Source organism: Paenibacillus terricola (genome assembly GCF_014779765.1).
Classification (GTDB): domain Bacteria; phylum Bacillota; class Bacilli; order Paenibacillales; family Paenibacillaceae; genus Paenibacillus_T; species Paenibacillus_T terricola.
Map to the genome: position 1 here is coordinate 628,543 of NZ_JACXZA010000004.1, position 48,954 is coordinate 677,496.

Below are 48,954 nucleotides of genomic sequence, written 5' to 3' on the forward strand. Positions count from 1 at the left end.
TCATTCCCTGCTTGCTCCAACCTTCTCGGTGCTGAAAACCGAACTTTTGAACACGCATTTATATGGGACGATAGGAAAGGGGTAATTAAAATGAGCGAAGCAGTGAAACCAACTGCAGCAGCAGCGCAGAACGGACAGCCTGGCGCAGGCGATGCGCTGTTCCCGACGTATGCGAGATACCCAATCTCGCTTGTGAAGGGCGAAGGCAGCTGGCTGTGGGATGACAAAGGCAACAAATACCTTGACTTCGTCAGCGGCATTGCCGTGACGAACTTGGGTCATGCGCCGAAGCGCGTGAAGGAAGCGGTTCAGAAACAGCTCGACGAACTGTGGCATGTTTCCAACCTGTACCACATTCCGAACCAAGAGGCTGCAGCGGCGCTCATTACGGCGAATAGCGCAGCTGATGCTGTATTCTTCTGCAACTCGGGTGCGGAAGCAAACGAAGCGGCGATCAAGCTCGCTCGTCGTTACCAGCAGAAGGTGCTTGGCAACGGTAAATACGAGATCGTAACGTTCGAGCAGTCGTTCCACGGACGGACGCTGGCGACGTTGACAGCAACTGGCCAAGAGAAGGTCAAAGAAGGTTTTGCTCCTCTGCCGGAAGGCTTCAAGTACATTCCGCTGCATGATCTCGCAGCTCTGGAAGCAGCAGTTACAGATAAGACGGCTGCTGTTATGCTCGAGCTCGTTCAAGCAGAGGGCGGCGTTTTCCCAGTTGATCCGGCTTACCTGCACCGTCTGGTGAAGCTGTGCCGCGAGCGCGGCGCATTGCTCATCATCGATGAGGTTCAGACGGGCATGGGTCGTACGGGCAAACTGTTTGCGCATGAGCACTACGGCATTGAACCGGACATTTTCACGATGGCAAAAGGTCTTGGCAGCGGCTTCCCAGTAGGCGCGATGGGTGCGAAGGAAGAGCTTCGTGCAGCATTTGGTCCTGGCAGCCATGGCTCGACGTTTGGCGGTACGCCAATTGCGACGGCAGCGGTTAAAGCAACGCTCGAGACGATCCTCGAAGAGCATCTCGCAGAGCGTGCAGCTAAGCAAGGCGAATATTTGATGAGCCAGCTTCGCGCTAAGACAACGCACAGCTCGTTCGTGAAGGATGTACGCGGCCTCGGCCTGCTTATCGGCATTGAATGCGCGGAGCCTGTTGCTCCAATCATTACGGAAGCGCAAGCGAAAGGTCTGCTCGTATTGTCGGCAGGACCAAACGTGCTTCGTCTGCTGCCGAACCTGCTCGTGTCGAAGGAAGAGATTGACCAAGCGGTTACGATACTAGCACAGCTGCTGAATGCTCAAGGCTAAGTTTCCGATATAGATGAAGTTATTCTAAGCTTTTAGGAGGTACAAGCATGCAACAGTTGAAGGAAGAACTGGCATCGTCACTCAAAGGACGCGATTTTCTGGCGCTGGCGGATTACTCGTCGGAAGAGATTCGCTATTTGATTGACCTGGCCATTGATATTAAGCAAAAGCAAAAAGCAGGCGAGATCTACCAGCCGCTCAAAGGCAAAACGCTCGGCATGGTATTCGAGAAATCGTCGACGCGTACGCGCGTTTCGTTCGAAGTTGGCATCTACCAACTCGGCGGCCAAGGCTTGTTCCTCAGCCGTAACGACCTGCAGATCGGCCGCGGCGAGCCAATCTGGGATACGGGCCAAGTACTGTCCCGTTATCTGGATGGCATCATGATCCGTACGTTCGCTCACAAAATCGTTATCGACTTGGCGCGAAGCTCCACTGTGCCTGTTATTAACGGCCTGACGGACGCAGCACATCCATGCCAAGCGCTATGCGACTACCAGACGGTGCTTGAGCACAAAGGCCGTCTCGAAGGTCTGAAGATTGCTTACATCGGCGATGGCAACAACATGACGCACTCGCTGCTCATGGGCGCTGCGAAGCTTGGCATGAATATGTCCGTGGCTTCACCAGAAGGTTACGAGGCAGATCCGGACATCGTTGCACAGACGAAAGCTGTTGCCGCATCTACGGGCTCGGTTATCCAAATGTGCCGCGATCCGCGTGAAGCGATCGAGAATGCCGACGTTGTCTATACGGACGTATGGGCGAGCATGGGCTTCGAAGCAGAGCAGAAGGAACGCGAGATTGCATTCGCGAACTTCCAAGTGAACGAAGAGCTTGCGAAATACGCGAAGAAAGACTATCTGTTCATGCACTGTCTGCCAGCGCATCGCGGCGAGGAAGTCAGCGAAGGCGTTATCGACGGCAAGAACTCGATTATTTATGATCAAGCCGAGAATCGTCTGCATGCGCAGAAAGCGATCATGGCTGCCATCATGTAATAAAGCATTACCTGCTAATCATTCGCTGCAGGCGCCACCCCGCGCCTCGCGGCATGACATTATCAATAAGATCGAATATAGAGGAGCGTAAGAAATCATGGCAAAGCAAAAAATCGTACTCGCCTACTCCGGCGGTCTGGACACTTCCGTTATTCTGAAATGGCTGAAAGAAACGTATGATGCAGAAATCATCGCGTTCACAGCTGATATTGGTCAAAAGGACGAACTCGACGGTCTCGAGGCAAAAGCACTCGCAACGGGCGCATCCAAAGTTTACATCGATGACCTTCGCGACGAGTTCGCACAAGACTTCATCTACCCAATGTTCCAAGCTGGCGCATTGTATGAAGGTCAATACTTGCTTGGCACGTCGATCGCGCGTCCGCTCATCGCGAAGCGCATGGTTGACATCGCACGTGCAGAAGGCGCAACGGCTATCGCACACGGCGCTACGGGCAAAGGCAACGACCAAGTTCGCTTCGAGCTGACGGCTGCAGCGCTTGCACCGGAAATCAGCGTAATCGCACCTTGGCGCAACGAAGAATTCCGTGCGGAATTCCCAGGCCGCGCTGAGATGATCGCTTATGCAGAGAAGCACGGCATTCCAGTAACGGCATCCGCTGCGAAGCCTTACTCGACAGACCGTAACCTGCTGCACATCAGCTTCGAGAGCGGCATGCTCGAGGATCCATGGTTCGATCCAAGCGCTGACTCCGTTAAAGATATGTATGTTCTGAGCGTATCGCCTGAAGATGCGCCGGACCAATCCGAATATGTTGAACTGACGTTCGAGCAAGGCAACTGCGTAGCGATTAACGGCGAGCAACTGAGCCCGCTTGGCGTTATGGAGAAGCTCAACGAGCTCGGCGGCAAGCACGGCATCGGCCGTGTCGACATGGTGGAGAACCGCTTTGTCGGCATGAAGAGCCGCGGCGTGTACGAGACGCCAGGCGGTACGATCCTGTTCACGGCTCACCGCAAAATGGAATCGCTCACGATGGACCGCGACGTTATGCACCTTCGCGACGGTCTGATCGCGAAATACGCTACGCTCGTATACAACGGCTTCTGGTTCGCGCCTGAGCGCCTTGCTCTGCAAGCGCTCGTAGCGGAAAGCCAGAAGAACGTAACAGGCGTTGTTCGCCTGAAGCTGTACAAAGGTAATGTAATCGGCGCTGGCGTTCAAAGCCCAGTCAGCCTGTACAACCCTGACATCGCAACGATGGAAGCGGACCCTACGCAAGCGTACGACCAAGGCGACGCTACAGGCTTCATCCGTCTGAACGCGCTTCGTCTGAAAGTATCGTCCGGCGTAGAGCAAAACCGCAAATAATTTTTACTTCAAAAATCAGGAATAAGGGTCTCATCAGCAGACTCTTATTTCTGTGTATTAGGACATAGAGGAGTGTTTGACTAGTGAGTAAACTATGGGGAGGCCGGTTTACCAAGAAAACCGACCAACTGGTTGAGGAATATACAGCTTCGATTACGTTCGACAAAGAGCTGGCAGAAGAAGACGTACAAGGCAGTCTCGCACATGTAACGATGCTCGGCAAGCAAGGCATTCTGCCTGCTGACGACGTGGATACGATCAAGGACGGCCTGCACCGCGTGCTGCAGCGCATCAAGCGCGGCGATTGGGAATATGCGATCGCTGACGAAGATATCCATATGAACATCGAGAAGGCGCTTATCGACGATGTAGGGCCAGTCGGCGGCAAGCTGCACACGGGCCGCAGCCGTAATGACCAAGTCGCGACGGATATGCACCTATACCTGCGTAAGCGCGTAGTCGAGTTCGTTGATCTTCTGCAAAAGCTGCAATCAGCGCTTCTGGAGCAAGCCAAAGCGAACATCGACACAATCGTGCCAGGCTACACGCACCTTCAGCGTGCGCAGCCAATCCTGTTCGCTCATCATCTGATGGCATACGTATCGATGTTCGGCCGCGATGCTGAGCGTCTGCAAGACAGCTACAAGCGTATTAACACGCTGCCGCTTGGCGCAGGCGCGCTCGCAGGAACGACGTTCCCGATCGATCGCCACTTCGTTGCGAAGCAGCTGGGCTTCGATCGTGTATACGAGAACAGCCTTGATGCTGTAAGCGACCGCGACTTCATTCTGGAGTTCCTGTCGCACGCATCGATAATCATGATGCACCTGTCGCGTCTCTCCGAAGAACTCATCCTCTGGTCGAGCACGGAATTCCGCTTCGTTGAGCTGGACGATGCATTCTGCACAGGCAGCAGCATCATGCCGCAGAAGAAGAACCCGGACGTGCCAGAGCTCGTTCGCGGTAAGACGGGCCGTGTATACGGCAACCTGATCGGTCTGCTGACGGTGCTCAAGTCGCTGCCGCTCGCGTACAACAAGGACATGCAGGAAGACAAAGAAGGCATGTTCGATACGGTACGTACGCTGCAAGGCGCACTTCAGCTGTTCGCGCCAATGATCACGACGATGAAAGTGAACAAGGACGTTATGCGTCAAGCAGTCAACCAGGACTTCTCGAACGCAACGGACATCGCAGACTTCCTCGTGAACAAAGGTCTGCCTTTCCGTCAAGCGCATGAAGTGATCGGCAAGACAGTACTGTACTGCATCCAGCAGGACAAATATCTGCTTGATCTGACGCTCGAAGAGTTCAAGCAGTTCTCGCCGCTGTTCGACGATCGAATCTACGAAGTTCTGCAGCCAGCGAACGTTGTGAATGCCCGCAACGTATACGGCGGTACAGCTACGCCGCAAGTTACTGATGCAATTGCGCGCGCAGAGCGTGAGCTCGATGCAACGGCTGCTTGGGTAACGGAGTTTGCGGAGAAAAGCCGCTAATTAAACAAACAAATCCAGTATCATCCAAAGCACCTTGCCTAAAACGGCAGGGTGCTTTTTTTTGCAAGAATAGTACGAACGTATGTTCCTATAATAGGCGAGAGTTGATATAATGGCAGAACAACCAGCAGAACAGTACAGAAGGCCCATCGTAGGCTGAGGCCTCCTAGAAGAGAACGTTCAAAAAGCTGAAAACCGTACTTTTTGAACACGCGCTAGAAGGGGGTGGGAGGATGGAAGTGTATCAGGCGTTGACGCTCATGATCTCGTTCGCGATGCTCGTGGTGACGGTGCTTGCGTTTCATAAGAAGAAGTAGGTCGCTTACCATGCTGGCACGGCGTCTGCCTATGCTGTTGTACAAGCCTGAAGAGCGGCTTCGTTCCGCCGCTCCCTTTATCTTTGTTCCGCCTAATTTTTGGATTTTATCAACTGTCGTATTGCCATCGCCCCCGAGGAAGTGCTATGATGGAACCACTTTAAGCCAGTGCTTAGAGCTTTGAAGTTCATTATGCTTAGGCCTGTATACCAGGGCCTCATCTTTAGGAGGTATCCAACCCGATATCATGTGGAACTAATTCATTGTCGTTTATGAAATTCGAATAAACTACGACAACGAGCTTTGCTTAGGGCGGAGCGGATTAGGGATACGTGTGTCTGTTGGAGAATACTCCTTGCTGATATTGCGATACGAATACGGTCTATTTGATGCTAGGCATATGCCTTTGTATTTCTAGACAGCTGTATTCATGACGCAGCTTTTTTTGCCGTACGTAATATAAGGCAGAAGGGTCGGCAGCAAACAACACCACATTTCCGTCTATCCGAGCCGCAAGCAATATGCTTGCGGCTTTTTGATATTCATCGAGGCTCATATCGAGCCTAAGCATTAGGTTTCATCTTGGTTAGTTGTCATCATTCGAATGTCATTGCCCTTGTCAGTAGTAGAAATAGAGAACAACAAAGCGGGGATGCATATGACAACACTTATTAGCGTACGTAATTTGAAAAAAAGCTTCGGCGACCATACGGTGCTAAGCGGCATTAACATTGACATAGCTGAAGGAGAAAGAATCGGTCTTGTCGGCATGAACGGTGCAGGGAAGACGACGTTAGCGAATCTGTTGTTTGGCGGTCTTCAGCCGGACGATGGCATGATTAGGGCGCATCGACCGAACCTGAACATCGGATACCTTCTTCAGTCAACCTCTTATACAGTCCACACTTTCGCCGGAATGGGAGCAATGAGCGGTGATCAGGGAGGATTAAGCGACACGGAGCGGTTCCTCGAGCTGACGAGCCAGCTTGGGCTTGCGAAGGTTCGACACTGGGATGAGAATCGTTTCGAGGGCTTAAGCGGCGGCGAGAAAACGAAGCTTGCAATCGCGGACATTTGGGCATCCAAGCCGGATGTACTGCTGCTTGATGAACCAACGAACCATCTCGACCTGCAAGGCGTGGAATGGTTAATCGACGAGCTAAAGGGCTTCGAAGGGACGGTCATCGTCATTTCCCATGATCGGCATTTCCTTGACCGCGCGACGAAACGGACGATTGAGATCGACGATGGCAAATTAACGAACTATCCGGGCAACTACACGTTCTACCGTGAGGAGAAAGCGCGTCGATATGCGAGCCAACTGCATCAATATATCGAGCAGACGAAGTACGAGCGGAAGATTCAAGAGGAAATCGCGCGTCTGAAGCAGTGGTCCGACAAGGCACATCGAGAGGCAGGCAAGGTTGGCAAAATGGCTGAGATGCGCGCCGGCGTCAAAGAGTTCTACCGTTCGAAGGCGAAGAAGATGGACCAACAGATCAAATCCCGCATTCATCGTCTCGAGAAGATCGATCTTGAAGGGGTGAAGAAGCCGAAGGAAGAGGCAGAGGTCCGATTCGGGTGGGACCAGCCGGCGAAGCGGGGACGGCGAATCATCGAAGCGCTGCAGCTAAGCAAATCTTTCGGAGAGCGGACGTTGTTCGACAACAGCTCCTTCTTCGTTCAGCGCGGCGAGCGGATCGGTCTGTTTGGCCCGAACGGTTGCGGCAAAACAACGCTGCTTCGCATCCTTACCGGAGAAGAGACAGCGGATGCAGGCCGCATGTGGGTAAGCCCTGCGGCAAGTATTGCATACCTTACGCAGGACGTATCGGATTTGAAACCGAATCAGACGGTATTGGCGATGATTGAGGATGCGTTTCCTAATCGCGAGCAGCAGAGTGAAGTTCGCACCATGCTTGCTAACATGGGATTGGATGAGTCCATCCTGCGGCGTTCAATCGGAGACCTCAGTCTCGGAGAACGGACGCGCGTGAAGCTGGCAAGGCTCATTATGCAAGAACATGACGTGCTTGTCCTTGATGAGCCAACGAACCATCTCGACCTGCCGAGCCGCGAGCAGTTGGAGCAGGCGCTCAGTGATTATGCGGGCACGCTGCTGGTCGTCTCCCACGACCGCTACTTCGTCGAACGGATCTGCGATAAGCTGCTTGTGTTCAATAACGGAACCATCAGCAAGCAGGAGAGCGGTCTTAAGGAGTACACGGACAAAATCTCGCAAAATCCACCTGGAGATATGAAGACCGTCGAGTCCTCTTCCGCATCGCAGTCCGGAATGAGTGCAGAGGAACGCAAAGAGCAGTTGATGCTGCTCGACAACCAGATTGCCTATGTGCTCGGCGAACTGGCGAAGCATGTGCAAGGCGACGGGCGCTACGTAGAGCTCGACGCCGAGTTCCGCGAGTTGGCCGCGCGCAAGCGCACGCTCCTGCAGAAGTAATCAGCTTATAATCCTTTCGCTATTCATCAAAAAGCAGCCGCCCACACAAATGTGCTTGGGCGGCTGCTTCGTATCTACAGACCTTTATGCGCTTGGCGCCTGAGCTCCTACGCCATCCTCAATGATCGGCGCTTGCTCAGCATCATTCGATGCGCCAGGTCCAAGCTTGCCTTTCGTCTCCGTCCCTTTGCCTACGCTGACGAGTGTTGGCTGCGCATTATATTTATCCTTCGACAGTCGTTCACGGGATACCACTTTGCCGTCTCTCACGAGCGTGCGGTACGTCTCTACGACATAACCTTGCTTGCCTTGCTGCGTGATAAGACGTCCGCCTGGCGGAAGCGTATCGCTCACTGTCTCGCGGATTGTAGGTTCAATCGTGCTGGTCGTTACCGATTCGATGTCGTAGCGGACATTGTCCGGCATCGTGCCGAACAGCTTCACGGTCAGTTTGCGATCCTCAACGACGGTGCGGATGATGAGATGCTTGCCGGTTGTATTGCGGAAGCGGAAGTCAATCGCACCGCTTGCGAACGTTGCATCCTGGCCGATCGGCAGATACGATACCGGCAGCGAGTGGTTGCGCCGCTCGACGATATCGAGGCCAGCACGGATAATCGCGTTGTACAGTGTACTGGAAACTTGGCAGATGCCGCCGCCAATGCCTGGAACGAGCTTGCCGTTCTGGATAACTGGCGCTTCGCGGTAGCCGTATTTTTTCTCCGTAGCAGCCACGATCTTACCATAACTGAACACCTCGTCAGGCGCTAGCTCAACATCGTTCAGCGCCTTGGCTGTTGACGTGACATTGTAGGCACGGCCTTCCGCACTCGACGCGAAGTCAGTAGTGAATGACATGATCATTCGGTCAATGCCTTCGGCTTTGAGTTTCTCGAGCGTTACTTCTGGCTCAACGATTGAGATAGGAAGCGGAAGATGAAACCCACGTGTCGATAATGCAGCGAGATCGGCAGCAAGAACACTTGCGGATGATTGGGCCTCCTTGATCCACGGATCTACTTGGTTATGCAGTGAGGTAAGGTCAATACGATATGCGTTGGTGGAAGGGGTGTAGACGACCCGGTCGTTGGCTGTAATAACTCGAGTGGCATTGGTAGGAGCGCTGGTGTCTATCCAGCCCCACTCCTTCTTAACGGCATCGTCGAATACTTCGGTATCGGATGAGTAGTTGATAGATAGCGTCTTCTCGAAGGAATGGCGGTAGCGTGTACGGTCGATGAGGCTGCCTTTCTCCAGCTTCTTCAACGCAGCGATCGCAGAATTTGCATCAACATGGTAGCCCAGCTCCTTCAACGTCCATTCCCGAGAATCGGTTGAATCTAGAGCCTCGTTCGCAAGCACGACGATCTGCTGCTTCTCCCAGCTGTCCGCATAATGTGTTAGCAAGTCGGCTGCCTCATCGATCTCCATCCCGCCAAGCTGAATGCCGCCCGCAGTAACGTCCTCAGGCACTTTCGAATCGTTCGCATACAACGACAACGCTCCCCAGCCGGCAGAAGCAACCAGCAGTAAGCCCAACACAACGATGAACACCACGTGGATACGTTTCATTCCTTGTTTGCTCCTCCCACAGTCCCCGGACAAGTGCGGCAGCACAGCCGGGTTCTCGTTATTCACATGACAACCTTTGATTGACGCCTCTGCACCTCTTCAACTAAGCGACCTAGCCCATCACACAGCCTCCCAAACATTGGATAAATTTAAGACGCAAGGACAAGTTCAGAAGTTACGGTACATTAGGCAGGCTGCCGCCTAAAAATAAGGTAAAGATATGAAGTTCGTCCCTTGTGCATGAAAACATTTCAACGCTTACGGCGTCATGGAATCGACGTTTTCCGCGTCGTTATCGTGTCGACAGGGATTTGGATTAGAATTGTTAAAAACGCGGAATCTGACGGGATTTTAGAGGATTTCGCATATTCCTGTCGAAATACTAGCGTCGACAACTTACAGGATGTGATACCGTGATTGAAATGCAGGATATATGGAAGACGTATGCGGATGGCACTCATGCGCTCCGCGGCGTCTCTGTTCGAATAGATCGCAACGATTTCGTTTACCTTGTCGGTCCGTCCGGTGCGGGCAAATCGACGTTCATGAAGCTGATCTATCGTGAGGAAGTGCCGTCGAAGGGGCAAATCTCCGTCAATGGCTTCAATATAGGCAAGCTCAAGCCGCGCAAAATTCCTTATGTACGCCGGAATATCGGCGTTATTTTCCAAGACTTCAGACTGATGCAGAAGATGACTGTTTATGAAAATATCGCCTTCGCCATGGAGGTTATCGAAGCGCCGAAGAAGCTTATCCGCAAGCGTACGATGGAAGTCATCGAGCTTGTAGGCCTGAAGGGCAAACACAACAGCTTGCCAACGCAGCTGTCGGGCGGCGAACAGCAGCGCGTTGCAATCGCTCGCGCAATCATTAACAATCCGTCTGTTATCGTAGCGGATGAACCGACAGGCAACCTTGATCCGGAGACCTCATGGGGCATTATGAACTTACTGGAAGAGATCAATTTCCGCGGCGCGACGATCATTATGGCAACGCATAACCGTGAAATCGTGAACTCGCTTCGTAAGCGCGTTATCGCAATCGAGAATGGCGAGATCGTGCGCGACGAAGCAAGAGGGGAGTACGGTTATGAAATTTAGAACCATCGTTCGTCATTTGCGAGAAGGGGTTAGGAATGTCGTACGCAACGGCTGGATGTCGTTCGCATCGGCCTCCTCGATTTTTATCTCACTGTTTATACTAGGTGTTTTCCTGCTGCTCTCCTTGAACGTGAACCATTTTGCCGAACAGATCGAGAGCCAGGTTCAGATACGTGTGTTCCTGCAGTTAAATGTTGACCAGAAGACGATTGACAAGCTGAACAACGATATCGGCAATATGGTTGATGTGAAGAGCGTTGAATTCATCTCCAAGGATGAAGGGCTGGAGGTGCTTCGCACCAGTCTAGGCGAGGACGCTGATTATTTGCTTGAAGGGTTCGATAAGGCCAACAATCCACTGCCGGACTCCTTCACAGTCGAAGTGTTCGAGCCGAAGACGATTGCAGACGTTGCGAATAAGATTAAGGCACTCAACAACGCAGACGCAACGAAGCCGATCATGAACGTCAAATACGGACAAGGTACGGTCGAGAAGCTGTTCAAGGCGACCGATGCCGTACGTAATGTCGGCCTCATCATTGTTGTTGGTTTGGCGGTTACGGCTATGTTCCTTATTTCTAACACGATTAAAGTTACGATTCTAAACCGTCGCCGCGAGATTGGTATTATGAAGCTCGTTGGTGCGACGAATGCCTTTATCCGTTGGCCATTCTTCATCGAAGGCGCTCTTATCGGTTTCATCTCATCGCTGATTACCGCAGGCGCTTTGTTGTACGGTTATGTGAAGTTGATAGCGATGACCAAGTTCGATCTTGGCCTCGCGATGATTACGCTTGTGGAGTATCACGATATTGCATTCCTATTGACGGTTTCACTTGTAGGTATCGGTACGTTGATTGGCGTTTGGGGCAGTACCATTTCGGTACGCAAGTATTTGAAGGTGTAGGTGATCAAGCGTGAAAAGGTCAGGAACGTGGAAGAAGGCGACGGCTGTCACGACAGCGCTCCTAATAGCGGCAACCGTGTGGCAGACGGGGACAGCAGCTCCCGAGATTGAAGCGGCCTCCAAAATCAGCGAGATCAACAAACAGTTGGACGCTCTTAAGAAACAGTCAGATGCGGCGGCTTCTACCCGCAAAGCAGCGGAGAAGGAAAGCAAAGACGTGCTTGCGCTCAAAAATCAGGCCGCAAGCTCGGTGAATGAGATTCTCAAGCAGCTTGATCAGGTTGGGCAGCAAATAAACGGCGTGCAGAAGCAAATCAATCAGACCGAAGATGACCTGTTGCAGGCTGGACAAGCGCTTGAAGAAGCAGAGGATCGCGTGGAGAAGCGGGACAAAATGCTTCAATCCAGACTGCGGCTTATGTATCAGAATGGCGTCGTCTCTTATCTTGATGTGTTAATGAGCTCGACGAGCTTCACAGACTTCGTCGACCGCTTCGACGCGCTTCAGGCGATCGTCAACCAAGATAAAGATGTGCTGGAGCAGCACAAGAAGGATAAAGCGCTCGTTGCGCAGAAGAAAGTGGAAATCCAGAATAAGCTGAGCGACGTGAAGGACATGTACGCGAAGCTGAATGAATATCAAGGTGTACTGGCTCAGAAGGAGAAAGCGAAAGAGAAGCTTATCGCCCAGTACAATCAGAAGATGGAAGAGCTTGAAGACATCAGCGAAGAGCAAGAACAACTCATGGTGGATAACGCTAAGAAGATCGCTGATCTGGAGCGCAAGAAGCGCGAAGAGCAGAAGAAGCAGACGGTATTCTACACCGGCGGTGCGCTTGCTGTTCCACTGAAAACGTCCTATCGTGTCAGCTCTGGCTTCGGCTATCGTACTCATCCGATTTTTCATACGAAGAAGCTTCATGCGGGCATTGATTTGGCTGCTCCTGAGGGCACGAGCATCTATGCGGCTGAGGGCGGCGTTGTCATTACGGCTGGTTGGACCAGCGGTTATGGCAACACGGTTATTCTTGACCATGGCAATGGCTTGTGGACGCTTTATGGCCATATCCGTAACGGCGGCATTAAAGTCAAAGTGGGCGAAACCGTTAAGCGCGGCGAGAAAATCGCAGAAGTCGGTTCAACGGGCAACTCGACCGGCAACCATCTCCACTTTGAGGTACGTGTGAACGGAACGCCGAAGGATCCAACTAATTACTTGAAATAGAAGAAGCAAAAGCGACATATGAGACGGAGTCACGCTAAGTGGCTCCGTTTCCACATGTTCAGCTGTAAATAAAACGGAAAAGCTTGTCATATACTACTAGTTGTGCTGAGTGCGGCTGTTGGCTATAAGCAGCGGTCGAGAGGGCTGGAGATGGACAAACAAGGTGGTGGAGATATGCGTTTCAGAATGCGTACGCTAGCCGTATTCGTCGTTTTAACAATGATGATTTCGGTTTTAGGAACGCTTATGGCAACTGACAAATGGGTCATGAAGAAGCTGAGTGGCATTCCTGCTGCCAGTGAAACGGCTTCTGACGGCGAAGGCCTAAGCGAGAAGGAATCAGCTAAGCTTGGAGCGGTCATGGATTTGATCGAGGACAAATATTACAAAGACGTCGAACGCGAGGATGTCATTAATGGCGCGATTGCAGGAATGATGGAGTCGCTTGGTGATCCTTACTCGGTCTATATGGAGAAGGATACAGCGAAACATTTTTCTGAATCGATAGGCGGCTCTTTCACGGGAATTGGCGCGGAGGTCACGCTTGAGAATGGCAAGGTTGTTGTCATTGCGGCGATCAAGGATTCTCCGGCTGCGCGTGCGGGTGTACTGCCCAAGGACGTGCTCCTCTCTGTTAATGGGGTGAAGCTCGAAGGCTTGCAGCTGAATGATGCTGTGGCGAAGATTCGCGGGCCGAGAGGAACGAAAGCGAAGATCGAGATTCAGCGTACTGGCGTCAACAAGCCGATTCGGCTGGAGCTCGTGCGCGACGATATTGATGTGGAGACGGTTTACGCTTCTATGAAGGAAGACAAGGTCGGCATCATCGAGATTCGCCAATTCTCCAAGAATACGGCGGAGCGCTTCGCAGAAGAGCTGAAGAAGCTTGAGGACCAGGGCATGAAGGGTCTCGTTATCGACGTGCGCAATGACCCAGGCGGCGTGCTGCCGGTCGTTATATCGATTGCTGAACCTTTCATTGCGAAGGGCAAGGCGATTGTGCAGGTAGAGGATCGCGAAGGCGATAAGGAAACGACGGATTCGAAAGGTACTGGACGCAATTACCCGCTAGCCGTTCTAATTAATGAAGGCAGTGCGAGCGCGTCCGAAATATTGGCGGGAGCGCTGCAGCAATCGGCAGGAGCGGTGCTCGTCGGCTCGAAAACATTTGGCAAAGGCACGGTGCAAGTGAACTATGACAAGTCGCTCGGCGACGGCAGCTTGGTCAAGATTACGATCGCCAAATGGCTGACGCCAAATGGTACATGGGTACACGAGAAGGGTATTGAGCCCGATGTTGCCGTTGCTGCGCCTGAGGTGTACAAATCGGCGAAGCTGTCCCGTACAGAGAAGCTGAAGAAGGATCAAATCGGTGATGACGTGCGCAGCTTGCAGCAGATGCTGAATGCGCTTGGCTATAAGACGGACCGCAGCGACGGGTATTTCAGTGAATCGACGGACGCTGCCGTACGGCAGTTCCAGCAGTCATCCGGTCTTCCGGTGACGGGCGTTGTCGATAATGCGACAGCGGATGTACTGGAGAAAGGCGTCGTGGCGTGGATTCGCAATTCGTCCAACGATGTTCAGTTGAATTCTGCGCTTAGCGCAGTTCGCGAGAAGCTGAAGAAGGCCAGCTAATCGCTTATAAGGGCCTCAACTACCACTTAGCTGTGGAGTTGAGGTCTTTTTTGATGTCGGCATTAGGCGTGGAATGCCGTTCCCATATTGGAAGGAAGGAATATCGTCGCAGATGTCGAAAATAAGAAAGATCGGCTTTTGGTCTTTTTCACATCATTTGGCGACTAGGGGGATGATCGTGTGGATGCAGCGTTGCAATGGCTGCGGTTGATTGGAGATGGAGTGCTGCATGCGTTAGCACAGCCTTATTATTATCTAGCCATTATTGTCATTGGTTTTTTATATATGCGCGGTACTTGGGTAGAACGTCGATTGTTTAGTGTACGGCTGCATGTCTGGCCGATCTTGCTTGTTCGCACTATTGTAGCGGGACTTGCAGTGGGGGTCGCATTGTCCGGCATATCCGTGTTGATTGGCGCGTCGTTGACTGCCGAAGCTGCGATCTGGTTGTGGGCAACAGCGGGGGTGCTCGCACTGCTGCGGCTGCGTTACTTGTGCTTCGCTTATGCGGCAGGTGTGCTTGGCCTACTGCAGTGGGCGAATAGCTTCGTTCATTTGGAGGATGGTTCAGGCTGGATTAGTGATCGGGCGGCCTCGTTGGCTGCGATCGATATGCCCGCTGTTCTGCTGCTGGTCGCGCTGCTGCATGGAGCGGAGGCGCTGCTCGTTCGGCGGCAGGGCACGAAGTTTGCGACGCCGATGTTCATGGAAGGCAAGCGCGGCAAGCTGATCGGCGCCTACCAGCTGCAGGGCTACTGGGCAGTGCCGCTATTGTTGCTCGTGCCGGCCGGCGCAGACGGCGCTTCGCTTGACTGGACACCGCTGCTGCCGCTGCTGAGCGGCGAGCATGCATCGCCTAGCGGCTGGTCGTTCACCGCGCTGCCGATGGTCATCGGCTTCACCGAGTGGACGCGCTCGCAACTGCCGGAGACCAAGGCGCGCCTCGCAGCGAAGTCGCTGCTCTGGTACAGCCTTGCGGTAGCAGTTGCCGCATTAGCGGCAGCGTGGCTGCCTTCGCTGCTGCCGGTCGCGGCTATTGCTGCGCTGCTGCTCCATGAGCTGCTCATCTGGACGAGCGCGAAGCAGGAGTCGGAAGGGACGCCGCTGTTAGTTCATGACCAACGCGGCTTGATGGTTCTTGGTGTAGTGCCAGGGACGCCAGCAGCGCAGATGGGGCTGCAGAGCGGAGAGATTTTGCACAAGGTGAACGGGGTCCGCGTTCGGACCAAAGAAGAGCTGTATGATGCGCTGCATCGCAACTCGGCTTTCTGTAAGTTAGAGGTGTTGAACCGTGAAGGCGAGCAGCGTTTCGTGCAGCGATCGCGTTATGCGGGCGAGCATCATCAGCTTGGCGTTATCATTGCGCCGGACGACAGCGCGGATTACTACGTAGAGCCGTCGCCTGGCTCGCTGATCGGCATGTTCTGGCGGAGCCGCGCTGCGAAGCGGAGAGAGCTGAGCTATGCTAGCAGCGGCCTCGCGGCACGCGAACAAGCTGCAGGTCTCGCGCTGCCAGCTGCATCAGAAGTCGTTGTAGATAACCTGCCGGAGGGCAGCCCCAACGAGCCTTCCTCTTCAGATGTAGTGTCCACGACAACGGTCGAAGTGGACCCGCCAACACCGCTGCGCCGCTCCAAGCGATAACATGTACAGTGCATCACGCTACATTTCTCCATATAAACCCGAGAAACGTCCATACTAAAATAAACGCGAGAATGCCATAATGAACACATTATGAGCATTCTTTTTTTTGTACAAATGAAGTTTTTAGGTAATAGTAATCTCGGACAATAGCATTCATCCGCGAGGAACACGACCCAACGGGGTAGTGTCATACGAACAAAAGTTGTGCCCCACAGGGGCACGCGATTCCAAGCAAGTTGTAGTCAAAGCGCATCGCAGTCCCACCGAGATCCCCTTTTATGTTCAAGGGAGTGGTATTTCCGTGGGATCCTCCCTTAGGGAGGATCTAGATACAGGACGAACAAAAGTTGTGACCGCAAGGGCACGCGACTCTAAGCACGTAGTATCTTACCCGTAACACACTCGCGCCGACATCCCCTTCCGGGGTCCAGGGGTTGGAAACCCCGGGGGTCCTCCCTAGCAGGGAGGATTTGGGTGGGTAGAACTCTTGGATTTAGGCGGGTAGAAAATTTGATTTTAAATGTTTAGGAAACTTAGATTTTTAGAATTCAAATAACGGGGTTAAAGGGGCGAAGCCCCTTTATTAATCCAGAGGGAGAATTATAATATGGGGATTCAATTTGATGCATCCAAGCAGTTGTTTCATCTGCAGACGAATAAGACAAGCTATGCCTTTGAGCTGATTGAGGGCCGCTATCCATCGCATGTCTATTGGGGACGCCGCGTACGCGGCAGCCAGTTGCACACGCTGGTCGAACGCCAAGAACGCGCATCGTTCAGTCCAAACCCGGTACCGGGCCGCAATGAAATTTCGTTCGATACGATGCCGCATGAATATCCGAGCTATGGCAGCTCTGACTTCCGTACGCCAGCGTTCGAAGCGCAATATGCGAATGGCACGACCGTATCCGATCTGCGTTACGAATCGCATGAGATTGTCCAAGGCAAGCCGGCGCTTCCGGGTCTGCCGGCTACCTATACGGGATCCGATGATGAAGCAGTGACGCTTCACCTGAAGCTGCGCGACAGCTTGACTGGGCTTGTCGTGACGTTGGCTTACTCTGTCTACGAGTCGCTTGATGCGATTACTCGCTCGGTCTCGTTCGCCAATGAAGGCGGAGAGACGGTACAACTGCGTCGCGCGCTATCAATGAGCGTGGACTTCCAGCACGACGGTTTTGACATGCTTCAACTGTCTGGCTCCTGGTCGCGCGAACGTGATGTATTCCGCCGTCCGCTCCGCCCAGGTATGCAGTCCATTGAGAGCCGTCGGGGCTCAAGCAGCCACAACCAGAATCCGTTCATCGCGCTGCTCGAACACGGTGCGACGGAAGACCATGGCGATGTGTACGGCGTAAGCTTCGTCTACAGCGGCAACTTTCTTGCAGGCGTCGAAGTCGATCAGTTCCGTACATCGCGTCTGTTTATGGGCATCAATCCGTTTGACTTCGGCTGGCGGCTTGAAGCGGGCGAGACATTCCAGGCGCCTGAAGTAGTAATGGCTTATTCGCCGGAAGGTCTAGGCGGCATGTCCCGCATTTATCATGAACTGTACCGCACGCGTCTGTGCCGCGGGAATTACCGCGACGAAGTTCGCCCTGTTCTCGTGAACAACTGGGAAGGGACCTACTTCAACTTCAATGCGGACAAGCTTGAAGCGATCGCGAAGGTTGGCGGCGAGCTTGGCATGGAGCTGTTCGTGCTCGATGACGGTTGGTTCGGCAAACGTGACAGCGACAACTCGTCGCTGGGCGACTGGTTCGTGGACAAGCGCAAGCTGCCAGGCGGCTTGGAGGATATTGCGGAACGCATTAATAAGCTGGGCATGCAGTTCGGCTTGTGGTTCGAGCCTGAGATGATCTCGCCGGACAGCGATCTGTACCGGGCTCATCCAGACTGGTGCCTGCATATGCCAGGCCGTCATCGGACGACGGGGCGTTCGCAGCTCATTCTTGATATGAGCCGTCCGGACGTACAGCAGTATTTGATCGATACGATTTCAGGTGTGCTCAGCAGCGCGCCGATTGAATATGTGAAGTGGGACATGAACCGCAATATGTCGGAGATTGGATCTGCTCTCCTGCCAGCTGAACGCCAACGCGAGACAGCTCACCGTTACATGCTTGGCCTGTACAATGTGCTGGAGCAGATTACGTCGAAGTTCCCGCATGTGTTGTTCGAGAGCTGCTCCGGCGGCGGCGGCCGCTTCGATCCGGGCATGCTCTATTACATGCCGCAGACATGGACAAGCGACAATACCGATGCCATCTCCCGTCTGCGCATTCAATACGGGACAAGCATCGTCTATCCAGTCAGCGCGATGGGCGCACATATCTCCGAGGTGCCGAACCACCAGGTTGGCCGTATCACGTCGCTGGAGACGCGCGGCAATGTCGCGATGTCCGGCAACTTTGGCTACGAGCTCGATTTGACGAAGTTCACAGACGAGGAGAAGGCTGTCGTTACGGATCAGATCGCTTTGTATAAAGAGCTTCGCACGCTAGTGCAGCAAGGTGATTTCCATCGTCTGCTCAGCCCGTTCGAGGGGAACGAAACCTCGTGGATGTTCGTCTCGAAGGATAAGCGCGAAGTAATGGCCGTGTACGTGCAAGTGCTGAATGAGCCGCATTCGCCGCTTGGCCGCATGAAACTGAGAGGGCTCGATCCTGCACTCAATTACAGACTGCTTGGCACAGACCGCGTCTATGGCGGCGACGAGCTCATGTACGCAGGCATTGCGACGCCGCGTTTCCACCACGATTTTGGCAGCGCATTGCTTCGCTTTGTAGCAGAGTAAAGAACGTTCAAGTATGCACTCAGAACCACAATCAACCGCTCTTGTATCGCTCGCTGGCGATGCATGGGCGGTTTTTGCTGCTTCCGCATTTTGTCCCCGAATTTGTCACATTGTATATTATTGACATCAACTTGTTTAATGCGATATAGTTCAATAGTGAAACTATTCGATAATAAAACCATTCGACAATCGAACAAACTGTTGAAGGGCCTAGCATAACGAAAGGAGAGTGAAAAGATGGACAAAGAACAACTATCCAAGCTTATCGATCGATATCTTGCAAGTTCATTCACGGTGAACCGCAGACTGAGCGCGATCACGCGCGATCTGCTGCCAGATGAGCTCACATTGGATCAGAGTGCGGCTCTGCGTTATTTGAGAGATAACGGATGCACCACTTCGTCGGAGCTTGCGGAAATTTTTTGTGTGGGCAAAAGCTCGATCACAGCCATCATCACCCGGCTGTCCGATAAGAGCCTGATCGAACGAGTTCCTGACGAGAAGGACCGACGCGTCACTTACCTGAAGGCAACGCCGGAAGGCGAGCGGCTGACGCGCCAGTTCGATAGCAAGCTGGAGGAGATGTTGTGCGAGTATCTGTCCCATTTTACCGACCAAGAGGCGTTTGGTTTCATTGAGCTTTACGAGAAGCTTGCTGCCGCTTTGGTGCAAGCGCGGGCGGAGTCGGAATCAGAGGAAAACAGATAAAGAGAAAGCGAGGATAGGGAATGAGAACAGTATTACGGTTCAAATGGTTGGTGCTTGCGCTGTGGATCGCCGTTGCAGCTGGACTTATGTTGACTGCGCCGAACATGGAAGAGCTTGTACGGGATAAAGGCCAGATCAATGTGCCCGACGGTTACTCTTCCTCAGAGGCTTCCAAGCTGCTCAGCAGTATGGAAGGGCAGGATGGCGAAGGGAAGACAGTCTCGACGCTCGTTGTGTTCCACCGCGAGGGCGGTTTGACGGATGAAGATTTGTCGCAGGCCCAGCTAGCACTTCAGAAGATGACCGATAACGGAGAGAAGTATGGGGTAACGGAGGTTACGACCCATTTTCAGACAAAGGAGTTAGAAAGTCAGCTCGTCTCGAAAGATAAAGCTACGGTTATCGCGCTTGTGAAAGTGAAGGAGGAAGGCCGGCTTCCGAAGGAAATGAGCGATTCGCTTAACGAAGCGCTCTCGGATGTCAAGGTTGACCACTATTTGACTGGCGGCTGGGTCATTGGTGAGGACGTCGTGCAGAGCTCGCAGGAAGGATTGAAGAAAACCGAGCTTATTACAGTGGGCTTCATTCTTATTATTCTGTTCCTCGTGTTCCGCTCGGCGATCGCGCCGCTTGTGCCGCTGCTCGCAGTCGGATTCAGTTATTTGACGTCGCAGTCGGTCGTTGCGTTCTTAGTCAAATATATGGATTTTCCGCTGTCGAACTTCACGCAGATCTTCATGGTTGCGGTATTGTTCGGCATAGGGACGGACTACTGCATTCTGTTGATCAGCCGGTATAAAGAAGAGTTGATCCGCCTTGGCGATCGCAATGAGGCGATCATTGAGACGTACCGGACTGCAGGCCGCACGGTATTCTTCTCGGGTATTGCGGTATTCGTCGGCTTCGCATCGATCGGTTTCTCTACGTTCGTGTTGTACCGTTCGGCTGTCGCGGTGGCAGTTGGTGTAGCGGTTATGCTGATTGCTTTGTTCACGCTTGTACCGTTCTTCCTCTCGGTATTCGGGAATGCTTTGTTCTGGCCGGCCCGAGGTTCTTTGGAGCATAAGGAGAGCAAGCTATGGGGTGCGGTGGGCTCGTTCTCATTGAAACGTCCTTTATGGGCGCTTGTTATTCTTCTTGTATTGATCGTACCTGCGCTTACGGCGTACAAAGGCTCGATCTCGTTCAACTCGCTTGACGAGATCGGTGAGAAATACGACTCGGTCAAAGCGTTTAATCTCGTAGCAGATGGCTTCGGTCCAGGTGAAACGCTGCCGACAACCGTTGTCATGAAGTCGGATGCGCCGATGGGCGATACGAATGGCTTAGCGGTTGTCGAGCAGGTTAGCCGTGAGCTTGCACAGGTGACGGGAGTCAAGACCGTTCGGAGCGCAACGCGGCCGACAGGCGAAGCGCCGGAAGGTTTCCTTGTCTCCGACCAGGTCGGGACACTGCAGGACGGCCTAGGTAAAAGCGGAGACGGCCTAACGACGATTGGCGATGGGCTGACGGATGCGAGCAAGGCGCTCAGTGATAATGCACCGAAATTGAAAGAAGCTGCAGACGGCGCTGGCAAATTGACGGATGGGACGTTGGCGCTTAAGTCGGGCGTAAGCGAACTGTCCGCAGGGCTTACGCGCATTCAACAAGGAATGAAGGACGGGTCGGCCGGAGCCAAGGAAATCAAGGCAGGCCTTGAACAAGTACGTCTGAATGCTGAGAAATTGGCTGATGCAGCGAAGCAGCTTGAGAGCAGCTACAGCAAGCTTGGCGATGGCGTGAAGCAGCTGCATACGGGGTACAGCAATATCGCTTCCGAGCAGGCGAAATTGGCGTCTGGATTGACAGATGTGGATACCGAGCTTAGCGGTCTTACAGGTCAATATCCAGAACTTGCGGACGATGCGGCGTATCAAAAAGCGCTCAGCGCCGTTCGCAAGCTGCAGACCGACGCGGATCAGTTAAGCAGCCAGACGAAGCAGTTGAATGGTCAGTTGGCTGGTGTATCGCAAGGTCTGGTTTCGGCAAATGCCGGACTGAAGCAGGCCGCGGACGGTCAGCAAGCGCTGGCGCAAGGGCTGCAGTCCCTGATCGCAGGGATTGCGAAGCTGCAGACTGGGCTGGATCAAGCAGCACACGGGCAGGGCACTGTTATTTCTAAGCTGCCTGAGATGCAGACAGGTCTCGACCAACTGGCAGACGGCCAGAAGCAGCTGCAAAGCGGCTTCTCCGATCTGAATGGCCAGCTGACGCAGCTGACCGACGGACTTGATCAGAGCGTTAGCGGATTGAAGCAAGTAACCGACGGACTTGGTTCGGCTAAGGGCTACTTGAATGAGCTGTCATCTTCTCCGAACAAAGGGCTGACGGGCTGGTTCATTCCGGAGCAGGCGGCGCAGGATAAGCAGTTCGAGCAGGCAGTCGATGTCTACATGTCGCCAGATCGCCGTACGGTGAAGTTCGATGTTATTTTTAACGGCAATCCGTATGAGTTGGAGACGATGAATCAGATTGAGGAGCTTAAATCGGCTGTCGCTCGTGGTCTGCAAGGAACGCCGTTCGAGTCTGCTCATTATGAAGTGGGCGGGGTAACGAGCAACAACCACGATTTGAACGGCATCTCCGACGAGGATTATTCCAAAACGATGATGTTCATGCTCATCGGGATCGGCATTGTACTCATTATTCTGTTCCGCTCCATCGTCATGCCGCTCTATTTGATCGCATCGCTTATGGTTACGTTCTATACAGCAATGGCTGTGACAGAGATCATATTCGTTCGCTGGCTTGGTCATACAGGCGTTAGCTGGGCGGTGCCGTTCTTCGGCTTCGTAATGCTCGTGGCGCTTGGCATCGACTACAGCATCTTCTTGATGGATCGCTTCAAAGAGTATCGTCATCTGTCGCCGAATGAGGCGATTCTTGAAGCGATGAAACGGATGGGTACGGTCATCATGTCGGCTGCCGTCATTCTGGGCGGTACATTCGCGGCTATGCTGCCTTCGGGCGTCATGTCGCTGCTGCAGATTGCCACAATCGTATTGTGCGGCCTGTTCATGTACGCACTCATTATGCTGCCGCTGTTCATTCCGATCATGGTCCGGATGTTCGGCGAGGCGAACTACTGGCCGTTCATGCGCCGTTCGGGTGCGGATGCAGGCAAGTCGGATCGCCCAGGAACGCCGGTTGATGGTCGCCATGGCGCTCGTCAGGGCGGACATGGCACCGGCCGGGCACAAGATTCAACGGTATAGAAGCAGGAACAGATTCATATAGGTTAGAGCGCGTGCCGATGTGAGGCGCGCGCTTTTTCTTCTGCATAGGAATCGCTTCCATGCGCATATTCAAATTGCAACCGCATATGGAAAACGATATAATGAATGGGAACACACATTCGAGTCCATTCGCACATCGTGCGATTCCATACAACATAGCAAAGTGAAATAGCAGGGAGGTGACCGATACGCATGGAGTTTGCAGAACGATTGAATAAACCCTTCAAGCTGATGTCGGGCTATACACCACAGGGCGATCAGCCGGAGGCCATTCGTCAACTGGTGGAGGGCGTAGCGGACGGCGAGCGATATCAGACATTGCTTGGTGCGACCGGTACAGGTAAGACATTTACGATTGCCAACGCGATAGCGAAGCTGAATCGGCCGACGCTCGTCATTGCGCACAACAAGACGCTGGCTGCACAGCTGTGCAGCGAGTTTCAAGAGTTTTTCCCGGAGAATGCCGTATCGTATTTCGTCAGCTACTACGATTACTTCCAACCGGAAGCGTACATTCCGTCGACGGATACGTATATCGAGAAGGATTCGAGCATTAACGATGAGATCGACAAGCTGCGCCACTCTGCGACAAGCTCGCTGTTCGAACGGCGCGACGTTATTATCGTAGCCAGCGTGTCCTGCATCTACGGCCTCGGTTCGCCTTCCGAGTACGGCAGCCTAGTGCTGTCGCTGCGCGTCGGCATGGAGAAGTCGCGTGATGCCATACTTCATAAGCTGGTCGATATCCAGTATCAACGCAACGACATTAACTTCATCCGCGGCACGTTCCGCGTCCGCGGCGATGTCGTTGAGATTTTCCCAGTGGCCAATAATGAGAGGGCCATTCGGGTTGAGTTGTTCGGCGACGAGATCGAGCGGATTACGGAGATCGACGTACTGACGGGTGAGATCGTAGGAACACGCGATCATATCGCGATCTTCCCAGCCTCTCACTTCGTAACGCAAGAAGAGACAATGAAGCGGGCGCTTGTCAACATCGAGAGGGAGCTTGAGGAACGGCTGGAGGAGCTGCGTTCGCAGAACAAGCTGCTTGAAGCGCAGCGGCTGGAGCAGCGGACTCGCTACGACATCGAGATGATGCAGGAGATGGGCTTCTGTTCCGGCATCGAGAACTACTCGGGACCGCTCACCTTCCGCGAACGCGGCGCAACGCCGTATACGCTGATGGATTATTTTCCCGATGATATGTTAATCGTTATTGATGAGTCTCATGTGACGCTTCCACAGATTCGCGCCATGTACAACGGTGACCGCGCGCGCAAGGAAGTGCTCGTTGATCACGGCTTCCGACTGCCATCGGCGTTGGACAATCGACCGCTTCGGTTCGAGGAATTCGAGGAGAAGGCTGGTCAGATGATTTATGTCTCGGCAACGCCTGGCCCTTATGAGCTTGAGCATTGTCCGGTGATGGTGCAGCAGATTATCCGTCCGACAGGCCTTATTGACCCCGTTATCGAAGTGCGTCCGACGAAGGGACAGATTGACGATCTGCTCGGCGAGATTCGGGATCGGATCGCGAAGGATGAACGTGTGCTCGTCACGACGCTGACGAAGAAGATGGCGGAAGATCTGACCGATTATTTCAAGGAAGTCGGCATTAAAGTACGTTATATGCACTCGGATATTAAGACGTTGGAACGGATGCAGATTTTGCGTGATTTGCGCTTAGGGGCATTCCATGTACTTGTCGGCATCAACCTGTTGCGGGAAGGATTGGACCTTCCGGAAGTTACGTTGGTTTCGATCCTTGACGCGGATAAGGAAGGCTTCCTGCGATCAGAGCGTTCGCTCATTCAGACGATCGGCCGGGCAGCACGTAATGCGGACGGCCGCGTCATTATGTATGCGGATAAGATAACCGACTCCATGGATAAAGCCATCAAGGAGACGGAGCGCCGTCGTACGATACAAGTTGCTTACAACGAGGAACACGGCATTACGCCGCAGACGATACGCAAGAAGATCCACGATGTTATTGAAGCGACGAAGGTCGCGGAGCAGAAGTCGGATTACCTCGCTGGCACAGGCGCCGGCGGCAAGCTGTCGAAGAAGGAACGCCAATCGGTTATTCAGCGCCTAGAAGCCGAGATGAAAGATGCGGCGAAGAATCTCCAGTTCGAGCGTGCGGCTGAGCTGCGCGATGCGCTGCTGGAGCTGCGTGCGGAAGGCGATTGATGGACGGTTATCTAGAGGGGAATAGAAGGGTGGAACAGCAGTGGCAAGCGATCGCATAGTAATTAAGGGGGCGAGAGCCCACAATTTGAAAAATATCGACGTGACGATTCCGCGCGACAAATTCGTCGTGCTTACGGGCCTTAGCGGCTCGGGCAAATCATCGCTCGCGTTCGATACGATCTACGCGGAAGGACAGCGGCGGTACGTCGAGTCGCTGTCTGCTTACGCACGGCAGTTTCTCGGACAGATGGAGAAACCGGACGTCGATTCCATCGACGGATTGTCGCCAGCGATCTCGATCGATCAGAAGACGACGAGCCGCAACCCGCGCTCGACGGTTGGCACGGTAACAGAGATTTACGACTATTTGCGGCTCTTGTTCGCACGGGTCGGCAAGCCTCACTGTCCGGAGCATGGCATTGAGATTACGTCACAGACGGTTGAGCAGATGGTTGATCGCATTATGGAATATCCAGAACGGACACGTCTGCAGATTCTTGCGCCGATCGTATCGGGACGCAAGGGCGAGCACACGAAGCTGCTGCAGGATGTGCAGAAGCAGGGCTTCGTCCGCGTTCGTATTGACGGCGAGATTCGCGAGCTTGGCGGCGAAGAGATCGTACTCGAGAAGAACAAGAAGCACTCGATTGAGGTTGTTGTCGACCGAATCGTCGTGAAGTCCGATGTGCATACGCGTCTGGCGGACTCGCTCGAGACAGCGCTCAAGTTGGCGGAAGGCAAAGTGATTGTCGATGTGATGGAGAAGGAAGAGCTGATGTTCAGCTCGAATCTGGCTTGCCCGGAATGCGGCTTCAGCATCGACGAGCTTGCGCCGCGTATGTTCTCGTTCAACAGCCCGTTTGGCGCGTGCCCGGATTGTGATGGTCTCGGCGCGAAGATGATCGTTGATCCGGACCTGCTCATTACGGATCCGTCCAAGTCAATCGAGGATGGCGCATTTGAGGCGTGGGCTGGCAGTACGTCGAACTATTATCCGCAGTTTCTTGCGGCGGTGTGCGCACATTATGGCATTTCGCGTTCCGTTCCCGTCAGTGAGCTGACATCGGAGCAGATGAAGAAGTTGTTATACGGAACGGGCGGCGAGCTCGTGAAGTTCAAATATGAGAATGATTTCGGCCATCGGAAGGAAGCGCTCGTGGCATTCGAAGGCATCGTTCACAACCTGGAGCGCCGTTATCGCGATACCGCTTCTGAAGCGATGCGCGAGATCATTGAAGGCTACATGGCCGCGAAGCCATGCAGCAGCTGCAAGGGCAATCGCCTGCGCAAGGAAAGCTTGGCAGTCACGGTTGACCATAAGAATATCGCTTATGTAACATCGCTCTCGATTGGCGAAGCGCAGCGCTTCTTCGAAGGCGTACATCTAAGCGAGAAGGATCTGACGATCGCGAACTTGATTCTGAAAGAAATCAATGGTCGACTCGGTTTCCTCGTGAACGTTGGCCTGCAATACCTGTCGCTTAACCGCGCAGCAGGTACGTTGTCCGGCGGTGAAGCGCAGCGCATTCGTCTGGCGACGCAGATTGGATCAAGCCTGATGGGCGTCCTGTATATCTTGGACGAGCCGAGTATCGGTCTACACCAACGGGATAACGACCGACTCATTCAGACGCTGGAGCATATGCGCGACCTTGGCAATACGCTTATCGTTGTCGAGCATGACGAAGATACGATGATGGCAGCGGACTACATTATCGATATTGGTCCAGGTGCAGGTATCCACGGTGGTCAGGTCATGTCGCAAGGCACTCCGGCTGAGGTTATGGCGGATGAGAACTCCCTTACGGGCGCTTACTTGAGCGGCCGCAAGTTTATCGAGGTACCGCTGGAGCGTCGTCCGACGACCGACAAGTGGCTGGAAATTCGCGGAGCGAAGGAGAATAACCTGCGCAACCTGAATGTGAAAGTTCCGCTTGGCGTATTCACAGCTGTAACGGGCGTATCTGGTTCCGGCAAGTCGACGCTTGTTAATGAGATTTTGTATAAGACGCTTGCACGCGATTTGAACCGTGCGAAGGTTCGTCCTGGCGAACATAAGGAGATCCGCGGCCTTGAGAATATCGAGAAAGTAATCGATATCGACCAATCGCCGATCGGACGTACGCCGCGCTCGAATCCGGCGACGTATACCGGCGTATTCGATGATATTCGTGACGTATTCGCCAATACGAACGAAGCGAAGGTGCGCGGCTACAAGAAGGGCCGATTCAGCTTCAACGTGAAGGGCGGCCGCTGTGAGGCGTGCCGTGGCGATGGCATCATCAAGATTGAGATGCACTTCCTGCCAGACGTCTACGTACCATGCGAGATATGTAAGGGCAAACGTTATAACCGCGAGACGCTGGAAGTGAAGTACAAGGGCTTGAACATTGCGGAGGTTCTGGAGCTGACGATTGAGGACGCAGTCGAGTTCTTCCGTAACATTCCGCGCATTCACCGTAAGATGCAGACGTTGTTCGACGTAGGTCTTGGTTATATGCGCCTCGGCCAAGCAGCGACGACGCTGTCGGGCGGCGAAGCGCAGCGCGTGAAGTTGGCAGCTGAGCTATATCGCCGCAGTACAGGCAAGACGATTTATATTCTCGACGAGCCGACGACAGGTCTGCACGTTGACGATATTGATCGTTTGCTCCAAGTGCTTCATCGTTTGGTCGACAGCGGGGAGTCGGTGCTTGTAATTGAGCACAACCTCGATGTCATCAAGACGGCGGACTACTTGATCGACCTTGGTCCAGAGGGCGGCAACGGCGGCGGCACGATCGTCGCGGCTGGCGCACCTGAGGCACTCGTGAAGGTGGAAGGTTCCTATACCGGCAAGTATCTCAAGCCGGTTCTGGAGCGCGACCGCGAACGGACGGTCAAGCGCCGTGAAGCCGAGCAATCCGTCGCTGCGGGTGCAGCGGACTAAGATAGATAAGTAAGGTGTACGAAAGAGAGCGATCAGACAGTTGCTACGGCAGCTATCTGATCGCTCTTTTTTATTGGCTCTGTTATTCTCAATTGTTGATTTGCTTCGAACTAAAATTAAATGGGGGTCTAGCTATCGTGTCCCGTTAGTGCAGGTTGAAAACTGGCAACCCAGAACAATGCAGAATCATCTTGTATAAGCAATAAATAGAACTTAAGGCTGATAGTATGGTGAATGCAGTACGTGCGTTTTTCTTGCCTCGTAATATAAACAATAATAACTTATACCCTAATATACCAACTAATCCACCTATACCATTCAAAATGACGTCATCAATGTCCGATGCTCCAATGCCTAATAGCCCCTGAATCCTTTTCCTTTATACTATGAAAAGGAATGAGATTGATTGACCTATTTACAACCCTATGACTATTTAACAATTCCACTCTTGATAAGAGCAATAACTTAAATAAAAAAAGGATGTAACAAATGAAAATCCCATATAACAAGACTGTTTCAATTCTCTCTTGTGTATCCTTCATACTTCTATTATTCATTTCTTCCCGCCTATTCGTATCAAAAAATTGTCACCACGCTTTACTTACTACCCGCTACCCGTTAACTCAATGAAATCAAAGTCTACCTTCACAATCAACAAGTAAAGCTGTAAGAAACATGAACAATCGGATCGAGTTGAAGGTCTAGTGCCCAATGAATAAGCTCCGCACGTACCTCCTGTACATAAGCCATGTTCGGATTGTCCATACCGATGATATCCCACGCTCATATGCTGGAATAGGAGCATTCGGATGAACAGGAGAGGTGGAGGATGGGAAAAACGAAGAGAAGGGTCAAAAGCCAACAACGACGCTGCCGTAATCATGCTCAAATGATGGGCTATCAGCGGTGGCTTCGAACGGTACGTGGCAATCTGGCGACCTTCTATATGACATATCCGAACAACTCGCAATGGAATGCACGCTCATTCACAGGTGTGATTGTTTCCGCTGGGAAGGATCATGTTGTCATTCAGGACGAAGCGACAGGAAGGACGGAGCTGTTGTTATATCGCAATCTCGATTACGTTACGATCGATTTGATTTTCTAGGGTTGAGCAGGGGCCATTCGTCCATAGAAAGGTCCCGGCATACATATTTAGGTCAACAAACGACAATCATCTTAATAAGACCATAATTTTGGTTAATTAAAATCGAGTTGAGGTAAAATATTGACAAAGTTGTTACGGATTACGGTCGGGACTTGCATCGATAGTCGACAGCGGCTAACATAGGAATATGATAGGTGACGTGTGACGAAAAGGAGGTCATCCCATGTATCTTGCAGAAGAGGCGGCAAAAGCTGCGACGTCGACGAGCAACATTAATACGTTCGACTGGTTCATGCTTGCTTTCACGATTCTGATTGCAATCGGGTTCGTAAGGTTGTTGATGGCTAGACCAAAGAAAAACGTATTCGCAATCGGATTCGCATTCGTTTCGCTGGCTGTTTTTCTGTTTTCTGACTACGTCATGATTACGGAGAGCTGGATGAAATAAGACCAGCCCGGTCTACATAAGCAGCAACATGAAGACCTCGAATTTCACTGCAAAGTGAATTTGAGGTCTTTTTGTTATTTCTAAAACACATTATTACGCACATCCAAAAGTTGGCCATAGAAAAGTACACGATTTTCTGAACGAATGTATTCAACTTCACTCCGTCAATCCACGTTCCTCATATCGCTTTCCAAGCACACCAGTGTCTCAGTCCTGCTTATCTACTTCTCGGCTTTGTGGACTCCAATCGCAGTAGCATCAATGGGCGGTGACAGGTGAACATGTGAGAAATAAGTGTGCGGTCGACTGATCGTACTTAGGTACAGCGAACAAGAAGCTTTGCCGCGGATGCGGCAAGAGCGTGCACACGTTCCAGCGTAAACAAAGCTGCGTCCTTGTGAGGAGTCCAGAGGTCACACGACCTTTGGGGCCCTCCCTTGCAGGGAGGGTTTGGGTGGGTAGAAATCTTGGATTTAGATGTTTAGTAATCTTGAATTTAAATGGCTAAAAATAAAAAAGGGTTATAGGGGATAGCCCCTATAACCCTTTCTAACAGGAAGTATGAAGATAATTAAACGGGTCTATAGGGGCCGGGCCCCTATACCCACCACATTTCGCCCAGCGGCTCGCGAATCAGCACTTGCTGCAGATTCTGAACGGCTTTGGTGAAACCTTCGTCAATCGACATCAGACCATCTTCATGTTCGATGCTGACGACGTAGTCATAACCAACAAGGCGGAGCTCGCTAATGATGTCTGCCCACGTTTTCAGGTCATGACCGAAGCCAACCGTGCGGAACTGCCATGCGCGGTCCAGCATTTGCGTATATGGCTGCATGTCCGTAATGCCGTGCGCATTAACGTTGATCGGATCGATCGACGTATCCTTCGCATGGAAGTGATGGATTGCGCCTGCACGTCCGAGAATACGGACAGCTTGTACAGGGTCAATGCCTTGCCACCACATGTGGCTCGGATCCAAGTTAGCGCCGATCGCTTTGCCGGCTGCTTCACGCAGACGCAGCATTGTCGAAGGGCTGTGGACGGAGAAGCCGCCATGCAGCTCCAGACCGATTTTGACATTCGCAGCTTCTGCAATGCCGCCGATCTCGCTCCAGTAAGGAATCACTTTCTCTTCCCACTGCCATTTCAGAATATCTTGATAGTCGTTCGGCCAAGGCGCAACCGGCCAGTTCGGGTATTTGGCACCCTCATGGTCACCCGGGCAGCCGGAGAACGTATTCACGACTGGTACTTCCAGTCGGTTAGCTAGCTCAATTGTTTTGCGGATGACCGCATCATCCGGCTCAGCGAGCGCCTTCTGAGGATGAAGAGGGTTTGCATGACAGCTGAGCGCGCTGATCATCAGTCCGCGAGATTCGATAGCTTGTTTGAATTCACGAAGTTTACCTGCATCGGCGAGCAGTGTATCTGGGTCGCAATGCGCGTTGCCAGGATAGCCGCCTGTTCCGAGCTCTACTGCATCAAGACCTTTAGAAGCGATATAATCTAGCGCCTCCTCCAGCGGTTTGCCTCCGAACAATACAGTGAATACACCAAGTTTCATGTGTGCATAGCCTCCCGAATATTAGATTTATGTAGATCCAACATGTCATAAGCTGAACTGCTAATTCCTATTATATCATGCCCAAATGGATGGAATAACCCTATGAAATGCTGCATTTATGTCCGTTTTAGCCATCATGATAACGGTTTTTTGCTTATGTTTGGTTGAACGCTAATTTTACATTTTATGAAAGATAGAAGCTGCACTTAAGACCCTCTTAGAGCCACTTTTTCTTTAGAATATATTTAATTGTATAGAAATCCAAAATATAGTAGTGTTAGTAGGAAAAAATAGATAGTTACAAGTCGTTTGAGAGGGGCAAATCGAATGAAGAAGGCGGTACTGCGAATTGCATTTGCAAGCTTCGCAGTGTTGCTCTGCTTAGTCGGCAGCGCGTGGGCAGCAGGCAGCGGTTCCTCCAGCAATGCAATCTCGCTGGATGCGAAAGTAATTAATGGCGAGGTATACGTCAAAGCAAGTGCGATGACGAATGCACTCGGCGGCACGGGGACATATGACGCTAAGAGCGGCAAATATGCCTACACGCCAGCCAACCAAGTTCCGGATGTGGTGAAGAAAGTCTCACCATCCGTCGTAGGGATTATCGGCAAGGTCAAGGGGTATGACAATCGCTACGCTCTTGCTCACGGTACAGGTTTTGTCTGGAAAGCAGACGGACAGATTGTGACGAATGCGCATGTGGTGAAGGAATTGACAAGTATCGTCGTCGTAACGGCTGACGGTAAGCAGTTCAACGGCAAGACGTTGTATATTGACGAAACAAGTGATATTGCGGTGGTCAAAATTAATGCGACAGGGCTCCAGCCTGTTACGTTTGCGCCAATGCCGCTCAGCGTTCAAGCGGGAGAACAGGTTGTGGCGATCGGTACGCCAGTATCTTTTTCGCTCCGCAATACGGCGACAAGCGGCATTCTTAGCGGCATGAATCGCTCGGTATCATCCTATTACAGGCTTCTCCAGACAGATGCTGCGATTAACCCAGGCAACAGCGGGGGGCCGCTCGTCAATATGAAAGGCCAAGTAATCGGCATCAACTCGATGAAATTCGTCAGTGATGATGTAGATAATCTCGGTTTCTCCATTCCAGCGGACACCGTGCAATATGTACTGAGCCATTTTGTTAAATACGGCAAAGTGAACCGTGCATCGCTCGGCGTCGAGTTGGAGGAGAGTTGGTCTGCAATCGTCGGGCTCCCAACGGACGAACCGCTTACGATTACGAAAGTTACGAACGATACCGCTAAGAGCGCTGGCTTACAGATTGGAGACCAACTGTATGCGGTAGCCGGCAAACAAGTATCATCGATAGTTGAAGTGAATGAATTGTTGAAATCCTATTTGCCTGATCAGTCCATTGAAGTAACGCTTCTGTCCGATGGAGATATCGTGACGAAGAAATTTAAGCTCAGCAAATCGAGCCAGAACTAATTCTAAATCATAGAGGAGATTCATTTCATGACTAAACGTCTGCTGGTCATTATGACTGCGCTTTGCTTGTTATTATCATGTTTCCCATTGGCAGCTAGTGCTGCCGCTGGTGATTCAGTCGAAATAAAGCTGACGATCGGAAGCCCGACAGTGACGATCAATGGCACTGCATCGAAGATTCAACCGCCAGTGAAAGAAAATGGGACGACGCTCGTTCCGCTTAGTATTATTACGAAGGCATTTGGCGCAAAACTGAAACTTGAAAAGAACAAAATCATTACGCTTACCTATAACAGTACGATTGTTGTTCTGACGATCGGCAGTAACGATGTAAAAGTTAATGGTACAGTAACGAAGCTTTCAACTGCACCGAAGATCGTGAACAGCGTAACGCTGGTGCCTGTGCGAGTCATTGCTCAAGCATTTGGTGCGACAGTTGTCCCAAGCGGCAACCTCATTACGATTACAGGCAAAGTTGCCGGCGAAGCAGCAGCGACGAATTCGGGCGGCTTATCCGGCATCGATACGGATGCAGGCAAGACGAAGGTAGGCGATAGCTACTATGGCTGGAGCATGAATTACCCAACGGATCTTTCGCTGTCTTACCAGAGCGATAATGGAAATTGGTCAGTATGGTCGGATGGCTCCGGCGATCCTAGCGTTATCGTTTCAGTATCTGATGTAGAAGAGACGCTGACCAAGCAAGAGCTTAGGGATCACATCCAAACCTATTTTGACGATAACGAACTCGTTATGGAGAAAAAAACGATTTCGGTTGGCGGCGTATCCTACGAGAAAATGGTTACAAAGAGCCGTGATGGTTGGTTCTTTGAATATCGCGGCACGCAGAAGGATAGTCGGATCTACACGGTAATGTCCGGCGCTAAGGCAGCTACAAGAGATGCGCTTAACAAATATCAGGATCTGCTCGACAGCTTCGCGTTGTCATTCAATAAGTCGGACCGTACCCTGAAAGACGTAACAAAAGTTGTGGACGGACTCATCACCATTCATGACGAAGATTACGGCCTCGAAGTGAAGCTTCCTGTTCAATGGCTCCGTGATACGGAATCGCCTACACCGTTGTTCTTCAATGCAGATGAAGGCTTAATCGATTTTGCGATCAAGTCGGTTCAAAACAATGAAACGGCAGGGCAATGGCGCGCAGCGGAGCGTGCAAAGCTGGAGAAAGAATTCGCGAGCGATTACATCCGTAATTTCGAAGAATCGACGATTACGTTGAAGAACGGTCAAGCGCAAGTTCTTAAGTACGAATTCTCATGGAACAAAACAAAATGGATTACGGAATATGATGTCTTCCTTATTGCAGGCGACCATAAGTACCATATAAGCTTCTATTCCTTGAAAGAGGATGGCTCTAAAGGCAAGGGTCTGTTCGATACCATTGTTAATTCGTTGGTGATCGATACGAAATACGTGGACGGCAACTTCAGCGAGATGGATGACGAAGATCTTGCAGGGCAAGTCATCAAAAAATCGAGCAAGAAGTATGGATACTCGATTGAACTGCCTGCTACATGGACGGCTGAGGATAAGGATTTTGAACAAGATTCGGTTTTCTATTATACCGACTATGGTTACTTCCAGTTAACCGTTGCTGATAATGTTACGGCCTCCAGCTATGTTAATTGGTACAAGGATTATGTTAGTGCCGACAAGGATATGAAGGCCTTGGATGCCAAAGTCACACAGTCGACGACGACGATGATCAATGGCAACTTGATTACACGTGTTGACACTGTTCTAAACGAAGCAGCAAAACCGTACTCGGATTCCATGTATCTGTTTGAGAAGAATAACCGGCTGTACATTGTCCAGTTCACAGCACCTCAAGCCTATGATACGGTTGCTTATCAAGCGCTGAATACACAGGTACTGCAATCGTTGACGTTCAATTAATCGGTTTCCACAGCGCCGCCCAGACAATGATCTGGTGCGGCGCTTATTTTTTGCCGGTGGAATCCATATGTCTGCTCTGGTACACTTAGAGGATAGAATGTAACACAAAGGATGGCGGATCTTGTAATGACGAAACAAATTCAGCGGGGGGACATTGAGCTTCTTGCGCCAGCAGGCGATTGGGATTGTATGCGGGCAGCAGTGGCCAATGGAGCCGATGCTATATTTTTTGGTGTAGAGAAGTTTAATGCGCGCGCGCGCGCAAACAATTTTCAGACGGATGAACTGCCCGAGATTATGGCGTTCTTGCATAGCTATGGCGTGAAGGGTTTCCTCACGTTTAATATTCTCGTATTCGAGGATGAGTTGAATGACGCGAAGAAGCTGATTGAATCCTGTATCGATGCAGGTGTGGATGCGGTTATCGTACAAGACTTGGGCCTTGTAAAGCTGATTCGCGAGATGTCGCCGGACTTCCCTATTCACGGTTCGACGCAGATGACGATTACATCGCCGGAAGCCGTTGAATTCACGAAGCCATTCGATATGGAGCGTGTCGTGCTTGGACGGGAGAACAACCTGAAGCAAATTCAGAAGATAGGCGAGCAGGCGAAGCTGCCAATGGAAGTATTCGTGCATGGCGCATTATGTGTCTCATACTCCGGTCAGTGCTTAACGAGCGAGATGTGGGGCGGACGTTCGGCCAACCGCGGCGAATGCGCACAGGCATGCCGACTGCCCTATGATCTGATGGTCGATGGCGAGCAGAAGCCGATGGGCGACGTTGCTTATCTGCTATCCCCGAAAGACTTGGCTGCCATTGATATTATCCCAGAGTTGATCGAAGCAGGGGTAACTTCCTTTAAGATTGAGGGCCGACTGAAGAGCCCTGAATATGTAGCGAACGTCGTCAGCAAATATCGCAAAGTGATCGACAACTACTTCGACGGGCTGCCTACAGAACCATCGAAGGAAGAAGTTCGCGAACTGCAGCAAAGCTTTTCGCGTGGCTTCACGCACGGCTTCCTGAAAGGGACGAACAACAAACAGCTCGTGGATGGCACGTTCCCTAAAAGCCGCGGCGTCTATCTTGGACGTGTCGAGCGCGTACTTCGCGATGCGGTCATATGCCGCATTGATGCGCCGCTCAAACGCGGCGACGGCATCGTATTCGACGCAGGCGATCCGACGAAGAAGGAAGAGGGCGGCCGCGTCTATGACCTTCGTCGTCAAGGCGTGAAGATTGAAGGCGAAGCACAAGAAGGCGTTGTGCTGGAGATTGTACCTGGCCGCAACGACGTTGACCTTCGCCGCGTGAAGGTTGGCGACAAAGTGTGGAAGACGAGCGACCCAGCGCTCGATAAACGTCTTCGTGCTACGTTTGAGACAGACAAGCCATATCGTGTATTCCCCATGCGTGTCACCGTGTCGGGTACTGCGGGCGAGCCAATGGTTACAACATGGACCGATGTGCAGAAGGGAACGACAGTTGAGGTCGTCTCCGAGATTCCGCTTGAGAAGGCATTGAAACGTCCAATGGACAAGGCGCTGCTGGAAGATCAGCTTGGTCGACTAGGCGGCACGCTGTATCAGTTGGATTCACTTGAAGTGAACCTTGAGGGTGAACTCATTCTTCCTGTTCGCGAGCTGAATCGGATTCGCCGCGCAGCAGTTGAACAGCTGACAGAAGAGCGTCCGAAACCGCCAGTTTACATCAAATATGAAGTGGATGCTCTTGCAGACGCTTCGCCGAAGAAGCCAACTGCCGATAACGATGTGGAGCCGCACCTGACTGTTCTGTGCCGTACATTAGAGCAGGTAGAGGCGGCGGTGAAGACGAATGCAACGATGATCTACGCCGATTTCGAGTTCATCAAGCAATTCCCTGCAGCTATTGAAGTAGCGCGCAATGCGGGCAAGCCTATCGCACTGGCAACACCTCGTATTCATATGCCGGGCGAGAACGGTTACCACGCGAACATTTTGAAGTTGAAGCCGGATGCAGTGCTTGTTCGCAACACAGGCGCACTCTACTATTACCTGCGTGCGCGGGCCAGCTCGGCGCCGGGTGAACCGTTCCCGCAGCTGATTGGCGATTTCTCGCTTAACATTGCAAACCATAAAGCGGCGAACCTGTTCACTGAAGTAGGCTGCGATATGGTAACACCTTCGTATGATTTGAACATCCAGCAGATGGTCGATTTGCTGGGTAATGCGGACACGTCCAAGCTGGAAGTCGTGCTGCATCAGCATTTGCCAATGTTCCATACGGAGCATTGCGTCTATTGTACGTTCATGAGTGAAGGAACCGACTTCACGAACTGCGGCCGTCCTTGCGAGGAATCGCGGGCATCGCTGCAGGACCGAATCGGCATGTCCCATCCGGTTCGCGTCGATGAAGGCTGCCGCAACACGGTTTATAACGCGATCGAGCAATCGGGTGCGGAATATTTGAACCACTTTATCGAATTGGGCGTTCGATCGTTCCGTATTGAGTTCCTAGAAGAATCGGCGGACAAAGTGAACGAAGTTATGAATCTCTATGAGGATGCCTTGGCTGGTCGCATCAGCGGCACGTCGGTATGGCGCAGCTTGAAAGCAATCAATCAGCTTGGCGTAACGCGCGGCCAATTGGTCAAATAGACGGTACAAGAAGACAGGCAGATGTCCATCGGACAGCTGCCTGTCTTTTTCTATGCATCATTTTCCATCCGTTGGGGGATGGTAAGAAACGCAAGTCACCCCTAATTGTGGTGTTATGACGGGGAGGAGACAAGAAGAGCTATGATAACGCCTAGACAGTTGGCTTCGACCGTCATTCTGTTCCTAATCGGCAGCTCCTCCTTGTTTCTGCTTGGGGGCAACGCGGATCGGGACGCATGGATATCCGTAATCATTGGCATGCTGGCAGGACTGCTGCTGCTAAGCTGTGTAACGTTGCAAATTCAGAAGCTTGAACCGGATCGTAATTTGATTGAGATATTCAAGCTGTATTTTGGACGGATCATCGGATTTATGTTCGGATTTATATACATCATCTACTACTGCTACAAATGCATTCGCAATGTCCGTGAACTCGCTGATCTATCCATTATGTATTTGCTGCCGGATACGCCGCTCTCGATGATCATTCTGATGATCTGCCTCATTGGGGGTTATGCGGTCATCGGAGGGCCAGGTGTCTTCTTCCGTATGGTGGAAGTGCTGCTGCCTATCCTTGTGATGATCTATGTTGTTCTGTTCATTCTACTGCTTAGCGCTGGTTTGATTGATTTGGGTCGTCTGCTGCCCATTCTTGAGAAAGGCTTCAAACCAGTATGGGACGCAGCCATGCCGGAGATCATCTCTTTCCCGTTCGGGGAAATGGTATTGTTCCTCATGTTCTGGCGATACACAGCTGAGGACGGCGATGGGACAGTTATGAGAATGACGATTAAAGGCTACATATTCGCGGGAGCCTTTATTACGATTATGAACATTATTACGATTGGCTCTCTTGGACAGTTTGCAGGCTGGAGCGTTGTTCCGCTGCTGCAAGCGACGACGTTCGTTCAGCTGGGCAACATTCTTGAACGGATTGATCCGCTCGTGTCGTTGTTGTTGTTCTCGGCTGTTTATGTCAAACTCACTGCTTATTACCTGGGGGCTTCCATTGCATTCGCGTATTTGTTCCGTGTGAAGCTGCGTATCGCTGCTATTCCGGTCGGCATCGGGATCTATGTTGGCTCCTTCTGGTTCAGGAGTTATATGCATCAGGTGAATGTCGGCTTCGAAAGTAACCTTAAGTTTCACTTTCCGATTTTTCAAATCGTTATTCCAATCGTGCTCCTGCTTGTCATGTTAATGAGGAAGAAAGTTCGGTCCAGAGGCAATCATGCAGGCGACGATTGACTAGCCGAGGAGAGGAGTTCGCTCATGTTTAATAACAACAAGAACAAGCAAACAGCAGGCGATGACAAACAGACTGGCACTGATCGCAACGGGCAAGTCGAACAACTGCTGGTTCCTGACTTGGAACAAAATATGGAGCGGCTCCAACGATTCCTTGGAGACGGGGCGGATATCGTATGCCGTATGCTAACCCATCGTTCATTCCCGAATCAGCGATATACGCTGTTCTATATGGATGGCATCGTGGATGGAGCCTCGATCGGAACCATGCTTCTTGGCTTGCTGGAAGATGCCAATAAAGTAACTGAGGATACGGAAGGCTTATATACGCATTTAATAGATCGATCCATTGCAGTGGGCAAAATCCGATCGGCGACAGCGATCGAAGAAGTGGGCTACGCCATGCTTGAGGGGAGTTCTGTCATCCTCGTAGAGGGTAGTCTCAAAGCGATCCTTATCGATACGACGGGCGGAGAGAGTCGTTCAGTCGAGGAGCCGACCTCCCAGACGGTTGTTCGCGGTCCGAAGGAAGGATTCACAGAGAATCTGCGTACGAATACGGCGTTAGTGCGGCGGATTATAAAATCTCCTAAGCTGCGATTTGATTATAAAGTAATCGGAAGAGAGACGCGAACGAACATCGCGGTTGTTTACTTGCAAGGAATTGCACAGGACGATGTCGTCCAAGAAGTCCATCGTCGCATCGACCAGATTGAGATCGATGCTATTCTGGAAAGCGGATATATCGAGGAGTTTATTCAAGACAAAGCGTTTACACCGTTTCCGCTTATTCAGAATACGGAGCGCCCTGATGCAGCTTGCGCTGGCATCCTTGAGGGGCAAGTCGTCATCATGGTTTCGGGTACTCCGTTTGTTTTGATCGCGCCGGTTACATTCGTCAAATTTTTTCAATCCAGCGAGGATTATTACCAGCGATACGATATCTCTACATTCCTGCGATTCATCCGGGTTGCATCATTCTTTATCTCCATGCTGCTGCCATCGCTGTATATCGCCATTACAACCTTCCATCAGGAGATGCTGCCGACTCCGCTGCTGATCAGTCTCGCTGCACAGCGTGAAGGGGTTCCTTTTCCTGCACTGGTCGAGGCCTTCCTAATGGAGATTACATTCGAGATATTGCGCGAAGCTGGCGTTCGGATGCCGCGTATCATCGGACCTGCGATTTCGATTGTAGGCGCACTCGTGCTCGGACAAGCGGCCGTGCAAGCAGGACTTGTCTCCGCAGCGATGGTTATTGTCGTTTCGTTCACCGCTATCGCTAGCTTTGTCATACCGGCGGTTAATATGGGGAGTGCGGCAAGGCTTATCCGATTCGCCCTAATGATTCTCGGGGGATCGTTTGGCTTGTTTGGCATTATGTCAGGATTAATGGTGCTGTTGGCGCATATGAGCGGACTTCGTTCATTCGGCAAGCCATACCTGCTCCCGTTCTCGCCATTAATCGTTTCGAACCTGAAGGACACCTTTATTCGTGTCCCTTGGTGGGCGATGCGCAAACGTCCGATTGGCATGTCCAGTAATCGGGTTCCGAATCAGCATCGAATCGGCGGTGGCAAGAGGCCTGATCCAGACCAGGAAGGGGCTTGATGATGAAGCCAGAGATATCGACCCTGCAAACCGTTGCGATTGTGATTAATGCGATAACGCCGACAGCGGTACTCTCAGTACCGAGCGCTACGATTGGATTTGCATCGAATGATGGATGGATTTCGGTTCTCATTGCAGCTGCTGCCGGAGTGATCATCGCTATAGCAATGGCAGCGATATGCAGAGGAAATCCGGGATTGTTGTTTGTTGAATGGATCGAGAGCCGATTGGGCAAAACCGCAGGTATTCTAATTGGTTTTCTTTTCGGGGTGTATTACTTTAATGCATTCTGTATGATCGTTCGACAATTCGCTAACTTCATTGCAGATATGGTGCTGGACGAGACGCCGATTGTCATGCTTATTATTGTGATGGTTGCGGTATCGGCGTTCTCGATTGCGCACGGGATTGAAGCGATTGCCCGTTCTGCGGCTCTTGTCTTGCTAATGGTCATTATCGTTATTCCGATATCAATCGGGTTAAACTTTGACGACATTAATTTAAAGAGGCTGCTTCCTTTCTTTGATGCCGGAGCTGCCCGAATCGGATTAGCCACGATCTCGCCAATCCTATGGATGTCGGAGGTCTCGATTCTGTTTATCGTTCAGCCTTACATGAAATATCCGAAATCGGTGATGCGGGCTAGTGTCATCGGATCTGTTGGCAGTTCCGTACAGCTGTTGGTAGTGACGGTGATGTCAGTAAGCATTTTTGGTGCGGAGGTCGTTCGTATGATGTCCTATCCGTTATTTAATACGGTTGGCATTGTCGAAGTTGGAGAATTTCTGGAACGAATTGAAATATTCACGGTTTCGGTATGGGGGATGACCATGTATGTGAAAATGGCTGTTTTCTTATTCGGATCTGTGCATTGCTTTACACATGCTCTTCGATTGAAGAGCAGCACGCATGTCCTATTCGGCATTAGTATGCTGGCCATCGTTACAACGATCGTAACCTGGCCGCGTAATACCGAGCTTGGTCAATTTGTGATTGTTGACAGCGTTCCATTCTTAACGTTGTTTAATCTCATTATTCCTGCGTGTATAGCGATTGGTCTGCTTGTAACCAGAGGCAAGGGGGCTGAGAAGGAGGCGCAGACGCCATGAAAAGCACAATACGGAGTGCCATGATGGCGGTTGTACTGTTATCGCTATGCATCATGACAACAGGCTGTTGGAACCGCATTGAGCTTAACGAACTTGCGATTACGTCGGCTACCGGAGTGGACTGGGATGGGCACAACTGGGTCATGTCCTATCAGGTGCTTATCCCTTCCGCGATTTCCGCAGGAATCGGAACATCAGGCAGTGGGACGCCGCAATCCCCGGTAATCGTATACTCGACCAAAGGGAAATCGATCCGCGAGGCGATGATGCACAGCTTCTCGGAGAGTCCGCGTAAACTATTTTACGCTCATAATAGGGTCGTGATTATAAGTGAAGAGGTGGCACGCCGCGGCTTTAACGAACTGCTCGACGTTTATTTTCGTAATTCGGGTCCCCGTGAGACGGTGAGTATGCTCGTAACGCCAGGCACGGCCCGGCGAGTACTAGAGCAGTTCATGCAGCTGCAGATTATTCCGGGTGAAGGGATGAAGGATATTATTTTGTCTGAAGCTCGAAATTCATCCATTCTGCCGAATATTCCGGTCTACCAGATGGGAATGAACTTAACGGGCGATGCGAAGAGCGGCGTACTGCCCGAAATCTATATCTCGGGTAAAGAAGACACGTCCACACTAGACTCCTTCACGCATACGACTATTCCTTCCAAGCTTAAGCTGGGACGTCTGGCCATTATGCATAACGACCGCATGATTGGATGGATGAACAGAAGGCAATCGCTTGGCGTTTCTTTCTTGCGTGGTGAAGTGAAACAGACAACCATTGTCACGCCATGCACGGATGAACAGGGACATAGAGGGTTTGACACGTTTGTTATTCAACATTCCTCTACGAGGCTTAAGCCGAAATTGACCGGAGGGAAACTTAGCTATACCGCGAAGGTCGATGCCTCGGGGGTGCTAACGGAGTCGGACTGTGCACAGAATCTGTACAAGCCGGATATTACTAAGAAGATGGAGAGCAAGGTAGCGCAGCAAATCCAACAGATTCTTAAAGGCGCTTGGAAGCAGGGCCAACAGATGGGTGCGGACGTATTTGGTGCTGCAGAGAAAGCGCATCGGAAGTATCCGAAAGCATGGAAACAGTGGAGCAAAGACTGGAACAGCGTGTTTGCGGAGACTCCGCTTGAAGTGCAAGCACAGTTCCGAATTACACGTATGGGTCTTAGCAACAAATCGTTCCAATACTTGACGGAGAAAGATAAGAAAGGCTGAGGAGCATGATTAATACGACCATTCTTATTGCAGCCGGTTTTGTTGTGATGCTGTATATCGGCGGCAAGATGCTGCTTCGCAAGCGATATATTCGAGACTTTATCTGGTACACCTGTATGCTGACGTGGGCTTTTGTTATTATGTTGGCCTACGAACAGAAATGGGCGATCGCATCGAAAATAACGAGTGTGGCTTTCTTCGACCAATGTGTGAAGCCGATCTCGCAGGCGCTGCGCCCGATTATGAATATGGAGTTTGAATAAATAGGATTCAGCTGCAGCCATACCAAAGCGTCTCAACTGTTTGACATTTAGTCAGCCCTTGTCCTAGACTGATGTCATTATGTTATAGTGCGTGTTCAAAGTTCGGTTTTAGCACCGAGAAGATTGCGAGAACCTTTTTGAACCACCTCTTATAGAAGCGGAGAGTGACATGGATGGACGGGGCGTGGTATACGGGTTGGCGGCATGTGTTCAAGCTGGACCCGGATCGCGAAATAACGGACGAGGCGCTTGAAGCCGTATGTATGTCCGGCACGGATGCCATTATGGTCGGAGGTTCAAGCGGCATCACGTACGATAATACGGTTGATCTGATGTCTCGGATTCGCAGATATGCGGTCGATTGCGTACTGGAGGTTACGAGTCTCGATGCGGCAGTGCCTGGGTTTGACAACTATCTGGTACCGCTTGTGCTCAATGCTGAGCGCGCAGAATGGCTGATCGGAAGGCAGACGGCTGCGCTTCAAGAATTTGGACATCTGATACCGTGGGACATTACGGCAGGTGAAGGATACTTGATCATGAACGGGGACGCGACAGCGGCAGTGGTCAGCGGCGCTAATGCGAACTTAAACCAAGATGAAGCGATTGCTTACGTTCAGGCAGCAGATCGACTATTGCGGCTTCCGATCATCTATATCGAATACAGCGGTGCATTCGGCGATATGTCGCTGGTTCGCCGGGCTTCGAAGATTGTATCTCAAGCGCATGTCATATACGGTGGCGGCATCGACGGGCCAGACAAAGCAGAAGAGGCGGCACGTGCTGCCCATACCGTCGTTGTTGGCAACATTGTATACGATAACTTGGACGCAGCGCTGGCGACTGTTCAGGCTGTGAAAGCCGTGCAGATCGGCGTATCTTAATAAGACTTATTTATGTAACAGAGATAGACAACAGACGGTTTTTCGGAAGGATAACTCATAAGAAGCGCATGCAGTTAGGACGTATACAGTCGTTAATCTGCACCGCTTCTTCCATTCCGGAAGAGCCGTCTTTTGTTTTGCGCAAATCGGGATTCGGCACGGTATGCAATTTCTTACAGAACATTGGAAAATCTGAAATTGACACTTCCCTCGCCGTTGTCTAGACTAGACTTACACAGGCGAACAACGATACGAACAAGAAGTTCTAGACGATCCTTTTTTCACCGTTTCATTGATCGTTCTGGAATGCTAGCTATAGGCGAAGGAGAACGATTATATGTTTAATTCCGTTAATATCGATGCAGCGGTTCAGAAACTCAATCCGCAGCAGCGGGAAGCCGTGCAGGCGACAGATGGACCGCTGCTCATTATGGCAGGAGCGGGCAGCGGCAAGACGCGCGTTCTGACGCATCGTATTGCATATTTAATTGAGAAGAAGCGGGTTGCGCCATGGAGCATTCTCGCCATTACCTTTACGAATAAAGCGGCTCGTGAAATGCAGGATCGAGTAGGGAAGTTGGTTGGCCCGTCCGGCAGCGACATCTGGGTTTCAACCTTCCACTCGATGTGCGTGCGGATTCTGCGCCGCGACATTAGCCGGATTGGATTTACGACGAGCTTCTCGATTCTTGACTCGGCGGATCAACTTTCCGTCATTCGCAACATTATGAAGGAAAAGAATATTGATACGAAGAAAATCGAGCCGAAAGCCGTTCAAGCTGCAATCTCCAGTGCGAAGAACGAACTGCTTACGCCTGAGCGATTCTCAGCCAAAGTGGGCGATTACTTCGAGCAGATTGCGGCGAATGTATATGAACAATATCAGAAGCGGCTTCGCGCGAATAACTCGCTCGACTTCGATGATTTGATTATGACGACGATCAAGCTGTTCCAGGAAGAGCCGGATGTCCTAACGTTCTATCAGAACAAGTTCCGCTATCTTCACGTTGACGAGTATCAAGATACGAACCGTGCGCAGTACATGCTGTGCCGGATGCTGGCTGACAAGCATCATAACATTTGCGTAGTCGGCGATAGCGACCAGTCGATCTATCGTTGGCGCGGTGCGGACATCACCAACATTCTTAACTTCGAAGAGGACTATCCAGAGTCGAAGACCATTATGCTCGAGCAGAACTATCGGTCGACATCGAACATCCTGAATGCGGCGAACGCCGTTATCGGCAATAACGCAGGACGCAAGCCGAAGCGGTTGTGGACGGATCAAGGACCGGGTGAACCGATTACTCTTTACCAAGCAGATTCAGAGCATGATGAAGGTTACTTCGTAACGGGCGAGATCGGCAAGCATGTAAAGGAAGGCCGCAAGTATGCCGATCATGCGATTTTGTACCGTACGAATGCTCAGTCACGGGTAATCGAGGAAATTTTGATCAAATCGGATATTCCGTATCAAATCGTAGGCGGCATTAAGTTCTATGATCGCAAAGAGATCAAGGACCTTCTCGCTTACCTGCGGCTTATCTCCAATCCGGATGATGATATCAGCTTGATCCGGATCGTGAATGTACCGAAGCGGGGTATCGGTGACACAACCGTTGGCAAGATTGCAGAAGAAGCGGCGCGCCGTGGTATCTCCATGTACGCGTCACTCGGCACACTAGATGAGTTCGGCGGCATCGAGGTAACAGGCAAGGCGCGTGCGGCGCTTATCCAGTTCCGGGATATGATCGCGAATTTGACGCGGATGGTTGAATACTTGTCCGTAACGGAATTGACCGAGAAGATTCTCGAGATGTCCGAATACCGTCTGGAACTGCAGCGTGAGAACACGCTCGAGTCGAAGGCGCGCGTCGAGAATATCGAGGAATTCCTGTCCGTAACGCTTGAGTTCGAGAAGAATAATGAAGATAAGTCGCTCGTTGCTTTCCTTACCGATCTTGCACTTATTGCAGATATTGATTCGATGAACAAGGATGAAGAGGACAACGAGCCGCAGGACTCCGTCATTCTGATGACGATGCACAGCGCGAAGGGCTTGGAATTCCCGGTTGTATTCATCATTGGTATGGAGGAGAGCGTCTTCCCGCACAGCCGTGCGTTTATGGACAACGAGGAACTCGAAGAAGAGAGACGGCTTGCATACGTTGGCATTACACGTGCGGAGAAGAAGCTTTACCTGCTCTGCGCGCGTATGCGGACGCTGTTCGGACGCACGAACTCGAACTTGCCTTCACGTTTCCTCCAAGAAATTCCGGAGGACGTGAAGACGTTGGCCTCGCCCGGCCGCACCATTGGCGGTAGCGGCGGGCTTGGCTTCAGCGGAGGCACGGCGGGCGGATGGTCCGCCGTGCGCCGCGGGGGCGCCGCAGCGCCTAATGCCGGCAGCCCGCAGGGCGGCGGCATCGGCTACCGCGGCGGCGCCCCTGGCACAGGACGCGTCATCTCAGGCGACGCGCCGGCGCCAATCACAAGCGGCGTGCGCGTGTCGACGCCGCTTGGTTCCGCCGCCGCGGCGGCGGGTGGCGCAGGCGCCGCTTCCGATGGCGCGGCGCGGCAGTTCGCGGCGGGGGACAAGGTCACCCATGCCAAGTTCGGCGAAGGCGTTGTCGTTGCGGTGAAGGGCACTGACAAGGATACTGAGCTGCAGATCGCTTTCCCGGCGCCAGTTGGGTTGAAGCGGCTGTTGGCTGCTTTTGCACCAATCACCAAGGTTTAAACAAATAAATCAGAAGAACGGAACGGAATCATCCATTATCCGATAGGAAGAGGGATATTATCGATGGATCAATATGCAGGAGCTGCGGCACCAGAGCAGCTGGAACGCATGAAGCAGCTGGCAGACGAGATCGCACGCCACAGCTACAACTACTATACGCTTGATAATCCGACCATCAGTGACGCTGAGTTCGACAAGCTGTATGACGAGTTGGCTTCGCTTGAGCAAGCGACGGGAGTCGTATTGGATCATTCTCCGACCCAGCGGGTTGGCGGCGAGCTGCTCAAAGGGTTTGACCCGCATCGCCATTTATCCCGTTTGTGGAGTCTCGACAAGGCGCAGAACGTTGAGGATCTGCGTGCTTGGAACCAGCGTGTGACGAAAGCAGTTAACGACTGGAATACGAAGAATCCGAATCAAACGCCGCTTCCGGCGCCTTCCTATGTCATTGAGCTGAAGTATGATGGCTTGACACTTAATTTGACGTATGACGGAGGCCGACTCGTGCAGGCATCGACGCGCGGTAACGGTGTCGTGGGCGAGGGGATTCTCGCACAGGTGAAGACGATTCGTTCCGTGCCGCTAACGATTCCTTTCACAGAAGGGCTAATCGAAGTGCAGGGCGAAGGCATTATGAATCTGTCTGTGCTCGAGGCATACAACCGCACGGCAGAGGAGCCTCTTAAGAATGCTCGTAATGCAGCAGCAGGCGCGCTCCGCAACCAGAATCCGCGCATTACGGCTGAGCGCAAGCTGGATGCTTTCTTCTATAATATCGGCCACGCACAAGGCTTGTCTTTCGAGACGCATCGTCAGGTGCAGCAGTTTCTGATCGACAATCGGTTCAAAGTGAACCCATATGTTACTTACTGCAACACCATTGAAGAGGTTGAGCAGGAGATGTCCCGCATTACGGAGATGCGCCCGACACTCGACTATCTCATTGACGGTGCTGTTGTAAAGCTTGTTGATATGCGTACGCGCGAAGCGCTTGGCTATACGGACAAATTCCCGCGCTGGGCGGTTGCGTTCAAGTTCGAAGCGGAGGAGACGACGACCGTTCTCGAGTCGGTATCCTGGGAAGTGGGCCGTACGGGTAAAATAACGCCAGTTGCGCGTGTAGAAGCCGTCGAATTGGCTGGCGTTACGGTACAGAACTGTACGCTCAACAACATTGGCGATATCGAGCGGAAGAACTTGAAGCATGCGCTTGGCACACGCGTCTTTATTCGTCGTTCCAATGACGTCATCCCTGAAATTCTCGGCAAGGCGGATGATGTAGAGGGACAAGAGATCGCATTCCCGACCGTATGTCCTTCTTGCGGCACAGAACTAGAGCAGCGCGGCGCTCATCTATTCTGCAACAACAAGCTGGGCTGCAAGCCGCAGCTGATAGGCCGAATTACGCATTTCGCATCTCGTGATGCGATGGATATTGAGACATTCAGCGTAATGACCGCTGAACAATTATATGAAGATTGCGAAGTGAGGGACCCTGCCGATCTCTACGCTCTAACATTTGACGACCTGATCAAGCTGGAGCGTTTCGGCGAGCGCAAAGCACAGAAGCTGCTTGAAGCATTCGAGAAGTCGAAAGATCGTGACCTGGCGGCCTTCCTGTTCGCGCTGGGCATTCCGAATACGGGCAAAGCGACGACGAAGGTGCTGGCGGACCACTTCGGAAGTCTCGATGCATTAATGAGCGCAGGCGAAGAGGATCTTGTTCAGCTGCCAGATATCGGCGGAATTGTTGCGGACAGCATTGTCAGTTTCTTCGCCGATCCTCTCGTGAAGAACAGCATTACGCGGATGCGAGAGCATGGCGTGAAGGCGGAAGCCGAGCAGCGTGCCGTGGCTGCAGGCGCAGCGGAAAGTGTATTTAACGGTAAGACCGTAGTCCTGACAGGTACGCTTACTTCTATGACGCGCGACGAAGCTGCGAAGAAGCTAGAGGCGCTTGGGGCTAAAGTCTCGGGCAGCGTGTCGAAGAAGACCGACTTCGTTATTGCAGGCGAAAGCGCAGGCAGCAAGCTGACGAAGGCGAAGGATCTAGGCGTAACGGTTATTGAGGATGAAGAATTGTTCAAGCAGATGCTTAGCGAGTAGATACCTCTCTATAAGCAATTGATACGAACCGCAGAAACGGGTTAGCGAATAAAGCTGGCCTGTATCCTGCGGTTCTTTTGTTATAGAAGTGTTTTCAAATGTATTATTTTACAAGTTGTAAATCAGTTTTAGTCGTGGTATATTATTTCTTGTCGCTTCGGACGGCGTCGAAAAACAACGAACTTCATCACAATTAAATGAAATAAGTTGTTGACACCGAGAACGAAAGCTGATAAAGTATATAACTGTCGCCGAGACAAACGGCGATCGACAAGAAAGACAAGTTCTTTGAAAACTGAACATATGGATCACGTCGATCCAAACAAATAAGCAAGTCAGCTTTTAATGAGCTAAACAAGCACTTCTCGGTGATAATCCGATTCCCTGCGGGAAGACGAATTACACCTTTTATGGAGAGTTTGATCCTGGCTCAGGACGAACGCTGGCGGCGTGCCTAATACATGCAAGTCGAGCGGAGAAGTTTGAAAGCTTGCTTTCAAACTGCTTAGCGGCGGACGGGTGAGTAACACGTAGGTAACCTGCCTGTAAGACCGGGATAACATTCGGAAACGAATGCTAATACCGGATATGCGATTTCCTCGCATGGGGAGATCGGGAAAGACGGAGCAATCTGTCACTTACAGATGGACCTGCGGCGCATTAGCTAGTTGGTGGGGTAACGGCTCACCAAGGCGACGATGCGTAGCCGACCT

Annotated in this window: 31 protein-coding genes and 1 rRNA gene; 30 read left to right on the plus strand and 2 right to left on the minus strand. The window is 51.8% G+C overall.

Annotated features, from left to right (window positions below; translation table 11 throughout):
• Positions 1-90: 90 nt before the first annotated feature.
• The 6 genes from argD (at position 91) to abc-f (ending at position 7,922) form a co-directional block, all read left to right on the plus strand.
• Positions 91-1,311 carry an acetylornithine transaminase gene (gene argD / locus H8B09_RS18970; RefSeq protein ID WP_191205103.1) on the plus strand — a complete coding sequence of 407 codons (1,221 nt, stop codon included), beginning with the start codon at positions 91-93 and terminating at the stop codon, positions 1,309-1,311.
• A 47-nt stretch (positions 1,312-1,358) separates the two neighbouring features.
• Positions 1,359-2,312, plus strand: coding sequence for an ornithine carbamoyltransferase (gene argF, locus H8B09_RS18975; protein WP_191205104.1), 954 nt, complete (start codon positions 1,359-1,361; stop codon positions 2,310-2,312).
• A 97-nt stretch (positions 2,313-2,409) separates the two neighbouring features.
• A complete protein-coding gene (locus H8B09_RS18980) occupies positions 2,410-3,645 on the plus strand; it encodes an argininosuccinate synthase (protein ID WP_191205105.1) in 1,236 nt (411 codons plus the stop codon).
• Between the two features lie 83 nt (positions 3,646-3,728).
• Positions 3,729-5,144, plus strand: coding sequence for an argininosuccinate lyase (gene argH, locus H8B09_RS18985; RefSeq protein ID WP_191205106.1), 1,416 nt, complete (start codon positions 3,729-3,731; stop codon positions 5,142-5,144).
• A 233-nt stretch (positions 5,145-5,377) separates the two neighbouring features.
• Positions 5,378-5,461: a putative holin-like toxin gene (locus tag H8B09_RS31300; RefSeq protein ID WP_219993687.1), complete on the plus strand. Its 84-nt coding sequence runs from the start codon at positions 5,378-5,380 to the stop codon at positions 5,459-5,461.
• Between the two features lie 658 nt (positions 5,462-6,119).
• On the plus strand, positions 6,120-7,922 hold the full coding sequence (gene abc-f, locus H8B09_RS18990; RefSeq protein ID WP_191205107.1) for a ribosomal protection-like ABC-F family protein: 1,803 nt from the start codon (positions 6,120-6,122) through the stop codon (positions 7,920-7,922).
• An 84-nt stretch (positions 7,923-8,006) separates the two neighbouring features.
• On the opposite strand, the gene H8B09_RS18995 is transcribed toward abc-f, so the two are convergent.
• Complete coding sequence (locus H8B09_RS18995) at positions 8,007-9,494, minus strand: VanW family protein (RefSeq protein WP_191205108.1); 1,488 nt, start codon at positions 9,492-9,494, stop codon at positions 8,007-8,009.
• Between the two features lie 413 nt (positions 9,495-9,907).
• On the opposite strand from H8B09_RS18995, the gene ftsE reads away from it, so the two are divergent.
• The 12 genes from ftsE to H8B09_RS19055 all read left to right on the plus strand — a co-directional run bounded on the left by ftsE (position 9,908) and on the right by H8B09_RS19055 (position 29,469).
• A complete protein-coding gene (ftsE, locus tag H8B09_RS19000) occupies positions 9,908-10,594 on the plus strand; it encodes a cell division ATP-binding protein FtsE (RefSeq protein ID WP_191205109.1) in 687 nt (228 codons plus the stop codon).
• The gene (ftsX, locus tag H8B09_RS19005) at positions 10,584-11,501 is read left to right on the plus strand and encodes a permease-like cell division protein FtsX (RefSeq protein ID WP_191205110.1); all 918 of its coding nucleotides are present in this window, start codon (positions 10,584-10,586) and stop codon (positions 11,499-11,501) included. The genes ftsE and ftsX overlap by 11 nt, the downstream gene beginning before the upstream one ends.
• A 10-nt stretch (positions 11,502-11,511) precedes the next feature.
• Positions 11,512-12,726 carry a murein hydrolase activator EnvC family protein gene (locus H8B09_RS31060; RefSeq protein ID WP_191205111.1) on the plus strand — a complete coding sequence of 405 codons (1,215 nt, stop codon included), beginning with the start codon at positions 11,512-11,514 and terminating at the stop codon, positions 12,724-12,726.
• Between the two features lie 174 nt (positions 12,727-12,900).
• On the plus strand, positions 12,901-14,364 hold the full coding sequence (locus H8B09_RS19015) for a S41 family peptidase (RefSeq protein WP_191205112.1): 1,464 nt from the start codon (positions 12,901-12,903) through the stop codon (positions 14,362-14,364).
• A gap of 180 nt (positions 14,365-14,544) precedes the next feature.
• Complete coding sequence (locus H8B09_RS19020) at positions 14,545-16,008, plus strand: PDZ domain-containing protein (protein WP_191205113.1); 1,464 nt, start codon at positions 14,545-14,547, stop codon at positions 16,006-16,008.
• Positions 16,009-16,615: 607 nt separating this feature from the next.
• Positions 16,616-18,805 (plus strand): alpha-galactosidase, encoded by a 2,190-nt coding sequence (locus H8B09_RS19025; RefSeq protein ID WP_191205114.1) that lies wholly within the window; start codon positions 16,616-16,618, stop codon positions 18,803-18,805.
• A 237-nt stretch (positions 18,806-19,042) separates the two neighbouring features.
• Positions 19,043-19,513, plus strand: a complete 471-nt coding sequence (locus H8B09_RS19030; protein ID WP_191205115.1) for a MarR family winged helix-turn-helix transcriptional regulator — start codon at positions 19,043-19,045, stop codon at positions 19,511-19,513.
• 20 nt (positions 19,514-19,533) lie between these two features.
• Positions 19,534-22,767 (plus strand): MMPL family transporter, encoded by a 3,234-nt coding sequence (locus tag H8B09_RS19035; protein ID WP_191205116.1) that lies wholly within the window; start codon positions 19,534-19,536, stop codon positions 22,765-22,767.
• 213 nt (positions 22,768-22,980) lie between these two features.
• Positions 22,981-24,984 (plus strand): excinuclease ABC subunit UvrB, encoded by a 2,004-nt coding sequence (gene uvrB, locus H8B09_RS19040; protein ID WP_318152660.1) that lies wholly within the window; start codon positions 22,981-22,983, stop codon positions 24,982-24,984.
• A gap of 40 nt (positions 24,985-25,024) precedes the next feature.
• Positions 25,025-27,913: an excinuclease ABC subunit UvrA gene (gene uvrA / locus H8B09_RS19045; RefSeq protein ID WP_191205117.1), complete on the plus strand. Its 2,889-nt coding sequence runs from the start codon at positions 25,025-25,027 to the stop codon at positions 27,911-27,913.
• An 829-nt stretch (positions 27,914-28,742) separates the two neighbouring features.
• Complete coding sequence (locus tag H8B09_RS19050; protein ID WP_191205118.1) at positions 28,743-29,021, plus strand: spore coat protein GerQ; 279 nt, start codon at positions 28,743-28,745, stop codon at positions 29,019-29,021.
• 223 nt (positions 29,022-29,244) lie between these two features.
• A complete protein-coding gene (locus H8B09_RS19055) occupies positions 29,245-29,469 on the plus strand; it encodes a hypothetical protein (protein WP_191205119.1) in 225 nt (74 codons plus the stop codon).
• Positions 29,470-30,067: 598 nt separating this feature from the next.
• On the opposite strand, the gene H8B09_RS19060 is transcribed toward H8B09_RS19055, so the two are convergent.
• Positions 30,068-31,036 carry a sugar phosphate isomerase/epimerase family protein gene (locus H8B09_RS19060; RefSeq protein ID WP_191205120.1) on the minus strand — a complete coding sequence of 323 codons (969 nt, stop codon included), beginning with the start codon at positions 31,034-31,036 and terminating at the stop codon, positions 30,068-30,070.
• A gap of 327 nt (positions 31,037-31,363) precedes the next feature.
• Here H8B09_RS19060 and H8B09_RS19065 point away from each other — a divergent pair, with 327 nt between their 5' ends.
• From H8B09_RS19065 to H8B09_RS19120, 12 genes are all read left to right on the plus strand, one after another.
• Positions 31,364-32,485 (plus strand): S1C family serine protease, encoded by a 1,122-nt coding sequence (locus tag H8B09_RS19065; RefSeq protein WP_191205121.1) that lies wholly within the window; start codon positions 31,364-31,366, stop codon positions 32,483-32,485.
• A 27-nt stretch (positions 32,486-32,512) separates the two neighbouring features.
• Positions 32,513-34,405, plus strand: coding sequence for a stalk domain-containing protein (locus tag H8B09_RS19070; RefSeq protein ID WP_191205122.1), 1,893 nt, complete (start codon positions 32,513-32,515; stop codon positions 34,403-34,405).
• A gap of 126 nt (positions 34,406-34,531) precedes the next feature.
• Complete coding sequence (locus H8B09_RS19075; RefSeq protein WP_191205123.1) at positions 34,532-37,048, plus strand: U32 family peptidase; 2,517 nt, start codon at positions 34,532-34,534, stop codon at positions 37,046-37,048.
• Positions 37,049-37,189: 141 nt separating this feature from the next.
• The gene (locus tag H8B09_RS19080) at positions 37,190-38,296 is read left to right on the plus strand and encodes a GerAB/ArcD/ProY family transporter (protein ID WP_191205124.1); all 1,107 of its coding nucleotides are present in this window, start codon (positions 37,190-37,192) and stop codon (positions 38,294-38,296) included.
• Between the two features lie 132 nt (positions 38,297-38,428).
• Positions 38,429-39,907, plus strand: coding sequence for a spore germination protein (locus tag H8B09_RS19085; protein ID WP_397376083.1), 1,479 nt, complete (start codon positions 38,429-38,431; stop codon positions 39,905-39,907).
• Positions 39,907-41,016, plus strand: a complete 1,110-nt coding sequence (locus tag H8B09_RS19090; RefSeq protein ID WP_224753732.1) for a GerAB/ArcD/ProY family transporter — start codon at positions 39,907-39,909, stop codon at positions 41,014-41,016. Before H8B09_RS19085 ends, H8B09_RS19090 begins: the two co-directional genes overlap by 1 nt.
• A complete protein-coding gene (locus H8B09_RS19095; RefSeq protein WP_191205126.1) occupies positions 41,013-42,248 on the plus strand; it encodes a Ger(x)C family spore germination protein in 1,236 nt (411 codons plus the stop codon). The genes H8B09_RS19090 and H8B09_RS19095 overlap by 4 nt, the downstream gene beginning before the upstream one ends.
• Positions 42,249-42,253: 5 nt before the next feature.
• Positions 42,254-42,511, plus strand: coding sequence for a hypothetical protein (locus tag H8B09_RS19100; protein WP_191205127.1), 258 nt, complete (start codon positions 42,254-42,256; stop codon positions 42,509-42,511).
• A 173-nt stretch (positions 42,512-42,684) separates the two neighbouring features.
• Complete coding sequence (pcrB, locus tag H8B09_RS19105) at positions 42,685-43,395, plus strand: heptaprenylglyceryl phosphate synthase (RefSeq protein WP_191205128.1); 711 nt, start codon at positions 42,685-42,687, stop codon at positions 43,393-43,395.
• Positions 43,396-43,732: 337 nt separating this feature from the next.
• Entirely contained in the window at positions 43,733-46,135 is a 2,403-nt protein-coding gene (gene pcrA / locus H8B09_RS19110; protein ID WP_191205129.1) for a DNA helicase PcrA, read from the plus strand.
• A 63-nt stretch (positions 46,136-46,198) separates the two neighbouring features.
• Positions 46,199-48,241, plus strand: a complete 2,043-nt coding sequence (gene ligA, locus H8B09_RS19115) for an NAD-dependent DNA ligase LigA (RefSeq protein WP_191205130.1) — start codon at positions 46,199-46,201, stop codon at positions 48,239-48,241.
• Positions 48,242-48,648: 407 nt separating this feature from the next.
• Positions 48,649-48,954 (plus strand): 16S ribosomal RNA (locus H8B09_RS19120); the annotation flags it as partial.

Excerpts from the sequence above, each read along its gene's own strand:
- argF (WP_191205104.1), top strand. The coding sequence starts at position 1,359 with ATGCAACAGTTGAAGGAAGAACTGGCATCGTCACTCAAAGGACGCGAT.
- pcrA (WP_191205129.1), top strand. The coding sequence starts at position 43,733 with ATGTTTAATTCCGTTAATATCGATGCAGCGGTTCAGAAACTCAATCCG.
- H8B09_RS19050 (WP_191205118.1), top strand. The coding sequence starts at position 28,743 with ATGGGAAAAACGAAGAGAAGGGTCAAAAGCCAACAACGACGCTGCCGT.
- H8B09_RS19055 (WP_191205119.1), top strand. The coding sequence starts at position 29,245 with ATGTATCTTGCAGAAGAGGCGGCAAAAGCTGCGACGTCGACGAGCAAC.
- ligA (WP_191205130.1), top strand. The coding sequence starts at position 46,199 with ATGGATCAATATGCAGGAGCTGCGGCACCAGAGCAGCTGGAACGCATG.
- pcrB (WP_191205128.1), top strand. The coding sequence starts at position 42,685 with ATGGACGGGGCGTGGTATACGGGTTGGCGGCATGTGTTCAAGCTGGAC.
- H8B09_RS19100 (WP_191205127.1), top strand. The coding sequence starts at position 42,254 with ATGATTAATACGACCATTCTTATTGCAGCCGGTTTTGTTGTGATGCTG.
- H8B09_RS18980 (WP_191205105.1), top strand. The coding sequence starts at position 2,410 with ATGGCAAAGCAAAAAATCGTACTCGCCTACTCCGGCGGTCTGGACACT.
- H8B09_RS31300 (WP_219993687.1), top strand. The coding sequence starts at position 5,378 with ATGGAAGTGTATCAGGCGTTGACGCTCATGATCTCGTTCGCGATGCTC.
- H8B09_RS19075 (WP_191205123.1), top strand. The coding sequence starts at position 34,532 with ATGACGAAACAAATTCAGCGGGGGGACATTGAGCTTCTTGCGCCAGCA.
- H8B09_RS18995 (WP_191205108.1), bottom strand. The coding sequence starts at position 9,494 with ATGAAACGTATCCACGTGGTGTTCATCGTTGTGTTGGGCTTACTGCTG.
- H8B09_RS19015 (WP_191205112.1), top strand. The coding sequence starts at position 12,901 with ATGCGTTTCAGAATGCGTACGCTAGCCGTATTCGTCGTTTTAACAATG.
- H8B09_RS19085 (WP_397376083.1), top strand. The coding sequence starts at position 38,429 with ATGGAGCGGCTCCAACGATTCCTTGGAGACGGGGCGGATATCGTATGC.
- H8B09_RS19090 (WP_224753732.1), top strand. The coding sequence starts at position 39,907 with ATGATGAAGCCAGAGATATCGACCCTGCAAACCGTTGCGATTGTGATT.
- H8B09_RS19070 (WP_191205122.1), top strand. The coding sequence starts at position 32,513 with ATGACTAAACGTCTGCTGGTCATTATGACTGCGCTTTGCTTGTTATTA.
- H8B09_RS19065 (WP_191205121.1), top strand. The coding sequence starts at position 31,364 with ATGAAGAAGGCGGTACTGCGAATTGCATTTGCAAGCTTCGCAGTGTTG.
- ftsX (WP_191205110.1), top strand. The coding sequence starts at position 10,584 with ATGAAATTTAGAACCATCGTTCGTCATTTGCGAGAAGGGGTTAGGAAT.
- H8B09_RS19080 (WP_191205124.1), top strand. The coding sequence starts at position 37,190 with ATGATAACGCCTAGACAGTTGGCTTCGACCGTCATTCTGTTCCTAATC.
- H8B09_RS19060 (WP_191205120.1), bottom strand. The coding sequence starts at position 31,036 with ATGAAACTTGGTGTATTCACTGTATTGTTCGGAGGCAAACCGCTGGAG.
- abc-f (WP_191205107.1), top strand. The coding sequence starts at position 6,120 with ATGACAACACTTATTAGCGTACGTAATTTGAAAAAAAGCTTCGGCGAC.
- H8B09_RS19025 (WP_191205114.1), top strand. The coding sequence starts at position 16,616 with ATGGGGATTCAATTTGATGCATCCAAGCAGTTGTTTCATCTGCAGACG.
- H8B09_RS19095 (WP_191205126.1), top strand. The coding sequence starts at position 41,013 with ATGAAAAGCACAATACGGAGTGCCATGATGGCGGTTGTACTGTTATCG.
- H8B09_RS19030 (WP_191205115.1), top strand. The coding sequence starts at position 19,043 with ATGGACAAAGAACAACTATCCAAGCTTATCGATCGATATCTTGCAAGT.
- H8B09_RS19035 (WP_191205116.1), top strand. The coding sequence starts at position 19,534 with ATGAGAACAGTATTACGGTTCAAATGGTTGGTGCTTGCGCTGTGGATC.
- argD (WP_191205103.1), top strand. The coding sequence starts at position 91 with ATGAGCGAAGCAGTGAAACCAACTGCAGCAGCAGCGCAGAACGGACAG.
- uvrB (WP_318152660.1), top strand. The coding sequence starts at position 22,981 with ATGGAGTTTGCAGAACGATTGAATAAACCCTTCAAGCTGATGTCGGGC.